Origin of the sequence: Singulisphaera sp. GP187, from assembly GCF_900129635.1 — a bacterium.
In the GTDB taxonomy this organism is placed as follows: domain Bacteria; phylum Planctomycetota; class Planctomycetia; order Isosphaerales; family Isosphaeraceae; genus Singulisphaera.
Genome location: NZ_FSRB01000001.1, coordinates 1,922,845 through 1,980,515, shown reverse-complemented (window position 1 = coordinate 1,980,515; position 57,671 = coordinate 1,922,845). Strand labels below are relative to the sequence as shown.

The window sequence follows — 57,671 nt, the reverse complement described above, 5'->3', positions numbered from 1 at the left end:
GGCCAGGTCGATATCGCGAAGCCGGCGGTCGTGGAGCCAGGCCAGGGCCTCAAGATCGAGCGAACCGTCGCCAAGATAGATCCGGAAGAAGTCGGGTGCGGTCTCCGCCTCGCGTTCGAGAACCTGCTGCTCCTCGCGGACATCACCGTGGACCATGCTCAGGATCGAACGGATCCCGAGTTCACGGCAGCGTGGCAAGGTGTATTGCGAGCCCACGTCGCTGAAAATGAGCGCGGCGTCGGGGCGGTGCCGGGGGAGCGCGCGGGCCAATTGGCGGTCGAACCGCTCGGTTCGCCACCGCGCGACTCCACTCCGCGCTCGATGGCCCCGCCTCGCGAGTTGTTCCTCGAACCGGAGCGCGACGTCATACCCCCAGGAAGCACGGACCTGTGCGCCCGGGATCTTGGGATCAAATCGTCGCGCGAGCGTCCGTTGCAACCGCGCGAAACGTTCCGGAGCGACCCGGCTCGCCAGTGTGCCGAGCCGGCCGACCCCGCGATAGTAGTAGGCCGTGTGGAAACTATGGAGCAGGTTCGCTTGAGCCAGACCGATCACGGCCTGGTAGGCAGGTGGTCTGGCGTCGGGGCAAGCGACAAGAATTCGATCGGTGCGTGGAGTCGTCATCGCGTAGAACGCGCTCATCCGTGATGCAAATTAATGGATGACATCCCTCGGCGATCATCGTAAGTCGTCGGGAACGTCACCGTCAAGGGTCGAATCGCCAGCGCCCCGAGGAATCGGGTCGCAACGGTCCGCCGGCCGCTCGTGGTTGACCTCGGCGCGAGACCTCGTCCGAACCGCGGAGGTGAATCCTTCAGGCAGGGGTAACCGCAACGTTGGAATCGAGCGAGTGGCTCGATTATACTAACCCGAGTCGTAATCCGTTCGGGGCCTGAAATCGGACCTCCGCTGGATCGAAGGAACGAGTATGAATTCACCGCAGACATCCGAGATGGCCTCGCCTGACATTGACGAACTAATGTCACTCTTGAACCGGCTCTTGGAGAACGTGGCGACCGTGGTTCTGGGCAAGCCGGAAGTGATTAAGCTTGCTGTTGTTGCGTTACTGGCCGAGGGGCACGTTCTCATTGAGGATGTCCCCGGCGTGGGCAAGACACTTCTCGCCCGGGCGCTTGCGGCTAGCATCGACTGCACGTTCCGTCGCGTCCAGTTCACCCCCGACCTGCTCCCGTCGGACATCATTGGATCGAGCGTTTATAACGCAGCCTCGGGCGAGTTCATTTTTAAGCAGGGGCCGATCTTCGCCAATGTGATCCTGGCCGATGAAATCAACCGCACGACGCCGCGGACTCAGAGTGCGCTGCTCGAGGCGATGAGCGATACGCAAGTCTCGGTCGAGGGGAAAACGTATACGCTTGAACCTCCTTTCATCGTGCTGGCCACCCAGAACCCTTATGAGTTCGAGGGCACGTACGTCCTCCCGGAAAGCCAACTCGATCGATTTATGATCCGGCTCCGGATGGGCTATCCCGTTCGCTCCGAAGAACGCCGGGTGCTTTCCACCCACCGGTCCGGAGAACCGGTTGAAACGCTCCGTCCGGTCCTCATGGCGGAAGACGTGATCCATCTCCAACGCGCGGTGCGGAACGTCCGGGTTGACGACGCGATCGCCGAGTATTTGCTGGATATCGTGCACGCGACGCGCAAGGGAGAAGACCTCCACGTGGGGGTCAGCACCCGAGGCGCTCTGACCTTGTACCGTGCCGCCCAGAGTCTCGCGTTCGTGTCGGGTCGCGACTATGTTGTGCCCGACGACGTGAAATCCCTGGCCGTTCCGGTCCTGGCCCACCGTGTCGTGGGTAAATCCTTCCTCCAGGCAGGTGAGTTTGGGGCGGCCGAAGCGATCATCCGTGATCTTGTGGATCGGCTTCGCGTTCCCTCTTGAGCGAAGGCAGCCAGGGCGTCGGTATCGCGAAGCCAGTCGGGCGTTCGACGCGAGCACACGGAGTCGAGATCTCCGCCATTTCCTCAATTCGACCTGACCGCGGAAGGAAAGTGGTCTCCCATGGAGTCGCGTCGCTACTTCACTCGGTCCGCTCGCTGGGTCCTCGCCAGTCTGTGGCCGACTCAGAGACTTCTGTGGACGCGGGAAGGGGTTCTCTACATTGCCGTCTGGGCCGGGCTCCTCGCCACGGGGCTCAACCAGCAGATCAACCTGATTCTGCTCGTGGCCGGATTGGCGGCGGGTCCGCTCGTCGCGTCCATCTTCGCGAGTGCGGCGATGCTCCGGAAGCTTCGGGTCACGCGGCGAATCCCGGCTTACGTCTTCTCGGGCGAGCCGTTGACGCTCGACTACACGCTCGAGAACTCGCGGCGTTGGATGGCGGCCTTGGCGCTCGCGGTTGAGGACGACCTCACGCCCTTGGATCGAATCGTTTCCGGCTCGAGCAGTGTGACGCCTCGCGTTTTCTTCGCGCGGGTCCCTGGGATGACTCGGGCGCGACTGCGCTGGCAAGGCCCGAGCCCGAGGCGTGGGAAATATCGGTTTCGGATGCTCGACCTGGTCACTCGGTCCCCCTTCGGCTTGATCGAGCGCCGCGTGACCACGTTGGAACCGGCCCTGTTGACCGTTTATCCGCGCGTCGGCCAGTTGACGCGGCGCTGGCAATTTCTCCAGAGGCAGGCCTCCGAGACACGTCGGGGGATGAGGCACGACCGCTCCGCGCAGCAACAAGAGTATCATGGGCTCCGCGACTACCGGCCCGGCGATAGTCCCCGGTGGATCCACTGGCGAACCTCGGCACGACTCGGGCAGCCGATGGTCAAGGAATTCGAGCAGCAGAACGAGCAGGACCTGGCGATTCTGCTTGACCCTTGGCTTCCTCGGACCAAGGTCATGCCCGAGCAACGCGAGGCGCTCGAAAAGATGATCCAGTTCGCCGCGACAATCTGCCTCGAGACCTGCCGGCACCAGGGGCGAAGGCTCCTGCTCGGCTGGACCGGAGCCACCCCCGGAGTTCGCCAAGGCCCTGCGTCAGTCAAGCTGCTCCACGAACTCCTCGAACAACTGGCCGTGATGCGTCCCTCGTCCGAAGGAACGCTCTCCACACTGTTCGATACGCTTCCCCCGGCGACGCTCCGCGAGGCCGTGCTCGTGGTCGTCTCCACGCGCCCGGTGAACCTGCTCGAGGAAGCCGAACGATCCGAGCGGCTATCGGGAACGGCCGCGCGGGGGCTGATGGGCCGGGTCGTCTTGCTCGACGCCTCGAACGACGAACTCACGGAGTTCATCCAGTTTCCTGATGACCAATCGCCGAATCCGGCGAAGCCAAGCCCATCGAGTCGGACGATCTCGCCGGCGCCGATGATTCAGGACAGTGACCAGGACGAGGTTGAGGCGATCACGGAGGGTTCCCCGCGATGATCTTCACAACCCTCTACCGCACCAGCTTTTATCTGATGCTGACTTTGGCGACGTTGACCATGAGCGTCGACGTTACCGATAATAATTTCAGCATACTTTTCCCGGTCATGGTGGCCCTCAGCGGTTTTCTCGCGGTGATGACCGTCGATCGCAACCCCGCACTCGGCCTACCGCGGCCCGCGGCCAACGGCCTCGCGATGGTCTCGATCGGCCTCGTGCTTCTCGAGTATCTGATCGATCCCGACTCGCTGCTCAGGGTGTTGGCCCATTTTCTCGTCTACCTCCAACTGATCAAGATGTTCTTGCCCAAGACGCCGGAGGACGATTGGTTTCTCGTCCTCCTCGGCCTGACGCAGGTGCTCGTCGGTGTCTTCATCAGCCAGAGCGATCGGGTGGGCCTGCTGATGTTCTCCTGGGCGTTCCTCACCCTCTGGGTCCTCTCGCTCTTTTCGTTGCATCGCGACTCGCTTCGCTATCGTTCGATCGCCAGTCCCGTTTTCTCCACCACGCCATCCGAGCCTCGCGATTCGCTTCGGTCGGGTTCGAGTGCGGTGCCGATTCTCCAGGCGTCGACCGCCTCGCCTTCGGATGAGGCCTACCCGGGCTTGCTCGACCTCCCGTTTGTGCTCTCTGGGATTCGCGTGACCGCGTTAACGCTCGCGCTGGGCGGCGTGATCTTTCTGGCGATGCCCCGGCGCGGGACCACCACGCGGATGTCGCGCGGGTCCGAACCCGTGGCCGGGCACCTCACCGGTTTCGACGACGAAGTTCAACTCGGTCAACTCGGCGAAATTCTCGAAAACGACAGCGTTGTGATGAGCATCGAGCTCTTCAATGAGGTGCAACAGCGGATCAAGCCGACGGATGAATTGCTTTGGCGCGGCGTCACGATGTCGAAATATCAGGAGGGGCGGTGGTATCGCGAAGAAAAAGGGTATTCGCCACCTCCCAATCTCGATCGCCCGCGGACGATTCAACAGTCGATCAAGCTCGAGGTGACCGACTCTCCGGTTCTCTTCGGACTGCGACCGATTAATAAGATGGTTGCGGCCTCACGCCAAGTCTCCGAATTCAACGCGAATGACGGTACGTTTACGCGAGATGCGCTCCGGCCGGGATCCTTCGACTACGTTGTGACCTCCGACCCCGACTCGACGAACCCTCAACCCGGCGAGGATCCCCTGAAGGAGGACCGCCGTAGGACCCTGTTGGCCGTCCCCCCCGACCTCATCGCACCGCTGCGACAGATCGCCCTCCCGATCATCGAGAAGATTCCCGCCGAAGACCGCGAGGCCCAAGCACGCGCTTTGGACGACTACCTCCGGATCTCAGGGAAATTCAGCTATACGCTCCGAATGACCGTGGTCGATCGCAAAATCGACCCGGTCCTGGACTTTCTGATCAATCGCAAGGAGGGGCACTGCGAATATTACGCCAGTGCCCTCGCCCTGCTCTTGCGTTCGGTTGATATCCCGGCGCGCCTGGTCAATGGGTTCAAGGGAGGCGACTGGAACGAACTGGCGCAGGTCCTGAGCGTTCGGCAGAAGCATGCTCATAGTTGGGTGGAAGTCTATCTGGATTCGCCGGCGAATTCGCCCCCGAAGTGGCTGACGCTCGACCCGACTCCCGCCAATGAGCGACGAGACTCGGTGAATCGGGTGGGTGGATTCGGCTCGAACTTCCGTCAGTTCACCGATTTCATTCGGTATATCTGGGTTTTCTTCGTCGTCGGATACAACGCCGATCGGCAGCAGCGACTGATCTACGAGCCGATCAGGCAACTTGTCAACGAAGCCCGAAGTGGCTTCGCGATGATGGGGCAGTCGATTCGACCGCTCCTGGCCAACCTGCTCCACTTTAAAGACGTGGGGCAGTTCATCAGCGTTCGCGGATTTTTCGTCTCGTTCACTGCCCTCTTTCTGCTCGTGATGTTGACTCGCGCTTTCCTTTGGGTCGTCGGACGGATTCTTCGCTGGTTCCGGGGGACCGATCAGGATCCCTCGTCGCTTTCGGCAGGAGTGGTCTTCTACCGGCGCCTGACCCAACTTCTGGCGGACTACGGCCTGGATCGTCCTCCCGCGGAAACCCAGCACGAGTTCGCGCGACGGGCCACGGTCTTCCTGACCGGTGGTGGGTTGAAGACCGAATCGGTCGCCGATGTCCCGCGTCTGGTTGTCGACGCATTCTATCGGGTCCGGTTCGGCCACTTGACGCTCTCTCCAGAAGTCCTTATGAGTATTGAAGCTCGTCTGGACGCCCTGGAAGCGAGTCTTCGCTCCAAAGACGCGTAAACGAGGACCAATAGACCGGCGATCCGATCGAGAACGAGTCGCCCCCTCCCCTCCCCGATCCTGTTTCTTTCTTCTTTTGCTTCCGCTGGCCGTCGACGGGACGTTGGTCAAGGACTTCGAGAGGAACGCCGGACTATGCGAGTCGGACTGGTCGGTTTCTCGGGAAGTGGCAAGAGCACACTCTTTCAACTGCTGACCGGAGCGACGCCTGATCCCGGAAAGGTCCATGCCGGGCAGGTTGGCGTCGCGACCCTGGCGGACCCTCGGCTCGATTTCCTCACGGAGCTTCACAAGCCCAAGAAGGTCACTCCAGCCACGGTCGAAATGCTCGACACTCCAGGATTGATCCCGGGGTCTCATGGCGATAATCCCCAGCGCCTTGCCTTGATTCGCGAGGGGGACGCCCTCCTGATCGTCCTCGGTGCATTTGCCGGCGCGAACCCCGCCGCCGATCTGAACGGGTTCCGTGAAGAACTGCTGTTCGCCGACCTCAGCGTCGTCTCCAACCGAATCGATCGACTCACGGCAAGCTCCAAGAAACCAAGAGCGGACCGCGATGCCCAACTCAAGGAACTCGAGTTGATCAAACAGGTTTACGCGACGCTCGAATCGGGTGAACCGATCTCGACCCTGGGCCTGACCGAGGAAGAAAAGAAGCCGATGCGGTCGTTTGGTCTTCTGACCGACAAGCCGCAAGTCGTGTTGCTGAACGCAACCCAAGGGGAGGAAGTCCCGGAGTCGCTGCTAGCGATGGCTCCCGGTGCCGTTTGCCTCGATGCCAAGCTCGAACTGGAACTTTCCCAACTCGACCCCGAGGAGCGCTCGGGCTTCATGAACGACTTGGGAATCACCGAGTTCGGACGCAATCGGATCATTCGCAAAGCCTACGACGCGGTGGGGATCATCACCTTCTTCACGGCCGGAGAACCCGAGGTCCGTGGCTGGAACCTCGAGCGCGGTGGGTCCGCGGTCGATGCCGCGGGAAAAATCCATACCGACCTGGCCAAGGGGTTTATCCGCGCGGAGGTGACGGCGTTCGACGACTTGGCTCGGCTCGGAACCATGAAGGAAGTCAAAGCAAAGAATTTGCAACGACTCGAGGGCAAGGAATACGTCGTCAAGGACGGAGATATCATCTTCTTTCGCAGCGGACTGTAGCAAACGTCCCAGGCTTTGGCTTGATTGCAATGGCGGTCGGTAAGGGCGCGGATCACGCGGCCGATCGGGTGAGAGGCCAGGCCGGAGTTCCCTGGCATCACTCGGTTCCGTGGACCGGGCCTCATCGCTAGCCCGCTACGAGGTCGTGTCGCCTAAGCCGCCGGAGGGGGCCGTAAACCTACGTGGCGAGCACCCGACCTGCCGGCGAGCCTCATCCAGGTGATGCTGAGCGGCCGCCTCCCCATAGCCCCTTGCCCTCCAGCCTTGGTTCAGTCAGGCGGGTCTCGTCCCCGCACCCGCAGAGCGGAGACTGTCTTGGCCTCCCGCCGGGCCGACAAGCTCCATTCAGCCTGGCCAGATGGAGCCGGAAAGATCTCGCGTTCATCTCCACCTCGGAACCCGGATCGAACGGCCGCCCATCCCGACCTCTTGAGCCGACTGAACCGCACGCCGCCACGCATCATTCTGTGTCGCCCCCTCGGTGCGGATGAGCTTCTCAGAGACGAACCACATCGGTTCGCCCGCCTCGCTGACGAACGCGGCGTTCCCAATTGACCAGCGCCCGATGTAAGGTGAAGATTGCCTCGACGACGTCTTACGTGGTCATGGTCATACATCTTTGGTTGGGCCACCATCGTGACGACGACTTGCAGAGCGTAGCGAATCTGACAGGACCACTACTCGGTCTTACAGTTTTCGCGCGGTGCAGGAAGTATTCAATCAGACGTGGACCTGAACGTTGCCGAGGTCTCTAATTTTCTTGACGCCGACGTGCGGTTGGGCGCTCTGGTCAAGCCTGGGGTCGGGTTCCTCGGAAGGGTCTACCATTAAAGGTATTGTTCACCTATAAAGTCTGTTGGTGAAATGCTGTAGGACACCACCCTCAATCGAGTCGGCACAGAATTGACATAATGGTTAGTCGATGAATTAGTTATAGTCCGCATGATGAGGCGTTATCGCCATTTGATAGAGTGCCGCAAAAAAAGTATTTGCAATTCATCGATCGTGAGGTCAAAGTTGAGTCCCCCCTGCTCTCCCCCCCGATTTGGAACGTGTGAGCACTCGCGCTGCTGTTGCCATAAAGATGGTTTCAGAATTTCTTCCATTCTTCATCGTAGTGAATGCATTTCGCTAAATCGATTCACCTAATCGCTTAAGGCACCGACCGTTCTCTCTGCGAGTATGCAGGATGACAGCCGGGGTCCACGATCGAGGAGCGCGCCATGACTTGCCGCCACGAGTCTGCCGATCGTTTCTGGGATGGTCTGATCTTACGGCTAGTGAATCACTCGAGGCCAACTCGCGATGGCGTCGGCACTTCGGCTGATCGATTACGGGATCGCCGTCGCCGTGCCCGCCATCGGGAGCTTCTCGAAGCGGAAAACCTCGAGCGGAGAGATATCGCCGGATCGCTTCTGACCGGCCTGGGCTCGATCGCCGGCAATGGTCTTGCGGCCGAGATGCGAACGCCTTTCGGGGAAGGACGGCGTTCATCGCATCAAGGTTTCTCCGGCAGGGGCGGCATCCTCCCCTTCTCGATCGTTCCGCGCCGCCACGACAGTTTGCCCCTGCATCAAGGGCACGGCCATGGGTTGTCCGGTGGGTTCCGACTGAGCCGGGGGGATCTGCACTCGGTACAACATGTTTCACCGACGTCCGCGCACCCGCTGCTACCCAAATCGCTCGCTGCCGGGACACAACACCCCGCGAACACACCGAGCGGTCCGGGAGCTCCCCGCAAGCAGGGATCGGCAGCGCCGCAGGGAGGCGCGGCCGCCCGGGGCGGCGGTGGAGGCGTCGCGGGATCGGCGTTCGGCACCGCGACACGAGGCGGGACCGCCGCACAGACTCCGACGCCCTCCTCGAACTCAGGGGGATCGAGTTCACAGGTCGTTGGCGCCAGCGGAACTTCCGGCCCGGCCAGGTTGGCGCAGAGTCCTGCCCCGGCCACCGCGAGCCGCTCGACTCCCGCCCGCGCGGCGACTCCTTCCCCGACCCCGACCCCCACTCCCGGCCCGACCTCGCCGGCTCCGACTTCGATCCCCGCGCAATCGCCTCAGAGAAGCAGCACGAGCACGCTCACCCAGTTGCCACACTCCGTCATTAGCACACCCTCGGGCAACTCGATCCAGATCACGTGCGCCGACGTCGATAGCCTGACCGGCTGGTCGACCCCCGAAAGTGGTGGGAGCGACCCCGGCCGCGGTGGGGTCGTCTCCACCGGTGGCGGTCTGGTTCTGACCGAGGGCAATTCGTACGTCGTCGGGCTAGAGAAAACGCTGACGATTCCCAGCAACCCCTCGACCCTCGTCTTTCAGTATGACAACCTCTCGTTCGACACGACGGACACTCACTCGATCAAGGACGCCTTCGAGGTCGCCCTGGTCGATGGCCAGGATAAACCCCTGGTTCCCACCATCGGCGAGGCGCGCAACGCCTTCCTCAACGTCACCGAGGGACTACCTACGAAGCTCGGAGCGGGCACGACGGAGACCGGCACGGCGGTGGTCACCGTCACCACCGACATCTCCGGGCTCGCGCCTCAAAGCACGGCTCATCTGATCTTCCGACTGGTTAACAACGACTCCGACCACAACACGACCGTGCGGCTCCCGTGCCCAACTTCAGCCGACCACCCGCCGTCGGTCGCCGTGGACCTGTTCAACGACACCGCGCCCCCCGGGCCGAGTAGCAATGCTTACCGCACCGACCGACTCACCACCGACCCCACGGTGGCCGGTACGGCGTCCGACCAGGACGGCAGCGTGGCCACACTCGAAGCGAGCGTCGACGGCGGCGCCTACCAGGACATCAGCTCGACGCTCGCGGCGGGTTCATTCCGCTGGACGCCGACCGGCCTGTCCGCCGGCACGCATCAGATCACGATCCGCGCCACCGACAATGCGGGCCTGAGGACCGTGGCCTCGACCAGTTTCACGCTCGACGCCCCGCCGGTCGCCAACGCGGGGGGGAACCAGACCGTCGTAGAGGGGGACACCGTCACGTTCAACGCCTCGCAATCGACGGCCACCCTGGCGCCCCTCTTCTCCTACCAATGGACCTTCGCCGACGGGACGACCTCCACCGAGCCGATCACGACCCGGACCTACGCCGACGAGGGGAGCGACACCGCCACGCTGACCGTGGCCGATACCGCCGGCGCCACCGCAACCGCCGCCGCTCAGGTTACCATCGGCAATGCAACCCCGTTCGTCCGCCCCGTGGCCGATCAGCAGGTGACTGAAGGAACCCCTTACGCGCTGGCCGTCTCTTTTGCCGACCCGGGCACCGGCGACAAGCACACCGCCACGATCGACTGGGGAGATGGCACGTACAGCTCGAACGCCACTGTCCAGGAGCAGAATGGGGCGGGTACGGTCGTCGCAACCCACAGCTACTCGAACGAGGGGACCCACACCGTCACCGTGACCGTCGCCGACGACGATGACCCGGCCGGGACGGCCAGCACCACGTTCCACGTGACAGTCAACCCCCTGGCGCCGACAGTCACGATCAACGGCCCGCCCGTCACCGATGAGGGGGCGACCTACACGCTCAATCTCTCGGCCATCGAGCCGAGCGTCGACACCGTCTATGACTGGACGATCGATTGGGGCGACGGCACGGCCCCGGAGACGTTCTATGGCAACACGCCTACGGTCACTCATGTCTACAACAACGACGGGGTCACGGACACGATCACTGCGTCGGCGACCGACGAGGACGGCACCTGGAACGCGAACTCGTTGGCCGTCACCGTCAGCAATGTAAGCCCGACGCTCGTCATCGGCGGTCTGGGATCGGTCAACGCGGGAGCCACGTACACGCTCAACCTCGCGTCGACCGATCCGGGCCAGGATGACACGATCGACCACTGGACGATCCACTGGGGCGACGGCACGGCCCCTCAGACGATCAGCGGCAACCCGAACTCGGCCACGCACGTCTATGCCAGTGGCCCGAACGACGACACGATCAGCGCGACGGCGACCGACCAGGATGGCACCTGGGACTCCAACACCGTCCGCGTGCACGTCAACGCCACGGCGCCGCAGGTGGCGATCGCCGGTCCGGGCGTGACCTCCGAGGGGGCGACCTATACGCTCAACCTCTCGGCCACCGGGCCCGGCGGCAACTCGATCACGAGTTGGACGATTGCCTGGGGCGATGGCTCGGCCCCCCAGATCCTGAGCGGCAACCCGTCGACGGTGACACACATCTATGCCGACGGCGTCACCCCGGCGGTCAGCGATACGATCACCGCGACCGCGACGAACGCCAATGGCAGTTACCCCACCAACACGGTCAATGTCCAGGTGCTCAACGTGGCCCCGACGGTCACGACGGTTACAAACCCGACCAAGACTCCAACTTATGAAGGAAGTGCGCTCGCCAGCAACGCCATCGTCGCAACCTTCACGGACCCCGGCCTGAGCGACACCCATACGGCGGCGGTCTACTGGGGCGATGGGACCAGCAGCGCCGCGACGATCACGGAGTCGAACGGCTCGGGGACGGTCACGGCGGGGGGCCACACGTACGCCGATAACGGAACGTACACGGTCAAGGTGGTCGTCACCGACAAGGATCATGGCTCGGGAAGCCTGAGCACGTCGGCGTTGATCCAGAACGTCTCGCCGAAGGTCTCGGCCGGGTTCTCCTTCGTGCCCGATCCTAACACCGGCGCCCCGATCGCCGTCGTCTCGGGCGAGTTCACCGACGCCGGCTTCACCTTCGCGCCGGCGGGGACCGTCGAGGCGTTCACGGAGACGATCAACTGGGGCGACGGCACCACCCAGACGATGACTCCGACCGTCGTTCAAGGGTCGGCGGGCGTCGCCACGGTCGGTACCTACTCAGGTTCACACGCGTACGCGCAACCGGGCGTCTACCAGGTGACCGTCACGGTCACCGACGACGACGGCGGCCGGGGCACGGCCACGCTCAACTTCGGCTCGTCGTGCCTGCCGTTCCAGGTCGTCTCGGCGATCAACGTCGGCCGGCCGGGCGAGATCCCCGTCAAGATCTGGTCCTGCACCGACGCCGGCGGGAACCCCGACTTCAACGTCAACAATATCGTCGCCTCGAGCCTCCGTTTTGGGCCGGGGGGGGCCCAGGCCGACGACTACAACATCGTGCCCGCCCAGGGCGGCCGGATGGACGTCAAGTTTCCGAGCCTCTCCAGCGGGATCCACTCGACCGATCAAGTCGCTTACCTATCGGGCTGGATGGCGGTCCCGGGAAACTCGAGCCCGGTCTACTTCGTGAGCTGGGCACCGCTCAAGAACGTGCACGGCGGCAACCCACCGCCGGCGACGTCACCCCCGGGCCAGACCAAGTTCTACGTCGCCGACGGCGGTACGTCGACCGGCGGCGACACGACCTACGCTACCTGGCGAACGGGAACACGTCCGGGGCGTTCGGCTTGGACACCAGCGTGCCGAGCCCGCGCGGGATCGCCGTCAATGCCGCGGGTACCACCGCATGGCTGGTCGACGGGTCGAACCAGGAGGTCGACGTCCAGGGCACCGACGGTGCCCTGCTCGGTTCGTTCCGCGCCTTCGGACTGGTCAACCCCCAGGGGATCGCTACCAACGGCACGGACCTCTGGATCGTCGACGCGGGGATCCACTCGGTGCTGCGCTTCGTGGGAGGCGCCGCGATCCGGGCCGGGGCCGCGACTCCCCTGCCGCAGCCGGCCAGCAGCTCCGCCCTCCCGAGCGGATCGTTCCACCTCGACCAGTCGGACCCCAACCCGCTGAACGAAAACAATAGCCCCACCGACATCGTGACCCGCGACGGCTCGACCTTCTGGGTCACCGACGACAAGGCCCACGCCGTCTTCGTCTACAACGCCAGCGGGAACAAGGTCGGCGAGTGGTTCCTCGACCCGGCCGACACGAGTCCCTCGGGCATCACCCTCAACCCCAACGGCGGGACCGACCTCTGGGTCGTTGACCGCGCCACCCACCGGGTCTACGACTACGCGGGCGCCACCGGGTGGACGAGCGGCAACCACTCGGCGACTAGCTCGTTCGCGCTCGCCAGCGCCGACGGCGACCCCGAAGGGATCGCCGACCCGAACCCGCCGACGGTCGCGATCATCTCCCCCGCCGACAATGGCCAGGCGACCGCCGGCAGCACCGTGCTCGTCACCGGCCAGGTCACGGCGAGCACTCCGGGCACGCCGGTCGTCGCCGCCAACGGGACGCCGGTCGACGCGGTCGACGCCGCCAACAACTTCTTCAACCGACAGTCCGTGGCCCTCGGCCCGAACGCCTCCACCTATACGGCCATCGATGCCTCGGGTCAAGCGAGCAGCCCGGTCACGCTGCACGAGACCGGCACGAACCCGCCGGCCGGCCCGATCGACTTCGCGAGCCTGTCCGACGTGACGGCCAGCTTCAGCCCGCAATACGGCCGGACCTCGTACAACTCGGCCACGACGGTGCTCTACGCCGATATGGCCGCCCAGGACGTCGGCACCTACACGGTGCATACGCCGCTGCTGGTCGCCGTGAAACACATCAGCAACCCGCTGGTGCGTGTCCGCGACTACGACGGCGTCCTGCCCGACGGCACGTACTACTATGATTTCAGCAAGCTGGTCGCCGGCCGCACGATCGAGCCCGGCCAGACCACCAACAACGGCGTGTTGGCGTTCTTCGACCCCCAGCAGGTGCCCTTCACCTATGACCTGGTCTTCCTCGCGCCGGTGAACCGTCCGCCGTCCTTCACATCGGTCCCGGTCGTCGAGACCGCCGCGCACTACTGGTACGAGTACAACTCGGACTTCGGTTCGCCGTCGGTCCTGCCCTACCAGTACACCGCGCGGGCCACCGACCCGGACGGTGACCCGGTCACCTACACACTGCTCGCCGGTCCCGGCGGGATGTCGGTCGATCGCAACACCGGGCTCGTCACCTGGGAGCCGTCGGACGGGTCGTTATACGGCGGGTCCAACGACATCGGGAACCACAATGTCAGCATCGAAGTCCTCGACGGCCACGGCGGCACCGCCGTGCAGAACTACGTCCTCACGGTCGTCAGCAACGCGGTGAACGTGCCCCCGCACTTCGTCACCACCCCGGTGGTCGACGCCTTCGTCAACGTCCCGTACAACTACCCGTCGCACGCCGTCGACATCAACGGTGACATCCTGACCTATTCGCTGGTCACCGGCCCCTCGGGGATGACAATGCTCCCGGCCAGCGGCGCCCTGGTCTGGACCCCGAACGGCAGCCAGCTCGGCTTGCAGTCGGTCGAGATCAAGGTCGACGACGGCCGGGGGGGCTCCGACACCCAGACCTTCCACGTGATGGTCCGGCCAGAGCCGGGCAACCACCCGCCGGTGATCGTGAGCACGCCTGACAAGTCGCTCCTGCTGCCCCCGCCGACCTTCCAGGGGCACATCGGCGGTTCGGTCTTCCTCACCGGCCACGACCCCGACTTCCACGACCTCTACGGGCCGAACCCCCCCGGCGCGCGCAACATCATCTCGGCCGGGATCCATTACGTCATGGACCCGGCGTATAACCCGTTCGTCGCCGCGGGAATCCACAAGTTCCTGTTCGTTGATTCCCAGCTGTCCGACCCCCAGAGCGGCGGTGGGCCCGTCGGCGTCGAGGGGATCGTGGCAGCCGGGTATGTCGAGGGGCAGGACTTCGACGTGGCCGACGTCCGTTCGTTGAACGCAGCCCTCGGTGCGCTCGGCTCCCGCTACTCCGCGATTGTCGTCGCCAGCGACTTCGGCGGCCAGCTCACCCAGGCGGAGCTCGATCTCCTCAACGCCCACACCGCCGATATCACGCGGTTCATCAACCTCGGCGGCGGTCTGTTCGCAATGAGCGAGAACAACGAGCCCGGGTTCCAACCCCCCATGCTTCCCAATGGCGGTGAGTTCGGGTATCTCCCCTTCCCGGTCCTCAGCGCGAGCGTCGGCGGGGAATTGGAGAACGGCAATACGGTCACGCCGTTCGGCGAGGCTCTCGGCCTGACCAACGCCGACATCGCGGGAAACATCGAGCACAACTCGTTCCAGCCCATCGCCGGCTTCAACATCGTCGACACCGACGCCTCGAGCAAGCTCATCACCCTGGCCGGTCGCGGCCTGGTGACGTCCAACGGCTTGATTCCTGATCCGGCCCACACGTACATGTACCAGATCCGCGCCTTCGATCCGGACAACGACCCGCTGACCTACAGCCTCGTCGCCACCAACGCGCCCGGCACGGTGACGGTCAACCCCCGGACCGGCCTGCTGACCTGGCCCGCCCAGCCCGGCAACTACTCCTTCACCGTCGACGTCACCGACGGCCGCGGCGGCTCCTCGATCCCCCCCCAGAGCTGGAACCTCAAGGTCGACAACCTCGCGGCCGGCGAGGCCCGCGGCACCGTTTACCGGGACGACTACCAGACCGGCCAACGCTATCCGAACGAGCCCGGCCTGAAGGGCGTCACGGTCTTCCTCGACGCCAACGGCAACGGCGTGTTCGACGCCGGCGAAGTCGCCACGACGACCGACGTCGACGGCAACTACCGCTTCACTGACCTCGCCGTGCCGGGAACCTACCATGTCGTCGCTGTCGCGCCGAGCGGTTGGGGCGAAACCGAGCCGGCCGGCTCGACGTCGTACACGCTCACCTTCGCCGCGTCGCAGCTCCTGCTCGGCATCGACTTCGGCTTCCACGACCCCAACACCACGGTCAACCAGCAGCCCGCCTTCGCCAGCAGCCCGCCCGACGGCCTGATGGTCGTCCCGGGGCAGACCACGATCGTTTACCAGCCCACCGCCGCCGACCCCGACGGCGAGCCCCTCAGCTTCGACCTGCCGGTCCACCCGGCCGGCATGATCGTCGACCCCGTCTCGGGGGAAATCGTCTGGGAGCCCACCGCCGACGAGAAGGGGGTCTACTGGGTCCTGCTCCGTGCGCAGGACGGTCACGGCGGCGCCACCTTGCAGGCGTTCAAGGTCATCGCCGCCGGCTACGAGTCGGCGCCGACGATCACCTCGACGCCACCGAGCGTGCCGCCCGTCAAACTACTCCCCTGGGTCTACCAGGTCCGCGCGGAGGACGCCGAGAACGACCCCTTGAACTACTCCCTGGACATCGACGCGCCCGGCCTGTCGATCAACTCCCAGACCGGACTGCTCACCTTCACGCCCCAGCAGACCGGCGAGATCGACTTCACCGTCATCGTCGACGACGGTCGCGGCGGCGACGCCTACCAGCCGGTCACGCTCAACGTCAGCGGATCGGCCCCGGACGGCAGCCTCGCGCTCGACCTCCCGGTCCGCACGACGATCCCGCTCGGCCGGACCTACTACGGCGCGGCCCGGGGCTCCGACACCGACGGCGACCCGCTCCATTACTCCATGACGACCAGCCTCGGCTGGCTCTCGATCGACCCGAACACCGGGGCGATCTCCGGCACCGCGACCGGCAGCCCGGGCACCACACCGGTCACCGTCACCGTCAGCGACGGCCGCGCCACGCCGGTCTCCAAGACATTCAACCTCACCGTGACCACCACCGGGACCAACAGCCCGCCGCAAATCACGTCGAGCCCGCCGCTGGTCGACATCATCGGCAACTCCTACGCGTACAATGCGCAGGCCACCGACCCGGACAGCGACGTACTGCTCTGGAGCCTGGAGACTGCCCCGGCCGGTCTGTCGATCAACCCCGGGCTGGGTACGATCCGCTGGGATCCCACACCCGATCAGGTCGGCACGTTCCCGGTCACCGTCCGCGTCAGCGACCCCTACGGCGGGTCGACCACCCAGGCGTACGCGATCACCGTCCGCGGCGTGGATACGCCGCCCCAGATCCTCTCCACGGCCCAGACCGCCGGCGCTGTCGGCCAAGCCTACACCTACGCGGTCCGCGCCCAGGATATCGACGGCGACCCGATCCACTACAAGCTCATCGGCAGCCACCCCGTCGGACTCGACTTCCCCGACCCTTCCTCCAACCTGCTCCCGTGGGCCTCCCCCGTCGCCGGCTCGTACCCCCTGACGATCGAGGTCAGCGACGGCCTGGGAGGGACCGACACCCAGTCGTTCACGCTCGTTGTCGCCGCCGCGGCCCCCAACCGTCCGCCGGTCCTGAACTGGACGCCTAAGCAGGCGACCCTGGCCGGCCAGCCGTTCACCGACGCGGTCCTGGCGACCGACCCCGACGGCGACCCGCTCCACTACCAGATCCTGGGCGACAACCTCGGGTGGCTCACCATCGGCGATACCTCGGGCGTGCTCTCGGGCACCCCGCCGGCCGGGACGTACCACATCACCGTCCAGGTCACCGACGACACCACCGGCCTGGCTGAAGAGACGTACACCCTCGTGGCCTCCGCCGACTCCGGCCCGACAATCGCCCCGGCGACGGTCCCCACCGCGACGGCCGGCGTGCCCTACGAGTTCGACATCCACGCCTCGGACCCCGATGGCGATCCGCTGACCTACCAGCTCGATGTCACCGGCCTCCCGTCCGGCGAGGCTGCGCCGACCATCGACAACCTGGGCCGGATCACCTGGTTGCCACTCCAGGCCGACGTCGGCGTGCCGCTGACCCTCCACGTGACCGTCAAGGACACCGCCGGCGTGACGGCCAGTCACACGTACGCGTTGACCGCCGTCGGCGACCTGGAAGCTCCCAAGGCCAGCATCGAGCTCAGCCGCACCACCGGCCCGCTCGGTTCCCAGGTCACGGTCGTCGTGCTGGCCACCGACAACGTCGGGGTCGTCGCGCGCACCTTGACCCATGGGACCACAACGTACCCGCTCGACGCCCACGGCGCGGCCACGATCACCCTGGACGCCCTCGGCCCCTTCACGGTCTCCGCCACGGCGACCGACACCGCCGGCAACACCACGAGCCCGCCGGCGACCGCGACGATCACCGTGTTCGACCCGAACGTCACCACCGCCCCCACGGCCTCGTTCACCGCGCAGTCCTCCACCGTGGCGGCCTCCAACGCCACCGACGCCACGACGCACTTGCCGACCTTCGCCGAGGTGCATGTGGGGCCGGGTCAGTGCAGTCCTCGACGATCACGATCAACGACGCGGCGAAGATCGCCGACCTCGCCGTGACCCTGAGCCTCATCGACCCCAGCGATTCCGACCTGGTTGCCACCCTCACCGGACCGAACGGCATGGCCCCGATCACGCTGTTCAGCGGCGTCGGCGGGCAGAACTTCACCAACACCGTGCTGGACGACACCGCCACCGTCGCATTGGCCGGCGGCACCGCCCCCTACACCGGGCGGTTCCAGCCCCAGAATCCCCTGTCGCCGTTCAACGGCAAGGTCGCCGCCGGCACGTACACCCTGACGATCACCAACCACTCGACGACCAACACGGCGAAGCTCGAGTCCTGGTCGCTGACCTACCGCAAGAGCCTCGACGCGCTGGTGACCGCGCCGATCAACGTCATGGGGACAGTCCAGGATGCCAACCTCCAGTCCTACACGCTCTCGGTGGCGCCGCTGGGGAGCACCGCCTTCACCCCGATCGCCTCGGGCGGCTCGACCCCGATCAGCGACGGCGTGCTCGGAGTGTTCGATCCCACGATGCTGGCCAACGGGTCCTACGTCCTCGAGCTAAAGGCCACCAACACGGGCAACCGGACCACCACCGTCGACCAGGAGGTGAACGTCGCCGGCAACCTCAAGCTGGGCAACTTGCACCTCTCGTTCACCGACCTGACCATCCCGGTGGCGGGCATCCCGATCACGATCACCCGCACCTATGACACCCTCAATGCGAACAAGGACGGCGACTTCGGTTACGGCTGGACCATGAACGAGGGGGACTTCCAGCTCCAGGTCAGCCAGGCCGACGGCACGCTCGTCGACGCCGGCGTGCTCGCTCCCTTCCAGCTCGGGACTCGCGTCGTGCTTACCCGCCCGGGCCAGCAGCCCGAGGGATTCACCTTCGAGCCCCAGCCGGTCGTCACCGGCTATTTCGCCTTCGCAAACTACGCCACCCCGCTGTTCGTCCCTGACCCGGGGGTCTCCGATCGCCTGACCGTGCCGGCCACCGAGCTGATCGCCAACGGCGACGGCACCTACTCGGGCGAGGATGCCAACCTCACGCCCTACAACCCGGCCGACTCGCTCTTCGGCGCCGCCTACACCCTGACGACCCACGACGGCACGGCCTACACCCTGGACGCCGCTACCGGCAAGCTGGCGAGCGTCTCCGACCGCAACGGCAACGTCCTGACCTATGAGGACGGCGGGATCTTCAGCCCTACCGGCCGCGCCGTCACGTTCACGCGGGACTATGCCGGCCGGATCACCGCGATCACCGACCCCCGGGGCAATCAGCTCCTCTACGGCTACGAGGGGAGCGGCAACCTCGCCTCGGTGACCGACCGCAACGACAACAAGACCCAGATCGTCTACAGCGTCACCCAGGCGCACATCCTCGACCACATCGTCGACGCCTTCGGCGTCACGGTCGCCCAGGCGACCTACACCAACGGCCGACTGACCGGCCTGGCCGACGCCCAGGGGAACTCGAACACCCTGGCCTACGACCCGACCACCCTAGGCGCGGTGATTACCCCGGCCCGGACCGATCCCAATACGCCGAGCGTGCCCACCGCGCTGCGGTTCGATTCCCAGGGTAACGTCACCGGCACGGTCGACGCCCTGGGCAACGCCTCCTCCGCCACCTATACGGGCAACGAGCTCACCTCCCAGGCCCAGACGATCGACGGCCGGCAGATCAGCACCTCCTACACCTACGACGCCTACGGCGAAATCCTGAGCGAGACCGGCGCCCTGGGCCACGTCACGCGGTTCACCTACGACTTGTTAGGCCAGCCCGCCACGAGTACCGACGCGCTAGGCGGTACGACCCTGTTCCAGTATGACGGCCAGGGCAACCTGCTCTCGAGCACGAGCCCAGCCGGCCTGACGACCTCGTTTAGTTACGACGCCCACGGTAACCTGCAGTCGACCACCACTCCCGATGGGACCACCAGCGAGACGTACGACGCCTACGGTGATGTCGCCACCACCACGGATGCCCACAACACCACCACGACCTTCACCTACGACGCAGACGGCAATCAGACGACCAGCGACTGGACCTGGATGGACCCGAACAACGCGGCAAACACCCGCGACATGCGCACCACGAACGTCTTCGATGCCCAGGACCGGCTGATCCAGACCACCGACGCCGATGGGACGAAGACCGAGATCGTCTACGACGCCAATGGACGCCCCCTCTGGACCGTCGATCCTCATCTCACGGGCAACCCGTCCGTGGGCACGCACACGATCTACGACACCGATGGCCGGGTCCTCCGCACCGAGCAGTTCCACGACGTCGTCATCACCATCAGCAACCCCAACACCACCCATCCGACCAGTGCCCTCCAGTCCTTCGGAGACCCGCTCGCGGTCAGCTCGACCGTCTACGACGACCGCGGTCGCGTCCTCTGGACCGACGACTTGCACCTGCCCGGTCACGCCGCCGACGGCACGCTCACCCTCTACGACGATAATGGCAACGTCAAGGGCACCCAACGGTACACCAACGTCGTCATCGGCATCGATAACGATCCCGTGACCGGCATGCCGGTCGGCAGCGTCCTCATTTCTCACGGCGTCCAACTCTCTTCCACCACCACCGTCTACGACAGCCTGGGCCGCGTCCTCCATTCCACCGATGCCGCCAACCATACCACCAACTACCAGTACGACGACGCCGGCCGGCAGACCGAGGTCGACGATACCGTCAATGCCGTCGTCGCCGGCACCCTCCAGACGGTGGTCCGCAGCACTCACTCAGCCTACAACGCCGCCGGCCGACTGGCTTCGACGACCGACGCCGCGAACCACACCACGCGGTTTCTCTACGACGGCGACGGCCGCCTGCTCAAGACGACCTACGCCGATGGCACGTCCGCGTCCACGACTTACGATGCCAACGGCCGCAAAGCGTCCGATACCGACGCCATGGGCCACACGACCTCCTACCAGTATGATTCGTTCGGCGACCTGACCGACGTCTTCCTGCCCCCGGTGACCGACCCCTCCACCGGCATGCCGACCAGCCCGCACTACCACTACGCCTACGATACGTACGGCAACCTCGTCGCCCAGACCGACCCCCTGGACCATACGACGACCTTCGCCCACGACGCCTTCGGCCGCAAGGTCTCCGAGACCCTTCCTGATGGCTCGTCGACCGAGACCTGGACCTACGATGCCCTGGGACAACTCGCCTCGACGACCGATTTCGATGGCCACATCATCACCTCTGCGTACGATGACCAGGGCCGCGTCGAGTTGAAAAAGGAGTACACCGACCAGGCCGCGCTCGTCACGGGGACGCCCACCAAAGTCGTGACCTACACGTACGACAACTATGACGGCAACGGCCGCCGCTACGACACGGTAACGACCCCCGACGACGGCACGACCTCCTCGTACTACGACGTCCACGGCGACCTCGTCGAGATCGACTCGCCCCAGGGCGACGTCACCTACTCCTACGACCTCGCCACCGGCGCCAAGACCGGCGTCGCCACCGCCAACACCCACATCGCCTACGGCTATGACCAGGAGGGCCGGCTCCAGACCGTCACCGTGGACAAGCTCGACGGCGCCACCGTGTCGCCGGCCTTGGTCACGACCTACGCCTACGACGTCAACGACAACCTGGCCACGACCGCCTTCCCCAACGGCACCGTCGAGACCCGCGGCTACGACCCGCTCAACCGCCTGGCCTCGATCGTGACCACCCTGGGAGCGACGGGGCCTGTCATCGCCCGCTTCACCTACACCCTCGATCAGGCCGGCAATCGCACGGGCGTGTCCGAGAATTCCGGCCGTACCGTGACCTACACCTACGACGCTGACGGCCACTTGACCAGGGTAGCGATCACGGATGACCCGACCGCCGTGGACCGGACGTATGACTACACCTACGACCTGGCCGGTAACCGGAGCACGATGATCGACAGCGGCGACGGGACCGAGGGGCCTGAGCTCTCGTACTATTACTCATACTATTATGACGCTGACGACCGTCTGATGGGGGTCTACGGCACCCTGGCGGCTGACAGCTACCACAACGAAACATTTACATACGATAAGTCGGGAAACACGATAACCGACAGCGTCACCAGCTACGATCATAACTACAACGCGACGAGCACCGAGACGACCTACGGCTGGGACCTGGAAGGCCGAATGACCTCGGCCGTCATCGTCGTCAACGGCACGACCACGCAGCAGGTCAGCGACGTCTACGACGACGCGGGCAACCGGGTGTCGGAGACGGTCAACGGTCAGACGACAACGTATCTGAACGACCCGAACCAGGCGTACGACCAGGTGCTGGAGGAGTACGCGCCGGGCGGGGTGCTGGCGGCGACCTACGTCCGCGGGCTGAACCTCTTGTTCCAGGACCGGAGCGGGACAAAGTCGTTCTACGTCAAGGATGGGCTGGGGAGCACGCGGGCGTTAATGAATAACACCGGTGCCGTGACAGACACGTATGCCTACGATGCATTCGGAAACCTGATTGGACACACGGGCACGACGGTCAACAGCTATCTGTTTACCGGACAGCAGTTTGGCGATGAGACCGGAGAGTACTACCTGAGGGCCCGGTACTTGACGCCGACGGCTGGGAGATTCCTCAGTAGGGATACTGTCTCCGGGGACCCACACCATCCTTTGACGCTTCAGAGATACGTTTACGCCAGCGACGATCCAGTCGACCGGGTCGATCCTTCCGGGAACACGGATTCCGCCGAAGAAGTCGAGGTAACCGGAATCCAGGGGCAACTTGCGATCTTGACGGTCCGTGGAGCAAACATTCTTCGTACGCAAGGGCGATTGATCGCAAGCGGCCTTGCGGCTGCAACAAATGCGTTCAACCGAGTTGGTGCCCTAATCGAACGTCTGGCGGACCGCGTCATCGGGATGTTTGGCAACGGCGTAGAAATCTTGAAGACGAATGTCGTGACATTCGCCAAAGGGACCATCGACCGGCTTGTCCAGATCGGTAACCGCAACTATTTAGTCGAGATCAAATCGACCATCGATTACACGAGTAGCTTTTTCCCTCGCGTTGTGCAACAGTTCCAGCGTGGCGTTGACGCGATAGAGCAAGGCGTCGTCAAAGCCGATCAGTTCGTGGTCTGGTCACTGAAAGCTCCGAGCCTGCCGACCTTGAATGCACTTTACACTGCCCTAGGCCCGGATGCTTTTAATCGGATTCAGTTTGTGCACGGCGTTTCTGGACTGTACAATTGGATCTCGCTAATGCTAAGGCTCGGCTGATGCGCCGGGATCGTCTGACCATCCCCACTCTTTGCGGGGCGACCTCATCTCACCAAGCCGAAAGGATGAGTCCACATGCGAAAGGAAAGAGAGGCCCTGGTGCGCCGAAGATTCCGAGAGCGGATGGACCGGTTGGTTCCCCAATTCCGCCCCGCGTCCTTCGGCGGAGGTCACGATGATCTGGAATGTTATCATAGGCAAGATTCTAAGCTGCATTTCTATGTGACACTTCAAGTTTATGGAAAAGAGGATCGCTTTTCGCTGATGATTACCTGGATGACAACGGACAGGCCACCAATCTTCGCGACCCCTGGCGCGCCGAACGACGAACCGAACAAGGACGGACTGACGGTGGATCTCAGCTTGCTCTGGACCCGCAACGCGACCCCTTGGAAGGTCAGGTACACGCCTGAGACCGAGAAGGTTTCCGACTGGGTCGCGCGCCATCCCGACGTGAGCGAGATCGTGGATAATAGCGACGCTCTCAAAGCCTACTACTACGTTGACGAAGCAGTCGACATGTTTCTGAACTTCGGGCTCCCGTATTTCGAGCTCATCAAAGCGAAGTACGAAACGACACATTCGTCAAGCGATGTCCCCACCTAAATACTCACATTACACACCGTCTTTTGAAGGTTTGGGGTATGAATCGGTAGCCAGGCACCTAATTCTACTGTATCGCCGCCCCGTTCTGGATTAAACTCTTTTAAGATAGTATGTAATCCTGACACAGCCGGTCGCCGAGGCCTTGGCACGGGTGCCGGAGTTGCCGCCTCCGGTCGACGTCGAAGGCCGCTGGGGCACCTTCGCCGAGTATCCCGACGGCGCCCTCGAGATGCCGATTGTCGGCGGGCTCGGCCACTACGAATTGGACGAGATCCTCCAAGGGGCCGGGGTCCCGAGCCTCTTTTCCCACGAGAACCCCGACTTCGACAGCCAACCCCCCTTTCCCCCGTGTCGCGTGACTGTGGTCCTCGACGACGCCTACCAGCAGAGGCTCCCCCAACCGGGAGTCAAAGTCTGGGTCATCGACCCTCTCTTCCCGCATGCGACGCCTCTCCGGGTGGACCGTCTCCGGATCCTTGTCATGTTCGCTCGACGCGTCGTGCGCGACACGCGGCGGGCCTTCGCGCGGGAACTCCTTTCCTGGGCCGAGAGCGTGGCCGACCGCGGCATACTCGGGGACGGACCCGCCGCCCTCGCCGGAGACCGCGTCACGTTCGACGGCCTGGGCGCCGAGTTCCATGTCGATCTGAGCCGGTCAGGATCGGCGACCTTGAACTGGTTGATCCTGAGCATATTGAACTTCGGTCGCGAGTCCCGCATGGTCCAGGGGGTGGCCGTCGGCAAGAAGGCGTCGAGCGACTTCGAGGTGAAGACGCTCGGGTTCCCCGCCGGCCAGCCGATTACCCTGACCGTGTCACCCGACCCGGTGGCCTCGGCGGAGCCCCCGGATGGCGGCCCCCCTCTCGGATCGCAACCCGATCTCTTGTTCCGTTCGGGCCGCTTCCGGGTCTTGAACACCCCCGGCTTCCGGTGGGAGTACGCGTGGGATCGTCTCCAGACGACGATCTATTTCGCCACCAAGCCCCCCCGACGGGGTCTTCGCGATGTTGTCCGAACTGCTTCCCAGTTATCTCGTCGTGGGACGATACGGCGGTCTGGGCGATGGGGGCCTCAGAGGTTACTCGGAGATCTCGGTCGACCACTCGACCGACCTGGTCCGTTTCAACGCGGACATGAAGGGTGCCGATGGCGGGGTTGCATCCCCTGCTGATCCGGTTGCTCGAACAGTTCAACCCCAAGTGGTTCCCGATCGACGCCGTTGTATTTGGATGTTGAATCGCCACCGGTCAGGAACCGACGGAGTCGAGGAGAGAAAGGGTGAACGTCAGCTTCTGATATCTTGACCTCGAAATCAAAGGGGCCGTTGCTAAATCTTGACTTAAGCCAGGGGGTCTGGGTGATTCTGTTCCGGGCGATGACGCCGGACCGACCTGCACCCGGTTGGTCGGCCCGGCGATCATGCCCGTCAACCGGGTGACCAGCCATGCGATTTGGATTCCAGGCGCAGGGTCGTGGGCGATCACGACCTGAACCTGCGGAATCGCCTCCCCCTCTTCACCACCGAGACCGGCACAGTCGTGGTTACCGGGACGACCTGCGCCTACACTCCGACGACGACACCGTGACACTCTCTCGGCTGAGTCCTCCTCCAGGGAGTCGGTAGCCAGGCACCTAAAGAGGTCGAAGAGGTAGTGTCCCGCTCACCCCTGACGGAGACTTCGGCCTGCTCGTCGCCGCGCCACGGTTTTCGGGACTCGTGTCGGCGGTTGAGCAGTGGTGCTGCTCGGAACAAGGCGGCTTCAGTAGGCTGGCGGAGTCGAACGGAAAGATCGAGTTGGTGAGGATCGAAACGAGGGTATAGGCCATTGCCTCGATCGAGGAATATGACGGTACAGAAAGGCGCACGAGTCGGTAGCCAGGCACCTAAAGAGGAAAAAGGGGAGGTTTGGGTGATTCGTCAAGTCTCGCGACTGGGCATCCATCTTTGCTGAACCTCCCAAGCGTCCCAATTGAAGTGCATGGCTGTTTGTCCCCGCTCTGGCTGTTTGTCCCCGCTCGTTGAGTCGCTGCGGGTCTGGAGTTGGGGGAGACATGTCTCGGGGGAATCCGAGGCGTCAACCGATTCTATGACGGATGAGAGGCGACAGAGTGATGCGGAAAGTGTTAGGGCGGATGGAGGAAGCTCGATGAACGATTACCAATTGAGGCTGCTCGCGGAGGCACCTCCTCCCGCTTGCCCAGTCAACGCGGGGTCGCCTGAGCAATGGGATGAGGTCGAGGCGCAATTGGGCACGGTCTTGCCGGGCGATTACAAATGGTTGATCAATACCTACGGGTCGGGAGATTTTTGCGACCTTCTCGGTGTCTTGAACCCGTTCTCATCCTCGGAGAGCGGGAACCTCCTGTCCCAGGTCGACCCGATTCTTGAACACTATCGGGAAGGGCCGGGATTCCAAATTGCTGTGAAGCGCCCGTTCCCCGCCTACCCAGAGAGGGGCGGGCTGCTGCCCGTGGCCCGGGATAGCAACGGCGACGACCTTTTTTGGCTGACGCGTGGAGAGCCAGATGACTGGACGCTTGTCCATTACAATTGGCGAGGCGGATGGGAATATCAGCAGTACTACATTCCACTCGCCCAATTCATCGCCGAATGGGTCTCGGGTCTGCTGCCCGAGAGTTTCTTCGGAGGTGGGAGCGATCCTAAGATCATCCGTCGCGACCCCACTTTTTGCCCGGCCGGCCAGGTCCGGCCCCGACGATCAGGCGGAAAAGGTTCCAGGAACCGATGATTCGTGAAAGGCGCACGAGTCGGTAGCCAGGCACCTAATGAATTCTGACGCTCAGAATCGGTAATTAAGGCGGACTTCGAAGGGCCTGGGCCAACTTTCCCTGGCCCAAAAGCCCCACGTACTGGAGCAGGGCGTGCGACCCCGTGGCGAATTGGCCCAGGAACTGATTGACCCGGCCCCGCAGGTTCGCCCAATCCCCCGCCAGGCGGTGCAGTTTCAGCACGTCCTGGCGGAGCCACCGCCGCAGCTTCTCGATCGGGTTCAGCCAAGGCGCGTAGGTCGGGAGCCAGACCGGCTCGATCCGCGGCCACCTCGCCAGCGCCGCCATGACGTCGTCGTGGCGGTGGATCGACCAGTTGTCCTGCACGACCAGGAGCCGCTCCGCATCAGGATAGGCTAGACTCAATTGTTCATAGAACTTGATGACCTTGGCCCGTCCCACGATGTAGTCCTCCAGGAAGTCCACCCGACCCGTCAGGGCGTTCATCGCGCCGATGATCCGCCAAAGCCGGTTCGGGCTGCGGAGGCGGTCCGCCAGGGGCGGGACGTCGGGGGCGTGGGACGTCCAGTCGCACGCCGGCTCGGGCCAGCGGGAGTAGCCCATCTCGTCGAGGAAGACCAGGGTGACCCGGCCCGGTGCCGCGGCGGCTTTACTCATGCACTTGGAAAGATGATTTTGTTTCGCGACGTAGTCGGGATCGGGGCTGTATTGTTGCACGACCCCCGAGCGGAGCCCGACCCGACACCGGTCCAGGGCCCGCCAGACGCCGCCGAGCGTCATGCCCTGGAACGGCGCGAAGCTGGCCCGGATGGTCCGCAGGGTCCAGCGGCTCGGCGGTGGGGCGGTCCCCGTGGTGTCGATCTCCTGCCGGGCCTCCTCGCCGGGTCCCTGGCGCAGGCGTTCGATGAGCGGCTCGGCGACGCTAAAGATGCCTCCCGTGAGAGCCGCCCTGAGGGTGATCGATCAGACCTTGGACCCCGGACGCTTGGTACCGGTCGAGCCAGGCGTAGACGGTGTCGGGGTCGCGCGGCTTGAGCAGTCCCTGCTTGGCCACGCGATGAGGCGAGTGACCGGCGGCGATTTTCAGCAGCGCGGCGCCGCGTTCGCGGACATAGGGGCGGTCATCGTGGTCACGCAACTGGAGAAGTTGCTGACGTTGGTCCTCGGTCAAGGACAGGGGCCGGCGGGCCATGGTCGGCTCCGAAGCCAGAGTGTATGCATGCGAAGCAGGAGCTACAGAAGCGATTTTACCGATTTTGAGCGTCAAAGTTCATAAGAGGGAAAAAACGGGAGCTCTGGGCCATTCGTTAGGCCTCGCGACCTTCACGGCCGGAGAACCCGATGTTCGTGGCTGGAACCTCGAACGCGGCGGGTCCGCGGTCGATGCCGCGGGAAAGATCCATACCGACTTGGCCAAGGGGTTCATCCGCGCGGAGGTGACGGCGTTCGACGACTTGGCTCGGCTCGGAACCATGAAGGAAGTCAAGGCAAAGAATTTGGGTGTAACTATCGGATTGGCTTCACCCAGCCTTCCGAAATACCCCATATAGTCGCTCGTCCTCTTGTTCAATATGAAATGCCCAGAATGGGGCCCATTCTCCGTTGAGGGAAATCGCCCGGAGATCGAGCATCGCTTGCGCCCCTTCGGGACGCCAACGCATGCCCGTGCGTTCCAGCCGGTCCTTCACCAAGTGCCGGCACGCTCCTTCCACCACTCCGCTGCCAATCGGCAAACCGTGCGCAAGGTATTCGTCGTACTTCATCCGATCGCGGTTCTTCTCGAAGTAGCCGGTCACTTGTTGAATCGTCTTGCGACTCGCCCCTTTCAACTCCCGTTTGGTCCTCATCTGACGCAATCCGCTGATCACGTACCGGACTTTTCCTTCCAACAGCATTCGGAGATGCTTCTCCACCCACTGCTTGGCTTCCGACTTCTGAGACGTCTCGTTGAAGAAGCACCAGGCCGCCTTCCACAAATATTCCATCACATGAAACAAGTCCAGAATACAGGTCGAGTTTTCTGGCAAGTACTCCTCCTGGCGATCGTGGAGCGCCAGCTCACCATCCGACAAGAAGACCACCGGCTTGATCCCCTGGGGGTTGCGGTTGATGACCTCGTCGGCCAACCAAAGGAACAGCGACACCTTGCCCAACAACAGGTCCACGCGGACCCGCTTGGTGCATGGGCACGGGCGACGGTTCGCCGCCTGCTTTCTCACCACCTCGTCGATTACTTCATCAGCGGTGCGCACGAAAGGATCGATCGTGTAGACCGCTCCCACCGCCGCCATTCGCTTCTTGTTGGCCTTCTCCCCCTTGCCTCGGCGATGGTTTCTCGCCGCCGGCAAGGGCGGCGCCGCGGCGGGTCCCAACGCCGAACGCACCAGAGGTATCCCTTTGCAGTCGGCCGTCACCACAAGAATCGCTCCCTCATCGGTCGGCTCGGGTGTCGGCATATGGTCCTGGAACGGCTCGACATCGGCGGCCTGTTCGCGGTTGAGGTCTTCGGACGCTTTCACCGAAACCCCCAGCCCGAGAATGGTCTGGAGTTTCGCGATCGCCTCGGCATGCGCCTCGTCGACCACGAACTCCCCGAGCCATTGCTGAAACAGGTACGAGTACTGCCGCCAGGGCAAATGCAGTCGGGCATCAAGGGGAGCGGCTTCCACGCGGTCGTGGCCATAGCAGATCCGAGTGATGGCGATCTCGCCGAAGATCGAGAGATAGGGACGCGAGCGGGGTTCCTCAATCCTGGGCAGGACCTGGGGCGGTTCAGCCGGCCCGGCGCCGAGGAGATTCAGAGTGGGTCCGACGTCACCGTCGCCGGACGCCGCCAGAAACGCCTGGAGCAAGGCCCGTCCCATCACCAGAAGTTGGCGAAAGACGGTGTCTTCGACGTGATGAATCGGCTCTTGGTGTTGGGCCGCGACCTTGAGGCGTTCCACCATGACCCAGAAAAGATCGAGCGCGTGGTCGATGGCGATTTGCTCGGGGAGGTGCAATGGCGGGTACTTGACGGCGGTGGCGACGTGGGCGAGCATGGAGGTGGCTTCTCTTCGATGCGTAATGTCCCTGGATATGTTGACCTTCCTGGAATATACCGCATCGAGAGAGCCATTTCGAGCTCCCCTTCGCCTTCATGCAAATCCCTAAACTGTTTCAGAGAAATCATCTTCGGCAATGGCCAGAGTGCCGGAGCGGGTAGTTACACCCAAAGAATTTGCAACGACTCGAGGGCAAGGAGTACGTCGTCAAGGACGGAGATACCAGCTTCTTTCGCAGCGGACTTTAGACAGTTGACGCGTCCGATGGGCGGGGAGGCCAGGCTGTGGCCCTTTCCGGCAACTATCGGTTCCTTGGGGAAGACCGGGTCGACACCGGTCGGGCGGCTTCTCCTGCGAGAAAATCGGGATCGGTCTGTTGTTGTTCACCTGGGAACGGGGTATCGTAATCGGCCTCGAACGCAAGGGCCGAGCGGGGACGTAACGCGACGAGTTCCCACCCTGGACAGGAGGTTCCCGTATGCGACTCTGCCGATTTTCCCTTGATGAGATCGTTCTCACCGGTTTTTACGCCGACGACTGCGTGATTCCCATCGACCAGGCGGCCGAGGCCTATTCCGACGACAAAGGGGTCGAACTCCTGCTGCCGTCGACGGACGACCTCCTCGATCTTCTGCCTCCGGCCGGCGTCTATTTTCACGTGATCCGCGACCTCGGGGCCTGGGTGGATGAGCTCGACCCGGTGGCGCTGAGTGAGCTGGCGATCCCGATTCAGGACGTCGAGCTTTTGGTGCCGATCGGGGCACCCAGCAAAATCCTTCTGCTCGCGGGGAATTACGCCGAGCATATCGTCGAACGTGGCGGACTGAGCGTCGAGCGCGAAGAGACGTTTCCCTACGTCTTCATGAAGCCACCGACGACGACGTTGACGAACCCTGGTGATCCGGTCGTCATTCCCCGAATTTCTCCCGACCACATCGATTGGGAGTGTGAGTTGGGCGTTATTGTGGGACGGCGGTGCCGGGATGTCGACGAGGCCGATGCCCTCGACTATGTCGCGGGCTACACGGTGGTCAACGATATCAGCGATCGGAAGTTCACGCCGAACCCCCAGCGGAAACCGCGTGAACGCGATCGCTTCTTCGACTGGCAGCACGGCAAGTGGCACGACACGTTCTGCCCGGTCGGTCCCTGTATCCTCACGTCCGACGCCGTCGCGGATCCGCAAGCCTTGACCATTCAGCTCTCCGTCAACGACGTCATCAAGCAGGATTCCTCGACGGCAAAAATGATCTTCTCGGTCGCGGCGATCGTTTCCTTCCTCTCGCGGTTCGTGACCCTTGAGCCGGGCGACATCATCTCGACGGGCACCCCCTCAGGGGTCGGCTCCGCAACGAACAGCTACCTTCAGCCGGGTGATACACTTCGAGCGACGATTTCCGGGATCGGTACCTTGGAAAATCCGGTTGAAGCCGAGGATTCGTGACCGAACCCGCTCGCCTTGACGGCGCCCGGCCGTGGGGAAAAACTCGACCAGGCGCAACTCCCCCCTCTGATCCCGAGACTTTTGATTAGGGGAAAGTCGACCAAGGGACTCGGAATAAAACGCCCGGTTGAGATTCGGCTTCCGGGTCGTGATGGATCGGTTATGCAAGCCATTGGGGGGTGATTCGTTCCGAGTCGCCCTTCCCCTCGACGGATAGAATTTCAAGTTCCCGGTCCAATCTGTTATCCTTGTCCTCTCCGTTCGTGATGGGGACCGATTCTTCTTTGTTTTTTTTGCTTGGGATGGTGCGATGTCCGAGATTCGCAAGCTCCTGGTGGCCAACCGAGGTGAGATCGCGATCCGGGTCTTCCGGTCGGCGCACGAGCTCGGCATTCGCACCGTGGCCATTTATTCGCACGAAGACCGGTTCGCGGTGCATCGGCTCAAGGCGGACGAGGCCTATCAGGTCGGCAACGCGGGCGAACCGATCCGAAGTTATCTGAACATCGAGGCGATCATCGCCTTGGCCCGGGAAAAAGGGGTGGATGCAATCCACCCCGGCTACGGCTTTCTCTCCGAGAATGCGGATTTCGCCCGGGCCTGCGCGGCCGCCGGCATCGCGTTCATCGGGCCGCGCGATGAACTGCTGGACAAGCTGGGCGACAAAGTCGCCGCCCGCTCCCTGGCCAAGGCCGCGGGCGTTCCTGTCTTGTTGGGCAGCGAGGAGCCGCTCGTTCCGGGCCCCGAGGCGCACGCGATTGCGAATAAGCTCGGCTATCCCGTCATCGTCAAGGCGTCGATGGGCGGAGGCGGCCGCGGGATGCGCGTGGTCGAGTCGGCCGATGCGCTCGATTCCGCGATCGAGCAAGCCAGTCGCGAGGCGGCCACTGCCTTTGGCGTTCCGGATGTCTTCCTCGAGAAGTTCATTCGCAAGGCCAAGCATATCGAGGTTCAGCTCCTGGGCGATCAGCACGGGAATCTGGTTCATCTTTACGAACGCGATTGCTCGGTTCAGCGCAGGCATCAAAAGGTCATCGAGATCGCGCCGGCGTACAACCTCGATCCCGAACTTCGTCTGGCGATCTGCGACGCGGCCATCAAAATCGGTCGCTACGTTCGCTACGATAATGCCGGGACCGTCGAATTCTTGGTCGACGACGAGACGGGCACGTTCTATTTCATCGAGGTCAACCCTCGAATTCAGGTCGAGCACACCGTCACCGAGATCGTGACCGGGATTGACCTGGTCAAGAGCCAGATTCTGATCGCACAAGGTTCGGAGCTCTCCGACCCCGAGATTGGAATCGAGGGCCAGGACTCGATCCAGACGCTTGGCTATGCCTTCCAGTGCCGGATCACCACCGAAGATCCGGTGAACAAGTTTACGCCCGATTACGGCCGGATCACCCACTATCGATCGGCCGGCGGCCTTGGGCTCCGGCTCGATGGCGGCCCTGGCATCACCGGGGGCATCGTCACTCCGTTTTATGACTCGCTGCTCGTCAAGGTTTCGGCCAGTGGCCGGCGCTTTATCGACGCGGTCAAGCGGATGGAGCGAGCGCTTCAGGAGTTTCGCGTCCGAGGCGTGAAGACGAACATCCCGTTCCTGCTCAACGTCATCGACCATCCCGCCTTTCTCAATGGGCGGTGCACGACCCGATTCATTGATGAGACGCCAGAGCTTTTCCGGTTTCCGATCCGCCAGGACCGCGCGACCAAGCTTCTGACCTTCGCCGCCGAGGTGACGGTCAACGGGTTCCCCGGGGTCACTCGGCCGGCCAATTTTGTCAACCAGGCCGAGCCGGCTCCCCCGGCTCACGACCACGTCTCCGCTCCGCCGGAGGGGTCGCGTCAGTTGTTCAAGAAGCTGGGGCCCGAGGCCTTCTCGCGCTGGATCCGCGATCAGACGCCGCTCTTGCTGACCGACACCACGTTCCGTGACGCCCACCAGTCGCTCTTGGCGACCCGAGTCCGCACCCGCGACATGCTTCGCGTGGCCGATGCCTATGCCCGGATCTGCCCGAAAATGTTCTCGATCGAGATGTGGGGAGGCGCCACGTTTGATACGTCGATGCGGTTCCTCAAGGAAGATCCGTGGGAGCGGTTGATTCAGCTCCGGGAACGGATCCCGAACATTCTCTTCCAGATGCTGTTGCGCGGGTCAAACGCGGTGGGCTACACCAGCTATCCCGACAACGTGGTGCGCAGCTTCGTCAAGGAGGCGGCGGCCGGCGGGATCGATCTCTTCCGCGTGTTCGACGCGCTGAACTGGATCCCCAACATGGAGGTCGCGCTCGAGGCGGTGCGCGAGGCCGGGGCCTTGTGTGAGGCCTCGATCTGCTATACCGGGGATATCCTCGATCCGAAACGACCGAAGTACGACCTGGGCTATTACGTCCGGATGGCGAAGGAGTTGGAGAAGCGCGGGGCCAACCTGATCGCGATCAAGGACATGTCCGGGCTCTGCAAGCCGCTTGCCGCTGAGCGATTGGTGAAGGCGCTCCGCGAAGAGGTCGGTCTGCCGATCCACTTCCACACCCACGACATCGGTGGTGCGCAGGCGGCCAGTGTCTTGAAGGGGGCCGAGGTGGGGCTCGACATCGCCGACGGCGCGGTGGCCTCGATGTCGGGACTGACCTCGCAGCCCAGCCTCAATGCCATCGTCGAGGCGATGAAGTTCTCTCCCCGGGAAACCGAGGTCGATTCCGCGGCCCTGATCGAAGTGAGCCAATACTGGGAACAGGTTCGGGCCTTGTACACGGCTTTTGAGACCGAGCTCCGGTCCTCATCGGCCGAAGTGTACGCCTATGAGATGCCGGGGGGGCAGTATACGAATCTGTTCCAGCAGGCCAAGGCACTTGGCCTGGCATCGCGGTGGCCCCAGGTCTGCAAAGCTTATTCCGATGTCAACATTCTCTTCGGTGACATCGTCAAGGTCACGCCCACTTCCAAAGTCGTGGGGGACATGGCCCTCTTCCTCGTCGCGAACAACCTGACTCCTGCCGACACGCTCGATCCCGAGCGCGAACTTGCCTTCCCCGAGAGCGTGGTCGAACTCTTCGAAGGCCGGCTCGGTCAGCCCCCTGGCGGCTTTCCTCCCGCGCTCCAAGAGCGCGTCCTCAAGGGACGGCCCGCGATCACCGAGCGGCCCGGAGCCGGCATGCCTCCCGCCGACCTCGACGCGGCGCGGGCGAAGGCGACTGAGTTGCTCGGGCGGCCCGCCAACGACCGGGATGCGCTCAGCCTGATTCTCTACCCACGGGTCTTCCCCGAGTTGGCGGCTCACGAACGGTCATACGCCGATACGTCGATGCTCCCAACCCCGATTTTCTTCTACGGGCCCGACCCCGCCGCGGAGCACCTAGTCGAGATTGAACCGGGCAAGACGCTGATCGTCAAGCTGCTCGCCGTGGGCGAACCGCACAGCGACGGCAAGCGAACCGTCTTCTTCGAACTCAACGGCCAACCCCGCGAAGTCGAAGTGGCCGATCGCTCGCTGGCGTCCACCGTTCGGGAAACTCCCAAGGCCGACCCCAACGACCCGAACCAGATCGGTTCTCCCCTGCCCGGCCTGGTCGTCGGAGTCGCCGTCAGTGCCGGCGATGCCGTTCGCAAGGGGCAAAAGCTGCTGTCGATCGAAGCGATGAAGATGGAAACAACCCTCTATGCCGAACGACCGGGAAGGGTCGGCGAGGTGCTTGCGGCGGTTGGCCAGCAGGTCAAGACCGGTGAACTGCTCATCAAGCTGACCAGCCAGTAAGGACGGGGGCGGCCCTCTGGTTCTCCGACATTGACATGAATGGCCATTTCATCAAGACCTGGATGGACAAGGGGGTCGTTGAATCCACCAACGACCTCGCCAGGCAGGTCGTCGTGAACGGCCTCGGTGATTGCCCGGTTCTCGTCTCGGCCGAGCGCCAAACGCGCGGCCGAGGCCGGGGCAATCACACGTGGTGGTCTGACCAAGGCAGCCTGACGTTTACGATCGGGATCGACCCGATCGCTCACGGCCTCCGCACCGAGCACGAACCCCGAGTGGCGCTTGCCACGGCCGTGGCCTTGATCGACGCGCTTGCGCACTGGATCCCACGAGAAACGATCAGGCTCCGCTGGCCCAACGACGTCGAAGTCAAGGGCCTCAAGATCGCCGGCATCCTTCCCGAACGGGTTGAGACCCCCCATGGGGGCCGGCTGCTGATTGGGATCGGGATCAACGTCTCAACTCAGTTGGATGCGGCCCCGCTCGAGATCCGCCGGATGGCGACGTCGCTCATGCAGCAGACATCCGGTCATGTCTCCACCCCCGCGGATGTTCGTGATCGCCTGCTGGCAAGGGTCATCGCGCACTTCGAAACCTCAATCAGCCGGCTCGCCGAGGATGATCCTGGGCTCGCCGCGCGCTGGGATCAACTCGACGCCCTCCGTGATCGACCGATTCGGCTCGACCTCGGCCCCCAGATCCTCCAGGGGATCGGGCGTGGGATCGACCCGTCGGGGGCCTTGCGGCTTGGCACCGACCAGGGAATCAGGCTGCTCTACGGTGGCCAAGTGCTTCGGGACGATCTGTCCTGAAGACTCGTCCGGCGTCTTCCTTATCACGTAGCCCTGGTTTGCTGCGTGCTCCTCACCCGGGCTCGGGTTGCGGACCTCCACGTCTTGACCAGGACGGAACGCGCGAGCAACGAAAGAAAAAAGGGCGGCCGGCGCCTGCCTTGGTGGCAGAGCCGACCGCCCCTTGCTTCTCGCTCCGGTCCGTCGTCCGATCAACGAGTTGCGGCAAACTCCTTGTCGGACTTGGCCGCGTCGGGATGGCTACCGATCCAGTCGATCAGGATCGGGCTGGCGATGTAGATCGTGCTGTAGGTACCGCTCAGGAAGCCGACGACCAAGGCAAAGGCGAATCCATGCAGGCCTTCGCCACCCATGATGTAGAGGATGAACACGACGAGCCAGGCGGTGAACGACGTGAGAATCGTCCGGCTCAACGTCTGGTTGATGGCGTCGTTGAGCATCTTCATCGTCAGGTGCGGAGTCTTCCCCTTCAACTCACGGATCCGGTCGAAGATGACGATCGTGTCGTTGACCGAGAACCCGATCAAGGTCAAGAACGCCGCGATCATCGGCAGGTCGATCTTGAACGGTTCGATGAGGAGATACTCGCGAACGCCTGGAATCTGGGCGACCCAGTAGCTCGCGGCCACGGCCCCCAAGGTGAACAACACGTCGTGAACGACCGCGAGCACCGCTGCGAGCCCGTAGATCAGCGACTTAAACCGGAACCAGAGGTAGGCGATGATGATCAACCAACTGGCGACCGTGGCGATCAAGGCCAGGGTACGCGTCTCGCTGGCCACCGTCCCTCCGAAGTTCGTGATCCGCTCGAAGAGCATGTCACGGTTGTCCTGAAGTGCGGCGGCCAGCGTTTTGAGTTCCTTCTCCGCCACGTCGGGTTCAAGATCCGTGCGAAGGATCATCGTCTTGGGATCCTCGCCACGCTTGGCCCCGAGGATTTCGAACCGCGATGTCGGGTTCGCGATCTTGTCCTTGGCCAGAACATCATTGGCGAAGATCGTGGACACAACCTGGGCAGGCGGGAGTGAGCCGTTGAACGTAATCGTATTGAACTTGAGCTCGTACTGCCTACCGTCGGCAAACCGGTCGACAACCGCCGTCTTCGACGCGTCGGTCGGAGCCGGAGCCGGAGCCGCCGCCGCGACAATCGGCTTGCTCGGGCCAAAGGTCATCGTCACCCGCTCGAGACTCTTGCCGAACGCCTTGAGGATCGTGTCCTTGACGTGATTCGGGTTCTGCTCGGTGGTACGGATGTTGAATCGATTGAACGTCTTGGCTTGGCCGACCTTCAAGCTTTCCACCGTCACGTCGGGCAGCACGCCGGCTTTTTCGCGGACGAAGTTCGACCGAGCCGAATCGGAAAGCGACTTGACGTCGGGATCCTCTTCGTTGAGGCGGATCGTAACCAGGGTACCGCCCGTGAAGTCGATGTTGTACATGCTCTGACCGCGGAGAAAGGTCGCGCCCAGGCCGAGGACGATCAGGATTGTGGACACCGCCATGCAATAGTGGCGCGGGCTGATGAAGTCGAAGTTCGACTTGTCCATCAGCTTCATCATGGTCAGCTTCTTGATCCAACCTTGCTGGTAGAAGATCTCGAAGATGACGCGCGAGACGAAGACCGCCGTGAACAGGTTCCAGAGCATGCCGATGATCATCGTCAAGGCAAAGCCCTTCACCTCTTCCGTACCAACGATCCAGAGCACGAGGCTCGAGAGCAAGTTGGTCACGTGCGAGTCGAAGATCGTCACCCAGGCGCGGTTGAAGCCGTTGCGGATCTGCTGGGCCAGACTGGCTCCACGCTCCTTTTCCTCACGCATGCGCTCGAACACGAGCACGTTGGCATCGACCGCCATACCGATCGTCAACGCGAGGCCGGCGAGACCCGGCAACGAGAACGTCGACTGCATGAAGGCCATCGAGCCAATTAACAAGATCATGTTGAGAACGAGCGCGAAGACAGCGACCACACCGGCGAACCGGTAGTACACGACCATGAAGATCGGCACAACCAGCATCGAAACCCAGAGGGCGCGAACCCCCTTGGCGATCGTATCCTCACCCAAGGTCGGTCCCACCTTCTCCTCTTGGAGCGGGTTGGGGTTCAGGCTCGCCGGCAGGCTGCCTTCCTGGAGGATCCGGATCAGGTAGTCGACTTCCTTGGGTCGGAACCCTTGTCCTCCGCCTTCGATGATCCCTGACTCGCGGATCTCGGAGTTGATCGAGGGGGCCGACATAACCAGGTTGTCGAGGAGAATCGCCAGTTGATACTTGAACGCGTCCCCTTCCTCGGGGAGGTGCTCCCGAGTCAACTGGCCGAACTTTCTCGCCCCTTCGCGCTTGAAGACGAACCCGACGGCGGGCTGGAGTCGTTCGTCCTGGGTGGCATAGGCGCGGGACAGATAGCGGCCGGTCACATCCTGACGATCGATGTTGACGAGGATCGATCGTTCGATGAGTCCGGGCCCGATTCGGTCCTCGCGAATGATCGGGTCGGCGGGGCGGGGACTGTTCGGATCGCCGGCTTGGATGCTGCTCGGGTTATAATCAATGCGATATGCGGAGATCGAACGCAGGCCGTGTGGGTTGGCCAAGTAGATCTCGTTGGACGTGTTGCGGTCGATCTTGACCGGAACCGTTTGTTCGTTGCCGGACGCGTCCTTGCCGGTCAGTACGATTTCGATCCCGGCGTACCGGTTCTTCTTCCAGTCTTGGCTAACATCGGTGATCGTCGTGTCGGTGAAGGTGGGATTGGTTCCCGTGGCCACCTCGCCCAACCGCGCCCATTTGAACCGGGCGGGCGGCCGGGTCCGACCATTGGGGCCGAGTGCCCGTTCGGTGGCGGCCTGATCGTGTTTCCGATTCGCGAGGATCCGGAACTCGAGCGCGCCGACGTCGGTCAGCAACCGTTTCACCTCATCGACGTCCTCATCGGCGGGGAGGATGATTTCCAGCCGATTGCTGCCGATCTTGCGGATCGGGATTTCTTTGACCCCCTGGGGATCGACGCGATGCTTGAGCGCCGAGATCAACTCGTCCATGTTGAAGTTGGACGTCAAATTCTCTTTGACGGCTTCGTAGACGAGGATCGTTCCGCCGGAGAGGTCGATTCCCAGCTTCAACTTTTCCGATGGCGGCCACATCGCCAGCAAGCCCGCGAACGTAAAGCTCGCGATCACGCCAATCTTGAGGTGGAGCTTATGCCCCACGGCCAAGCCGTACAAGGCATAGAGGACGCTGAGAAACAGAGAGGCGGCGATGACGTAGCCGATCGCTAACATTGCGAATTCCTAACGGCTAAAGGCAAGGTCGTTTCGAAGATTAAAATGAGAGGCATTCCGCATCGGCCGAGACGACCGGCCATTCTTCGAACGTTGGGCTGCGTACCGACCGTCGGTCGAAATCGAGGAGAATGTCTCTCAGGCGGAATCCGCGGATTTCTCGGTCGTGGGCTCAATCAGACGTCCCACGACCGACTTGCTGAAGGTCAGCTTGACTCCACGATCGTCATCGACGCGCAAGACGATCCGATCTTGGTCGGGGTCAATCGAGGAGACGGTGGCGTAGAGCCCACCGGTCGTGATGATCTTGTCGTTCTTCTTCAGCGAGGCGATCATCTGCCGTCGTTTCTTTTCTAACTGCTGTGGGGGCCGAATCAGGAGGAAATAGCCCCAGAGGACGAAGATGAGCACGTAAGGCAGAAGATTCAGGGTGCTCGAGACCCCATCTTTGGGGTTGGCAGCGGCAGGCCCCTGGGCAAAGAGCAATGGGATCGCGGCAAGCAAAGAGGGCATTGATTAGGTCCGTGGAATCGCGGGTGAAGATCGTGAGCGGTCGATGCGCCGGATCAGTCGTAGGCTCCGACGTACGAGCCCACCCCCCCTCACCAGCAATCTAACCGCTATGGTCCCAGTGCTTCAAGAACTTCCAGCCTGAATTGGACGAATCGCTCCTCGGTAATCGCCTCGCGAATCTGCCGGGTCAAGCGATGCAGGTAAGCCACGTTGTGGATCGACGCCAGGATTGGGCCGAGCATCTCCTTCGCCATGAACAGATGACGCAGGTAGGCGCGGCTGAAATTCCGGCAGGCGAAGCAGTCGCATCCCTCCTCGACCGGTCCGGGATCGAGCCGGTGCGCGGCGTTGCGAAGCTTGACTTGGCCCGAACCCGTGAGGCAGGTTGCATTTCGGCCGTTCCGAGTGGGCAGGACGCAATCGAACATGTCGATGCCGGTCGCCACGGCGTCGAGAATGTCTTGAGGTCGTCCCACCCCCATCAGGTAGCGGGGCCGATCCTCGGGAAGCCAGGGCGTCGTCACGCGCAAGGCCTCGCGCACCTGCTCGCGGCTCTCTCCGACGCTCACTCCACCGACGGCATAGCCGTCGAAATCAAGGGCGACGAGTGCCTCCGCGCATTCGCCGCGGAGGTCGGCGTGGCTCCCCCCTTGCACGATCCCGAACAGGGCTTGATCGCGTCGTGTATGCGCCTCCTTGCAACGCCGGGCCCAGCGCACGGTCCGTCCGACCGCGCTGGCGATCGTTTCCTTGGACGCGGGGAGCGCCGGGCACTCGTCGAAGCACATCGCCACGTCCGCGCCGAGCGCTTCCTGAATCTTGACCGCCGACTCGGGGGAGAGCTCGAGCAAACGCCCGTCGATGTGCGACCGAAACGCGACCCCGGCTTCGGTGATTTTCGAGCGCGCGGCGAGGCTGAAGACTTGAAACCCCCCCGAATCCGTCAGGATCGGGCCGTCCCACCCCATGAACCGATGGAGTCCCCCGAGTTGAGCCACCACCGCTTCACCAGGCCGGAGGGCAAGGTGATAGGTGTTGGCCAGAAGCATGGAGGTGCCCGTGGCGCGGAGTTGGTCGGGGGTCAGTCCTTTCACGGTCGCTTGCGTGCCGACCGGCATAAATGCCGGCGTTTCCACGGAACCGTGAGGCGTGACTAATCGACCCCGCCGTGCCAAAGAGGCGGGGTCGCGGTGCAAAACCTGGAATTCAACCGGTCGTGACAACGGCGCGACTTACTCGTTCTTGAGTTTCAGGTTGAACTCGGTCAGCTTCTCGCGGACCTCGTTGAGTGAGGTGACGCCGAAGTTCTTGCACTCCATCAACTCGTCGCCGGTGTGAATGATCAACTCGCCGACAGTCTGAATCCCAAGCTTGGTCATGCACTTGCGTGCTCTGACCGAGAGGTTGAGATCGTTGATGGACTTCGCCAGAAGCGCCTTCTCCTCCTGGGAAAGCTCTTCGATCGGCTCGGCCCGCAAGTCGTTGGTGGTCCGCTCGCCCCCTTCGAGTGCCATCCCGAGCCGGAGACCTTTGGAGGTCATCATCTCCTTGATTTCGGAGAGCGAGGTCTCGCCGAAGTTCTTGCTCGCGAGCAAGGCGGCCTCGGTCGTCCGGGTCAAGTCGCCCAGCGTCCGGATGTTCATCTTCCGCAGGCAGTTTCGACTCCGGACGGAGAGCTCGAAGTCGGTGACCGGAATCTCGAGGAGCTGCTTCAGCACGGTAAATCCGCGCTCGGCTTCCTCGTCGTAATACATATCCTTGCTGGCGCGGCAATCTTTGAAGAAGAGCCGAGCACGCGGGTGGTTCGGGTCGAACGCAAGCACCTGGCGGTAGCAGGCTTCGGCCTCGCGGAACCGCATCTCATCCTCGTAGAGTACCCCGAGGTTGATCAAGGCGGCCAACGGGACCGGAGGACGCTGGGTGCACCGTTTGTAATACTCGACGGCCGTCTCGTCGTTGCCGAAGAGGTCGTTGATGTAGGCCAGCTCGAACAAGGCGCCGGTATGATCGCGATCGAGGCTGAGTGCCTTCTCGAACTCGACCGACGCGTCGGCCAGCTCGCCGTCGGCCGCCAGCAGACTACCGCGCTGATAGTGGTATTCGGCCGAGCTTCCGTCCAGCTTTTCGAGCCCGGCAAGGATCGCCTGCGCCTCTTCGACGTGTCCCCCGCGTCTCAGGGCTCCGGCACGGTGGAGGTCGGCTTGCTTGGTGTCGTACCCGGCAGCCGAGGCGGCGGCAAACGCCAGGGCGGCGTCCGACCAGCGCTGGAGATTCGCCAGAGCAATTCCACGATGGAAGTGAGCCAGACCGACGTCGCCAGCCTTGTTGAGTTGCTCCAGCCCCTTCGTGTAACGACCGAGCAGGACCTCGCCCAAGCCCACCCGCAGGTAGATGTCGGGCTTCATATCCTCCTTCTCGCGCTCTTTCATGGCCGCGACGGCGTCACGGAGCGTCCGATATCGCGAGGGGTCCCGACCGAGGACCTCGCGCAAGTCGGCCACGGCCGAGTGGTCAAAAGGTTGGCGATCCAGGAGCGCCCTCACGTCGGTGGTCATTAACTCGGCCATCCGTCTCACTCTCCCTCAGCCATGGGCATGCCCACAGACGATTCATCTGGCTCACGATGTCCCACCGATCGCCCCACTCGAAATCACGAGTGGGCAGAATGTCTCGGCCCGGAACCGGTCGGAGGCAAACCGTAGATTGTAATCATCGGCGCGGCGTTTGCAAGCTTAACGCCTGCTCAAATCGAGCGAGTGGCACCGGAAATGCCAAACCTGCCTGCTCCGGATATCGGCCTCGCCTGAACAGCTACGGGGTAACCGGCAGATCGCTCAAGATCAGCTTCGTCGGGTCGACCACCACGTGGCGGATTCGGGTACGGTTCGAGGTATAGGTCACATGCACGAGGCCGTCGGCAGCCTGGATCACGGCGGGATAAGAATATTCACCGGGTTGCGCTTCGAGAATCAAGGCGGAGCGCCAGGCTTGGCCATCTTCGGAGACCGCGACATTCAGCGGGCTGCGGCCACGACGGGTGTGGTTGTACACAAGAAGCTGACGTCCGTCGGCGAGCGTCACGCCGTCGATCCCCGAGTTGGGGTTGGGCAGTGTGGTCGCGGCGAGTTCGCTCCAGGTCTTGCCCTGATCCGACGACCAGGATTCCACCACTTTGGCCTGCTTGGTGCGGGAGAGCGCTTGCAAGCGACCATCGCGATAGGTCAAGAGCGTGGGTTGAATCGCGCCGAAGGTGACACCGTCATTGATCGGACCGATCAGTTCCCAATGGAGGCCGAGGTCGGAGGTGCGTTCGAAGAAGACCCTCCACCCATGGTCTTCCGTGCTCGACGGACAGAGTAGATCCCCCTGGGACAACTGGATCGGCTTGTTCTTGATCGGGCCCAAGAAGGGGGCAGGCAATCGGCGCGGGGCCGACCAGGTTTGCCCCGCATCGTCGGAGGTCGTGAGCATCCCCCACCAGTCCGAGGGGGAAGGGCCTACCTTGTAGAAGAGGAGCAGCGGCCCCTTCTTGGGTTGGAACAGCACGGGGTTCCAGCACGGGTAGCGCTTGTCCCCGTCGATTCCGTTGGCCACTTCGACCGGCTTGGTCCAGGTCTTGCCGTCATGGCTGGCGACCCAGATTCCCACGTCCGGTTTCCCCTCGTCGGTCCCGCCGAACCAGGACGCGACGAGCCGTCCGTTCGACTCGGCGATCGTCGACGCATGACACTTCGGAAAGGAAGCCGATTCGTAAATGAATTCCGATTTAACGACGCCGGGTTGCTCAGGCTGGGCGTCGGCTCCGAACGTCGCGGACCGACTCCCGGTGAACCCCGCCGCGATGGATACGACGGTCAAGGCATATCGGAGCTTGAGAGGCAACATGGCTTTGACGTCCTCGGCCGCAACCTGAATCGTTCGGTCATCGTCCTCGACTCGCCGTCGAGGCAAGTCCTCGACCGTCATTGAAGCAGATGGGTAAGCCCTGGGAAAGGAGGCGGCTCGCTCGTTTCACCCCAAACTCGAAGCTTCGGCACCGGCGAGACGGGCGCGAGTTATGGGAACGCCCGCCTCACCGTGTTCCCGCACTACGGCTGGGTGTCGCCCGCCTTCGCCGGATCGGCCGCCGTCTCCTTGAGTACGGGCAGGCGTTTCTTGGGAATGCAAAGCGCCATCGAGCCGGCGACGGTGACCACTTCGTACTTCCCTTGGTAGCCGATCAAGAGATGCGCGGCCCAGTCTTCCAACTGATAGTCGCGAACGAGCCAATCGACCATGTCGCTGGTGGCCATTTTGAGACCGTTGTCGAGCGCGCTCGCGAACTCGGCCTGCGAGCCGATGCTGATGATCTCGTCGGCGGTCTCGACGCGCGGGCCGGAGAGCTTGACCCCTTTCTTGACCTGAACCACAAACTCCAGGTCCATGGTGGTTTCGATCCCGGTGCCGGTCGACTCACCGTCCCCTTGCAAGGCATGACCGTCGCCGACGAACAGGAGGCCCCCCGGGTGGTTGACCGGCAAGTAGACCGTGGCGCCCTCGCCGATCTTGTTGTAATCGAGGTTCCCCCCGTAAGAACCGGACGGGCCCGACGTGGGGGCGAAGTCTCCGGCCGCGGCGACCCCAATGCAGCCGAGCATCGGCTGAGCGGGAAACTCCATCGTCAGTTTTTTGCTGATCGGCTCGCGGAGCCGAACCGTCTTTCGCGTGAGGTCAAGATCCCAAGGCACGAGATTCGATCGCCCCTTGCGGACCAGGTCGAGCTTGTAGCTCGACGAGTAAACGTGCTCGACGTGTTCCGGGGTCAGTGAGAACAAGCCGAGCCGGAACCCCGACCAGCCCCAGTCTCGATTCATGGCCAACTTGGTGATCGTCACCGCCAGCGCATCTCCCGGTTCGGCCCCTTCGACAAAGAATGGGCCATTGAGCGGGTTGTACGGCTCGTGGCGTTGCACCCCTTTTTCGTCCTGCCCGCCCGAGTCGAGCGTCCGGGTCGAAACCGCCTCCCCCGGCTTGATCCGGCTCAGCACCGGGTGTGCGTGGGAAAAGGTTCGATAGTACGTCTTGGGGATGATCGGCGCCGCCTGCGCGGGTAAGGCCGGAGCGAGAAGGGTTGCGAGTGCGAGGCTGAGCATCAATTCAACTCCGTGCTGAAGCCAGGTCAGTGAGGGTGCCCGTCGTCTTCGCCTCGAAATGCTATCGAAGTCCCTCGGTCTCATCCATGGCGAAAAGTGGGTCGGCGATGCCGCTTATCTTGGCGGAACAGGACTCCGTCCATGAGGTCTCCTTGTGTGCAGGCATTCCGATTCTGGGGTGAAGCGGTTTGCACAATGGGAGTGGTCCGTTGACTGGAAATCACCACTATGTCTTAAATTGAAATGCCTATTTCCTTGATGCTTAAGCGATTGGAGTCGAAACATGGATTTGATCATTGCACTTTTCCAGGCATATTCGGCGGTGAAAGACGTCGCCCTTGTCTCCGGAAGCGTCTCGGATTGGGTCGTCGATGTTGTCAGTAAATGGAGTCTCAGGAACTCGACCGAGAAGATCGAAAGGCAGGTCGGGAAGATCGCGACCGTGACCGATGCCGACATCCGTCGGGCTGCTGCGGAGGCATTTCTCAACAACTCGCACTCCAGAATCCCGGAAGCAAAACGCGAAGAGTTGATTGGCATGATGCTCAACATGGCCCGCAACGTCCGGCAGCGGAGTGCTTGCGGTCCGATGGATAGCAGCTACTTCAGGAGCGAACGGCTCCTTGAGTTACTGCTCCTTGGTGTAGAGCCGATCCGGCATCAGGGCGAGTCGGTGGCGCCAGGCTCGCCCTGGGTTCTCCGCCGCCACCTGGGAATGGGCAGCTTCGGTGAAGTCTGGATGGCTGAAAATCGTGGCTATCCCACACCTCGGGCGTTCAAGTTTTTTACGAATGATCGATCGGGAGAATGGCTCCGCCGCGAACAGAACAGTCTGGTGGCGATCTTGAAACGCCTCGGGGAGCACGACCATATCGTCGACTTCGAGGACGTTCAGACCGAGGACTGTGAGTACCCCTATCTGGCGCTTGAGTATCTCGGCGGCGGCTCACTCGAAGAGTGGATCGTCAAGGATCGAGCCCAACGTCCCCGCTTGGAGCCGCACGAGATCATCCGTCAGGTCGTATCGGGCCTGGCCGCCGCTCACGCCAAGGAGATCGCGCACCGTGACATTAAGCCGGCCAACATTCTCCTGACCGAAGGAGCCGATCCCCGAATCAAGATCGGTGACTTCGGCCTGGCCAAGGTCGTGGATTCAAAACGTGACGGCGGCTCGCAACTTGCCTCACTCGTCGGCGTGGTCGGAACCGGCCTTTATCTGCCGCCGGAGGCCCAGCAGCGGGGTGCGAAGCGGAAAGCGACCCAGGATGATGTCTTTGCCCTGGGCGTTGTTTGGTATCAGCTCGTGGTCGGCGCAATCGAACGACCACCGTACGACTTTGCCGAGCGACTCCGATCGAAGGAGCTCGATTCGCATTCGATCGGCCTGATCGAACGCTGTCTGGCCCACCCCGACCGACGCTTCGTCGATGCCCGCGAGGTCGAGGCCGCCTTGACGGATGTTGTACCACCCATCAGGGATTACCTCCATGGGGATCCTGACGTCCAGCACCTGGCACGCGAGTATCTGTCGACGCTTTCGCGCTGAGGAACAACGCGGGCCGGGTTTTCATGCTCGGCCCGATGTCAGGGTCCCATGCTCGGTCACGCCTGACAGCGAAGCGTTCGCTCCAGTTCGGCCTGGGGAACGTACGGGCTTTGCAGCCGAAGGAGTTCACCCCCCTTTTTCCAGAAGAGGTCGCCGCGGCCGAGCAAGTTCTCGGCGTCGGGCGTACCCAGGATCAGGTCGCTCCCAGCTTTCGACGCCACCCGCAACGCGATCCGACCGGGGAGATTTTCCCGCAGAAGCGGAGTAATCACGTCTTTATCGGGCCGCTGGGTTGAGAGAATGAGATGGATGCCGGCCGCCCTGGCCATGGCGCCGATCCGTTTCAAGAGAGCGGTGACGACCTTCTTCGATTCCTTGTCTTCAAGGAAGCTGGCGAACTCGTCGATAATCACGACGATTCTGGGCAAAAGCTCAGGGGGCAGTTCGGACACGTTGGCGAGCTTTTTCTCCTCAAGGATCCGGTAGCGTCGATCCATCTCGGCCATGCATTCTTCGATCCGCGGCAGGGCCTCATCCAGGCCGTAAGCCACGGGAAACTTCAGGAAGGGGCTCGCCCCTTGAAGGTTGAACGTGACGCGCTTGGGGTCGATCAGCACGAATTGCAATCGCTCCGGCTCGAGCCGTGCGGCAAGCGTGGCGATCGTTGCGCGAAGGAACTCGCTCTTGCCACTTCCGGTGGTTCCCGCCACCAGGAGGTGGCAATCCGACGGGTCGGCCAGGTTCAGCCAGTGGGCCTGCCCGGTCACATCCTGCCCCACGGGGAAGGCTGGCATTCCGTCCAAGCGACGGGGCGGATCGCTCAGCGCAGCCGCGAGTGAGACGACCGCGCGGTCGGGCCGCTGAACATCAATGCTGATGCAACCGGCCTGCGAGCCGACGATCGGCACGACTTCCAGGCCCAGCGAGATCCGCAGGTCGACCGCCTTGTTGCAGACGCCCTTGAAGTTGGTCTTTCCCACCGGCCGGACCCGAAGCCGCGCAAAAGTCGGGCCGACTTCAAAGCCGTCCGGCTCCACCCCCTGCCCCAGCAGATTCAGCTTCTTCACGGCCCCGGCCAACTTCTTCTCGGCCCAGGAACCCAATAATTCTGCTGCGACGGGATTGGGAACCGGGAGGATGGCCGTTTCTGATTTGGCGGGGGCGACCACCGCGACCACCTCCCCGACTTCCGCCACGGCTACGGCAGAGCCGGGGGCGGGAACGGGCTGGGGCACGAAGAACGCCGTGGCGGAAGCCGACGTCGGACTCATTCTGCTTACTGGTCGCTTCCAGTGGCCGAGCAATTTGAAGAGATCCAGGTTGTCGATCACCCCCGTCCTGATCACCAGGTCCCGGCAGTCTTCCGCCGAAAGGGTCAAATTGTTGAGGACGAGTTCCCTGGCGTTGGCCCGATCAAGGAGCGTGGCCAGGCACTCGGTCGCTTGATAGGTGAGCGGGTAGTCTTCGAGCGGCATGACCCGGAGCTTGCCCTGACTTTGACGGGCCTCGAAGGCGGCCCGAGTTCCCGCCCCCAGGCCGAGATCGCGCTTCGGGTGAATGAGCAACGCACCCGCAATCGGATCGGCCGACGAATCAAAGAGTGCTTTAAAATAATGGCCAAAGCTTCGCGACGCTTCCACCTTGGTTAAAGCCACGACGACGCTCTGGGATGCTTCCCCTGGTCCCGCTGCAAGGCTAATTGTCGCCCCAGGGCGCCGCGTTGTAGCGGTCGCCTTGACCGCTTTGTCGCGGACATCGACGATTCGCACCCCACCGAATTCGCGCATTCGCTGGGCCGACTGCGCGAGCTTCAAGGCTTCGAAGACTCCGCGATAAAGCCGATCCTCGGGGAGATTCTCCGCGGAGCGATCGGGGTCCTGACGGATCGAATCAATCTCCCGGTTCCATTCCTGGAGAAAGAGCAGGGTCGGATCAACAGCTTCGCTACGACTGGAAAGATGAATCTCCGTTTCGTGGCCTTCTTCGATCCAACCGTCGAACCTCCGACCGCATTCCTGGATCAGGGAGCGAGGTGTCGGCACGGCTTCGCGGACCAGTTGCACGATCGACGCTTCGTTGAACGGCCAGGATGCAGACTTATGGCCGTTCCTTCCGGACCAAGCAGCCATGCGACTTTTGATCAGTTGGACGGCTTGTTCAGGCTTGAGATCATCGAGCAAGAAGGAAGGTCGTTTGACCCTCATTTTGAAAGCAGAGAATGTGTTTTTGTAGAACTTCTCCCACTGATCCTCAAAACAACTGAGGACGATCTGGACGGGGACCGCTTGCAGTAAATCCATCAAGGACGAACTCAGTCGATTTGTGGCATTAACGTTATTCCCTATGAGAATTCCTTCGACTTGATCGCAGCAAATCATCATCGGCTTATCATGCCCGAAGATCGCGGGGATGGCTTCAAGGACTTCCAGTGCGGTCGGGCCCACTTCACCGAGGCCGAGCACGTTTCGTTCCGCATCGGGCAAGTCCTGACCTTGAAGCCAGCGCCGCGCGTTGACCGACCAGGGCGAGGGGGCCCAGCCCAAGGCCAGAGCGCGGACAATCCCCGCGTCGTGCGGCAAGATTTGGAGGAGCGAATCGGCCAGTTTCAGAAACGGTCCCAGCGTTTTCACCTGGCGGACAACCTCGAGCACGGCCTCGGGCAACTCATCGAGTCGACGCTGCATCGGCTCGTGCCGGGCCGCCAGGGTTGGCGGAAGGTCGGCGAAGTAATTCGCAAACGCGGGTCGGCAGAGTCGGCCTAGAGCCATTTCGAGTGGTGAGTATTGATCGGCGGAAACCCGAAAGAGAGCATCGACGACGTGCCAGCGAATGTGATCGAGCGGGGCGGTTTCTTCCTCGAAGGCCGGAACGAAGACGAAAAAGACTTCCCTGTCCACCAGATGGGCGATCCGCCCGAAGAGGTGCGTCTTGCCGTATCCAGGGGGACCCGTCATGGTGGCGATCATCTGGCCGGGATCGGGTTCCCGACGGCCCCGGAGGTGGCTGACCTCTTCGACCAGCCATTTTGTGATTCCCTGATTCAACTCCGGGACATCCCACTCCGGGCGAAAGTTCCGGCTGCTGTTCAGACGACTTTCGCGAAACGGATTCTCGGCAGCCATCGACCAGCTCCTAGCGGGTGACAATATAGAAGATCGTCTCGTTCATGCCTGGGATCGAGTCATCCAGCTCTTTTTGGGTGGCGTCGCGGTTATCACTGATCGCGATCAGTCGCAGTTGGCCCTCGCTGCGCATCTGTTTGATTAGCGGGTCAAACGACGGATGTCCGGCAGCCTCAGCACCGTGATGCTCGGCGACGAGGCGACGGACCTCGTGGATCGGGATCAGGTCTTTGCCTGAGTAGAGATCCGCCTGAAGCTGGGTGATGTAAGCCACGATGGCGTCCGGTCCGAGCGGACGGGAATTCGTGGGTGATGCCGGCTTGGCCACCTGGGGTACCTGCAATTCCAAGGGGCTTGGCGTCGCCTGACGGGCCGCGGCGATGAGGGCGTTGAGCGTCTCGCCGGTCATCGTAAAGCTGACCCCGTCGTGCTGTTTGACGGCCGCGAGTGCCCTGGCACCTTCCTCTCGGTTCAAGCGGTAGCTCACTGAGACGCCGCGTCGCTCTTCGACAAGCGAGCCCTTTTCGACGAGTGCGGCGAGATGATAGGCCACGGTCACGGGGGCCGCTTTGACATCGAACTCGAGTTGGCCCATCGCGGCTCGTGTCTTGAGCTTGCCGTTGAGTTCGGATCGTGTCAGCTTCTGTTCCTTTGCCCGGAAGACCTGGAGCAGGATGAACGCCTCCTGGGTTTGCAACTGCTCGTCGGCGAGATCCGGCCTGGCCGGCCGGAGGAAATGCCTCCCCTTGTCCGTCAGACGATAGGCGGCATTCGGGCGAGGATGGGGGCCGTCTTTCGCACCACCACTGACCGTGATCAAGCCTTTTTCGAGAAGGTCGATCAATGTCTGATCCGCATCGGCCTCGGCTTCCGGCCCACTCTTGGATGCCATTTTGAGCTTCTTCTTGATTTCACCGGCCGACAGACGCCCGTCAGTAGGCCTCTCAAAGTGCCGGAGTAACGTGGATTGGCGAGCCTCGATCACAGTATCAGCCATGGACTCTCCTTATCAAAGCCTGTGGAATTCGCGTCGATCTTAACCGGATAAATTTCAAGAATCCATGATGCGGCGTTCCCGTGTCCGATTCGTGGCTCGAGCGAATCCTCGAGCCTCGCGATCAGATAAATAGATCATGGAATGGGAACGCGTTTCGGCCCGTTTACGGATCTGGAGGCGGGAAGGATCGAATCGACGGAGATCGCCGTTGAGTCAGACGCTCGACACGGATTGCAATTTGGCGGCGATCGATTCGACGAGAAAGCCTGGCGGTACCGCTTTCAGCGGTTCTGGTTCGCAATGCACCCGTGCGCCACCCGAAGGTAAACCGCTGGAGGCACAGGGACGATTTATCATTGTGTCGCGGCGGCGATTGGCATTGTTCCCGCATTCGCTGGCGTGAGCGAACACGATTTTGGAGGTGCGATGACGCTCCCGACGCGAGGGCAATCGCGTCTCACGAAAAAGAGCGTTGCAAATGCCGCGATTGGTCTTACGATCAAAGGACGAGCAAACCTCTCTCGAAACGAACACCCCGTACGAGCCGGAGTCCCATGCGAATGTCTTGGCGAACCAGTCTGAAGTGCATGACGTTGCTAGCCTTGTTCGCGGGAGTCCCCGCGATCGCCCTGGCTGCGGATTCCGAATGGACCGAGTTGACCGGTGAGCGAAATTTCGCCTCGTGGAGAGGGCCGGCGGGCGATTGGTTTGTTGCGGGTAATGCGATCTTGGACCCCGCGAATCCCAAGCGACTCAAAGGGGAGCCCGGTTCCGGGGTCATCATCAACGGAGCGACGGGCAAGACTAAAAACCTGATCACCAAGGAAGAGTACGGCGACGTCGAGGTGCACCTCGAGTTTGTCGTGCCCAAGGGATCCAACTCGGGGATCAAACTCGAGGGCGTTTATGAAGTTCAAATCTTCGATAGCTGGGGGGTCAAAACTCCCAAGGGAAGTGACAATGGGGGGATTTATCCCCGTTCTGAACTTGAACCCAAGTATCATCATATTGATGAAGGCTATGCGCCCCGAGTGAATGCCTCGCTCCCTCCCGGCGAGTGGCAGACGCTCGACTTGATTTTCCAGGCGCCTCGATTTGACGGTGACGGGAAGAAGGTCGCCAACGCTCGATTCCTTAAAGTCACGCTCAACGGCAAGGTTGTCCACGACGACCTCGAGGTCCCCACTCCCACGGGCAACAATTGGACCAAGAAGGAAAAGGCCAAGGGACCGATCCTGCTCCAGGCCGATCACGGGCCGGTTGCCCTCCGCAACATTCGCGTTCGAGCCCGTTAACCCGTCGGCTCCCGTTTGAACGCGGATCGAAGAGGGACCTCCGGTGGATTGTCCCTCTTCGTTTTGCGTTCGCTCCGTCCTCAAGGAAGTGCGCGGCGCCAGGCCAAGGCGCGCTCCTTGAGCCGTTTCGCGACTTCGGGATGTTGGGCGGCAACGTTCGTCGTTTCGCGGGGGTCGGTCGCAAGGTCGTAAAGGGCTTCGCGAGTTCCGTCGGCATTGACGAGCAGCTTCCAGTTCGCGTCACGCACGGCGACGTTCGGGCTGCGATCTCCCTTGCGTTTCGGATAAGCGAAGGCTTTTTCGTTCCGGCCATACTCCCAGAAGAGGAGATTCTTTCGATCGGGCTGGGACTCGCCCCGAAGCGCCTTCGAGCGGTCCTCACCGTCGAAGGACAGATCCAGGGGCAACGGAGACTTGGCCAATCGGCAGAATGTGGGGAGTAAGTCCACGGCCGAGATCAGGGTTGTCTCATCGACGCGCCCGGCGGGAACCGAGCCCGGCCATCGAGCGATGAACGGGAGGCGAATCCCCCCTTCGTAGAGGCTCATCTTGCTGCCGCGAAGGCCCACGGTGCGGTCCCCGTCGAACGTGGGCAGCGGGCCGTTGTCGCTGGCGAAGATCACGAGCGTCTTCTCATCGAGATGGAGTGATTTCAGGCCGTCGAGTAGTCGGCCCACTTGCCTGTCGTTCTCGATCATCACTTCACGGAGGTTGCCGACGCTGTTTTCTTGGCCCGCGGTCACTGAAGGAATCCAAGGGGTGTGCGGGTCGTCGAGCCAGAGGTTGATAAAACAGGGCTTGGCCTTGTTCCGGTCCAGGAAATCGAGCGTCTTGTCGACGACGAAGGCCGTGCGATCCCACCGCTTGACCTTGTCCTTGGGGGACCAGATCCAGTTTGTGGCCGTGATGTCGGGATGGGGCTCGGGGCTCTCCCAGGTTCCCGCGTGCTCGTCATACCCGTAAGCGGCGAATTTAGGCGGGGCGATGACGTCTCGGCCGCCGCCGAGATGCCACTTGCCGAAATGGGCCGTGGCATAACCCGCCCCTTTGAGCAGGCGAGGCAATGAGGGGGCGTTGGGGTCGAGAAAATCGGCCTGCTCGCAGGCGCGATTGCCCGCTTTGGTTTGCAAGTAACTGGTGATCCTCCACCGCGCGGGGAAGCTTCCCGTGATAACGCCGCACCGCGATGGGGAACAGATCGGCGAGGCCGAATAGTACTGGGTAAACCGCGTCCCTTCCTTGGCCATCCGATCAATGTTCGGCGTGGGGACGATCTTACCCCCGTAGCAACCGAGGTCGCCTGGGCCGAGATCGTCCGCGTAGACGAAGATGATGTTCGGCGGGTTCGCCGCGGCTGTCGGCGAGGGATCGACTTCTACAACACAGGATGCCGCCAGCGCGGTCAGCCAGAACAGTGGGTTCACGAGTTCGCTCCGACTCCGAGGGGCACACCAATGCGAAGGACTCAATACAAAAGACGCTGACGCTGCCTGCTTGCGAGATCGATTCCTAGCTAAGGATCAACACCCAGGAAACGACCGCCGTCGACTCGGTAGGACGCGCCCGTGGCGAAGTTCGTCCCGTCCAAGAGGTAGAGGATGAGCCGATTCAGATCCCCCGGAGTGCCCACGCGCCTCAAGGGGGTCAAGGCGACAACGGCATCACGATCGGCCTCGGAAAAGTCGGGCGGAGGGTCGATCATCGCGGGTTGGACCAGGTTCACGAGGATATGCGGGGCGAGTTCCTTGGCGAGGGCAAGCGTCATTGTGGTCAGCCCCCCCTTGGCCACGAGGTACGGTAGATAGTGTTGGTAGGGCCGGTCGGTGGACCAGTCGCCGACGCTGATGATCCGTCCCTTGATGCCGTCGTCCCCTTCTTGGGTGAGCATCTGCTTGGCGGCGAAGACCGAGGTATGGTAGGGGGCGGCCAGGTTCGCGGCGATCATCGCGTCGAAGTCGGTGGGCATGACACTGGCGAACGGGGTCCGGCGGTAGACGCTCGCCATATTCACTAGCGAATCGAGCCGACCGAACTGGTCCACGACCTCGTGGACGGCGCGCTCGGCCTCGACGGCGCGGGACAGGTCGGCCCCCACCGCGAGCCCGTTCGCTCCACGGGACTGAAGTTCGCTGACAGTCGCATCGATCGTTGCGCGGCTGGTATGGTAGGTCATCGCCACGGCGGCCCCTCGATCGGCCAGCATTCGTGCGAGTTCGCTGCCGACGCGCCGTCCTCCCGTGATCAGGACCACTTTGCCGGTCAAGCTCATGCTCCCCTCCAGACGATTTCGGCGACGCCCGCGCGATGATTGACGACCCGGGCCAGGACGAACAGCAGGTCGCTCAGTCGATTGAGATAGATGATCAGCGCCGAGGGAACGGCTTCGCCGGGATGACGGGCGAGTGCAATCACTCGGCGTTCGGCGCGGCGGCAGATCGTCCGTGCCAGATGGATCTGGGCAGCCGGGGCGGCTCCTCCCGGCAAAATGAACTGGGTCAACGGGGTCACCTCGGTCTCGAGGGCATCAATGATCTGCTCGAGAGCGGTCCCATGGTCGGCTTTGATGACCGAGTGATAAGGACCCGTGGGGCTGGGGTCGGCGAGCGCGGAGCCGAGCAGGAACAAGTCATTTTGAAGTTGACCGACCAGGGAGTCGGCCGCGGCGTCGAGTCCGACGGCTCTCGCGACGCCAAGCGCGGCGTTTAACTCGTCGATTGTCCCGTAGGCCTCGATCCGGAGGTCGTCCTTGAAGAGACGGCCGCTACCCAAGATTCCCGTGCGCCCGTCGTCACCCGTTTTCGTATAAATCTTCACCGGCGAACCTTTCGGCTCCAGGTTGGCGGAGGCATTGGCGATCCTTTGTCCACGACTTATACTAGGCGAGTCGCGTCGCATCGGGAAGCCGGCGCGGGCTTGAACGCGTTGACTCCCCATTCGTGCTTGACGGAGCTCGTCCCCGATGTTCTTCCTGCTGACGCTGACCGCTCTCCTGGGCGCCGAGCCGGCCGCGCCTCCCGCGGAGGTCGCCGCTCACGAGGCCAAGCACCTCAAGAACATCCGCCAACTCACCTTCGGCTTCTCGAAGGCGGGCGAAGGCTATTTCCGGCCCGATGGAAAAGCGGTCATTTTTCAAGCGGCGAAACCGGGCGAGGATGACTACCAGATCTACACGCTCGACCTCGAGCCCGGGGCCAAGCCGTTGATGGTCAGTACGGGTAAAGGCAAGTGTACGTGTAGCTATTATCATCCTGACGGCAAGTCGATCCTATTCGCATCCACCCACCTCGACCCGGCGCTTGCCGATGCGGAGAAGGCGGAGACGAAGTCGGCCAAGAAGCCCGCCTACAGCCGGAGCGAGCGCTATCGCTGGGACTTTGATCCGGCCATGGACATCTTCCGGGCCAATCTCGATGGTTCGAACCTCGTTCGCCTGACCGATACCCCGGGATACGATGCCGAGGGGAGCTACTCGGCCGACGGCAAACAGATCATCTTCACCTCGTACCGAGACGCGGGCGATGCCGAGATCTACGTGATGGACGCCGACGGTAAGAACCCGCGACGAATCACGAACAAAGAAGGTTACGACGGCGGTCCTTTCTTTGCACCCGACGGCAAAACAATCGTCTATCGAAGCGACCGGAAGAAGAACGACCTGCTGCAACTCTTCGTCAATACGCCCGCCGGTGACGAAGAGCGGGCCTTGACCAATAATGACGCGGTCAACTGGGGCCCCTACTTCTTCAAGGACAGCCGTCATCTCGTTTACTCGACTAGCCTGCACGGCCATCAGAACTACGAGATCTACTGGATGGACAGCCAGACCGGGGATCAGGAGCGTCTGACCTATCGTGACGGCTTCGACGGCTTGCCCGTTTTCAGCAATGACGGCCAAAAAATGATGTGGACGTCGAAGGGACGAACCGCGGATAACACCAGCCAGCTCTTTATCGCCGACTTCGTCGCACCGACAGCCTCATCAACCGCAAAGTAAGACTCTCCGCCCCTTTTTCGAACTGAGGAATTTTGATTCATGAATGCGAAGGATGTCATTCGTTGCACGCTCGGTCATAGCGACCTGATTCTCAAGAGCTACGTCAACGACCTAGACGACGCGGAACTCCAGCTCAGCCCTCTGGAAGGGATGAACTGCATCGCCTGGCAGCTTGGCCACCTCATTTCTTCTGAGCGTGGCATGGTCGAAGGGGTCAAACCGGGGTCGTGCCCCCCGCTTCCTGCCGGCTTCGATGAGAATCACGGCAAGAATAAGGGACAGACGGACAATTCGGCGAACTATCTCTCGAAAAGTGAATACCTCGCCTTGCTCGAAGCGCAGCGCGAGGCGACGAAGGCCGTGCTCGATGGCCTGAGCGACGAGGAACTCGATGCGCCCGCGCCCGAACGGATGCAACGGATGTGTCCCACGGTCGGCTCCGTGATGCTCTTGACAGGAAATCATGTCCTGATGCACCTCGGGCAGTTCGTGGCCGTGCGTCGTAAGCTGAACAAACCGGTCGTGATTTAACGAAAGCCTGATTATCGTGGGATCTGTCCCTGTTGAAATCCTTCGGGCGGTCGATGCGATCGACCTGCCCGACCTCGACTGGGCTGCCCGAGCGGCGTCACGACAAGCCCGTCTGACGATGCCGCCGGGTAGCCTTGGCCGCTTGCTTGAGTTGGGTCGGCAACTCGCCTCGCTCCAACACACGGACAGGCCGATCGGCGAGCCCGCCCTGGTGGCGGTCTTCGCCGCCGATCATGGTGTCGCGGCCAGCGGTGTCAGCGCCTATCCTTCTGAAGTGACCGGTCAGATGGTCGCCAACTACCTTAACGGTGGTGCGGCGGTCAACGTGCTGGCACGTCGGGCCGGGGCAACGGTACGGGTGGTCGACCTGGGGGTAGCTTCGCTTCCCCAAGAGCTGGCGGGGCACGAGAAGCTGGAATCCCACCCGATTGCCGCAGGAACCCGGAACTTTTTACTTGAACCCGCCATGACCCGAGACCAGGCCTATCAAGCGGTGCTGGTCGGGATCCGGCTCGCCGAACAATGGGTCAGGCGCGACCAGTTTCGCGTGGTCGCGCTCGGTGAAATGGGGATTGGCAATACCACCGCCTCGTCGGCCCTTCTGGCGGCCTTGACCCGGTCGCCCGTCGATCGCGTCGTGGGGCGAGGCACCGGCCTGGATGACGAGGGATACCTGAGAAAATGCCGAGTGATCGATGAGTCGCTCGCGCTCCACGGCCGGCAAATTGCCGACATCTGGGACTTGCTGGCCCGCCTTGGCGGATTCGAGATCCTCGGCCTGGCCGGCCTTGCCCTCGGGGCGGCCCGCCACCGCGCTTTGATCGTGCTGGACGGACTGATCAGCACCGTGGCCGGGCTCATTGCCGTCCGTCTCTGCCCTTCGATCCAGCCTTTTCTGGTCGCCTCCCACGTCAGTCCGGAACCAGGGCATCGAATTGCCCTGGCGGAGCTCGGGATTACGCCGCTTCTCGACCTCGGCCTCCGTCTGGGCGAAGGGTCAGGTGCGGTGCTCGCACTTCCGATCATCGCTTCGGCCGCGGATCTGCTCCGCGATATGGCAACCTTCGATTCCGCCGGGATCTCCGGTCCCGCATGATTGGCTTCGCGGAATCTCACGCTCGGGGAGAACGGCCTGATGCCTCTTGACCCGCAGGCCCAAGAATTTCTGGAGCGGTTGCGTCGGTCGCGGATGCCAAGCCTGGAGCGGTTGCCGCTCCCGCTGGCGCGAACGGCGTTCGCGACCACAATTCCGCTGGCCGGACCTCGTGAGGAGGTCGCCAGCGTCGAGGACCGGCCCATTCCAGGGAATCTCACGGTCCGAATCTACACCCCCAACGCCCCCAAGGAAAACGGGCCCAGACCCGCGCTCGTTTACTTTCATGGGGGTGGTTGGGTCGTCGGCAGTCTGGACACGGTCGACAACCCCTGTCGTCAACTGGCCAACGCGGCCGGCTGCACGGTGATCTCGGTCGCCTACCGGCTCGCCCCCGAACACAAATTTCCGATCCCCGTGGAAGACTGCTATCTGGCGACGCGATACGTCGCCGAGCATGCGGCCGAATTCCACGTCGATCCAGCGAAGATCGCCGTTGGGGGCGATAGCGCGGGGGGCAACCTCGCGGCCGCGGTGACCATGCTCGCACGCGATCGCGGTGGTCCGGCGCTCGCGTTCCAACTGCTCATCTATCCGGCGAC

Annotated in this window: 35 protein-coding genes (2 of these 35 only partly in view); 20 read left to right on the top strand and 15 right to left on the bottom strand. The window is 62.8% G+C overall.

The genetic code is table 11. The features are described 5' to 3' along the window. A protein-coding gene (locus BUS42_RS07785) for a glycosyltransferase family 4 protein (protein WP_254053366.1) crosses the window boundary here: on the bottom strand, window positions 1-624 show its beginning. Its footprint begins 660 nt before the window's first position; 624 of the gene's 1,284 nt are visible here — the first part of the coding sequence; its start codon is at window positions 622-624; the stop codon falls past the left edge of the window. A gap of 304 nt (window positions 625-928) precedes the next feature. Here BUS42_RS07785 and BUS42_RS07780 point away from each other — a divergent pair, with 304 nt between their 5' ends. The 10 genes from BUS42_RS07780 to BUS42_RS07735 all read left to right on the top strand — a co-directional run bounded on the left by BUS42_RS07780 (window position 929) and on the right by BUS42_RS07735 (window position 26,504). Then, window positions 929-1,906, top strand: a complete 978-nt coding sequence (locus tag BUS42_RS07780) for an AAA family ATPase (RefSeq protein ID WP_074306430.1) — start codon at window positions 929-931, stop codon at window positions 1,904-1,906. 120 nt (window positions 1,907-2,026) lie between these two features. Then, entirely contained in the window at window positions 2,027-3,385 is a 1,359-nt protein-coding gene (locus tag BUS42_RS07775; RefSeq protein ID WP_074306429.1) for a DUF58 domain-containing protein, read from the top strand. Beyond that, on the top strand, window positions 3,382-5,676 hold the full coding sequence (locus tag BUS42_RS07770; RefSeq protein WP_074306428.1) for a transglutaminase TgpA family protein: 2,295 nt from the start codon (window positions 3,382-3,384) through the stop codon (window positions 5,674-5,676). Before BUS42_RS07775 ends, BUS42_RS07770 begins: the two co-directional genes overlap by 4 nt. 135 nt (window positions 5,677-5,811) lie before the next feature. Beyond that, a complete protein-coding gene (locus tag BUS42_RS07765; protein ID WP_074306427.1) occupies window positions 5,812-6,834 on the top strand; it encodes a DUF933 domain-containing protein in 1,023 nt (340 codons plus the stop codon). A gap of 2,087 nt (window positions 6,835-8,921) precedes the next feature. Beyond that, on the top strand, window positions 8,922-12,596 hold the full coding sequence (locus BUS42_RS07760; RefSeq protein WP_074306426.1) for a PKD domain-containing protein: 3,675 nt from the start codon (window positions 8,922-8,924) through the stop codon (window positions 12,594-12,596). Between the two features lie 701 nt (window positions 12,597-13,297). Next, complete coding sequence (locus BUS42_RS44890) at window positions 13,298-17,929, top strand: putative Ig domain-containing protein (RefSeq protein WP_315850737.1); 4,632 nt, start codon at window positions 13,298-13,300, stop codon at window positions 17,927-17,929. Next, the gene (locus BUS42_RS07750) at window positions 17,872-23,148 is read left to right on the top strand and encodes an RHS repeat-associated core domain-containing protein (RefSeq protein ID WP_074306424.1); all 5,277 of its coding nucleotides are present in this window, start codon (window positions 17,872-17,874) and stop codon (window positions 23,146-23,148) included. Before BUS42_RS44890 ends, BUS42_RS07750 begins: the two co-directional genes overlap by 58 nt. A 276-nt stretch (window positions 23,149-23,424) precedes the next feature. Then, window positions 23,425-23,754: a hypothetical protein gene (locus tag BUS42_RS42595; RefSeq protein ID WP_143206267.1), complete on the top strand. Its 330-nt coding sequence runs from the start codon at window positions 23,425-23,427 to the stop codon at window positions 23,752-23,754. Between the two features lie 151 nt (window positions 23,755-23,905). Further along, window positions 23,906-24,925 carry a hypothetical protein gene (locus tag BUS42_RS07740; protein WP_074306422.1) on the top strand — a complete coding sequence of 340 codons (1,020 nt, stop codon included), beginning with the start codon at window positions 23,906-23,908 and terminating at the stop codon, window positions 24,923-24,925. A gap of 976 nt (window positions 24,926-25,901) precedes the next feature. Then, on the top strand, window positions 25,902-26,504 hold the full coding sequence (locus BUS42_RS07735) for an SMI1/KNR4 family protein (RefSeq protein ID WP_074306421.1): 603 nt from the start codon (window positions 25,902-25,904) through the stop codon (window positions 26,502-26,504). 64 nt (window positions 26,505-26,568) lie between these two features. Here the strand turns inward: BUS42_RS07735 and BUS42_RS07730 are convergent, their stop codons facing one another. Further along, window positions 26,569-27,402 (bottom strand): IS630 family transposase, encoded by an 834-nt coding sequence (locus tag BUS42_RS07730; protein WP_256386196.1) that lies wholly within the window; start codon window positions 27,400-27,402, stop codon window positions 26,569-26,571. Window positions 27,403-27,427: 25 nt separating this feature from the next. After that, window positions 27,428-27,697, bottom strand: coding sequence for a helix-turn-helix domain-containing protein (locus tag BUS42_RS07725; protein WP_074306419.1), 270 nt, complete (start codon window positions 27,695-27,697; stop codon window positions 27,428-27,430). Between BUS42_RS07725 and BUS42_RS46195 the strand changes: the two genes are divergently transcribed. Continuing rightward, a complete protein-coding gene (locus tag BUS42_RS46195; protein ID WP_083670097.1) occupies window positions 27,696-28,055 on the top strand; it encodes a DUF933 domain-containing protein in 360 nt (119 codons plus the stop codon). The two genes, BUS42_RS07725 and BUS42_RS46195, sit on opposite strands and share 2 nt — an antisense overlap. On the opposite strand, the gene BUS42_RS07715 is transcribed toward BUS42_RS46195, so the two are convergent. Next, window positions 28,026-29,546, bottom strand: a complete 1,521-nt coding sequence (locus BUS42_RS07715) for an ISKra4 family transposase (protein ID WP_074306417.1) — start codon at window positions 29,544-29,546, stop codon at window positions 28,026-28,028. The genes BUS42_RS46195 and BUS42_RS07715 overlap by 30 nt on opposite strands. A gap of 481 nt (window positions 29,547-30,027) precedes the next feature. On the opposite strand from BUS42_RS07715, the gene BUS42_RS07710 reads away from it, so the two are divergent. The 3 genes from BUS42_RS07710 (at window position 30,028) to BUS42_RS07700 (ending at window position 35,565) form a co-directional block, all read left to right on the top strand. Then, window positions 30,028-30,993 (top strand): fumarylacetoacetate hydrolase family protein, encoded by a 966-nt coding sequence (locus tag BUS42_RS07710; RefSeq protein ID WP_074306416.1) that lies wholly within the window; start codon window positions 30,028-30,030, stop codon window positions 30,991-30,993. Between the two features lie 310 nt (window positions 30,994-31,303). Further along, window positions 31,304-34,753 carry a pyruvate carboxylase gene (locus BUS42_RS07705; protein ID WP_074306415.1) on the top strand — a complete coding sequence of 1,150 codons (3,450 nt, stop codon included), beginning with the start codon at window positions 31,304-31,306 and terminating at the stop codon, window positions 34,751-34,753. 35 nt (window positions 34,754-34,788) lie between these two features. Then, window positions 34,789-35,565 (top strand): biotin--[acetyl-CoA-carboxylase] ligase, encoded by a 777-nt coding sequence (locus BUS42_RS07700; RefSeq protein ID WP_074306414.1) that lies wholly within the window; start codon window positions 34,789-34,791, stop codon window positions 35,563-35,565. 191 nt (window positions 35,566-35,756) lie between these two features. Here BUS42_RS07700 and secD read toward each other — a convergent pair whose 3' ends face one another. The 6 genes from secD to BUS42_RS07670 form a co-directional block, all read right to left on the bottom strand. Further along, window positions 35,757-38,846, bottom strand: coding sequence for a protein translocase subunit SecD (gene secD, locus BUS42_RS07695; protein WP_074306413.1), 3,090 nt, complete (start codon window positions 38,844-38,846; stop codon window positions 35,757-35,759). A 138-nt stretch (window positions 38,847-38,984) separates the two neighbouring features. Further along, on the bottom strand, window positions 38,985-39,359 hold the full coding sequence (gene yajC / locus BUS42_RS07690) for a preprotein translocase subunit YajC (RefSeq protein ID WP_074306412.1): 375 nt from the start codon (window positions 39,357-39,359) through the stop codon (window positions 38,985-38,987). 107 nt (window positions 39,360-39,466) lie between these two features. After that, the gene (gene tgt, locus BUS42_RS07685) at window positions 39,467-40,582 is read right to left on the bottom strand and encodes a tRNA guanosine(34) transglycosylase Tgt (RefSeq protein ID WP_074306411.1); all 1,116 of its coding nucleotides are present in this window, start codon (window positions 40,580-40,582) and stop codon (window positions 39,467-39,469) included. 9 nt (window positions 40,583-40,591) lie between these two features. After that, entirely contained in the window at window positions 40,592-41,926 is a 1,335-nt protein-coding gene (locus BUS42_RS07680) for a DNA-directed RNA polymerase subunit alpha C-terminal domain-containing protein (protein ID WP_074306410.1), read from the bottom strand. Between the two features lie 244 nt (window positions 41,927-42,170). Continuing rightward, window positions 42,171-43,244, bottom strand: a complete 1,074-nt coding sequence (locus tag BUS42_RS07675; RefSeq protein WP_074310817.1) for a sialidase family protein — start codon at window positions 43,242-43,244, stop codon at window positions 42,171-42,173. A gap of 203 nt (window positions 43,245-43,447) precedes the next feature. Further along, complete coding sequence (locus tag BUS42_RS07670) at window positions 43,448-44,491, bottom strand: acetamidase/formamidase family protein (RefSeq protein WP_074306409.1); 1,044 nt, start codon at window positions 44,489-44,491, stop codon at window positions 43,448-43,450. A gap of 283 nt (window positions 44,492-44,774) precedes the next feature. On the opposite strand from BUS42_RS07670, the gene BUS42_RS07665 reads away from it, so the two are divergent. After that, window positions 44,775-46,037, top strand: a complete 1,263-nt coding sequence (locus BUS42_RS07665) for a serine/threonine protein kinase (RefSeq protein WP_074306408.1) — start codon at window positions 44,775-44,777, stop codon at window positions 46,035-46,037. 56 nt (window positions 46,038-46,093) lie between these two features. On the opposite strand, the gene BUS42_RS07660 is transcribed toward BUS42_RS07665, so the two are convergent. Together BUS42_RS07660 and BUS42_RS07655 are read right to left on the bottom strand one after the other, a co-directional pair. Then, window positions 46,094-49,159, bottom strand: a complete 3,066-nt coding sequence (locus BUS42_RS07660) for an FtsK/SpoIIIE domain-containing protein (protein ID WP_074306407.1) — start codon at window positions 49,157-49,159, stop codon at window positions 46,094-46,096. A gap of 10 nt (window positions 49,160-49,169) precedes the next feature. Beyond that, window positions 49,170-50,156, bottom strand: coding sequence for a helix-turn-helix domain-containing protein (locus BUS42_RS07655; protein WP_074306406.1), 987 nt, complete (start codon window positions 50,154-50,156; stop codon window positions 49,170-49,172). A gap of 560 nt (window positions 50,157-50,716) precedes the next feature. On the opposite strand from BUS42_RS07655, the gene BUS42_RS07645 reads away from it, so the two are divergent. Next, complete coding sequence (locus tag BUS42_RS07645) at window positions 50,717-51,451, top strand: 3-keto-disaccharide hydrolase (protein WP_254053365.1); 735 nt, start codon at window positions 50,717-50,719, stop codon at window positions 51,449-51,451. Between the two features lie 80 nt (window positions 51,452-51,531). Here the strand turns inward: BUS42_RS07645 and BUS42_RS07640 are convergent, their stop codons facing one another. From BUS42_RS07640 to BUS42_RS07630, 3 genes are all read right to left on the bottom strand, one after another. Further along, the gene (locus tag BUS42_RS07640) at window positions 51,532-52,875 is read right to left on the bottom strand and encodes a sulfatase family protein (protein ID WP_074306403.1); all 1,344 of its coding nucleotides are present in this window, start codon (window positions 52,873-52,875) and stop codon (window positions 51,532-51,534) included. Between the two features lie 89 nt (window positions 52,876-52,964). Next, window positions 52,965-53,720 carry an SDR family NAD(P)-dependent oxidoreductase gene (locus BUS42_RS07635; RefSeq protein ID WP_074306402.1) on the bottom strand — a complete coding sequence of 252 codons (756 nt, stop codon included), beginning with the start codon at window positions 53,718-53,720 and terminating at the stop codon, window positions 52,965-52,967. Beyond that, window positions 53,717-54,265 (bottom strand): cob(I)yrinic acid a,c-diamide adenosyltransferase, encoded by a 549-nt coding sequence (locus BUS42_RS07630; protein WP_074306401.1) that lies wholly within the window; start codon window positions 54,263-54,265, stop codon window positions 53,717-53,719. Before BUS42_RS07630 ends, BUS42_RS07635 begins: the two co-directional genes overlap by 4 nt. 145 nt (window positions 54,266-54,410) lie before the next feature. Between BUS42_RS07630 and BUS42_RS07625 the strand changes: the two genes are divergently transcribed. The 4 genes in view from BUS42_RS07625 to BUS42_RS07610 are tightly spaced (at most 39 nt apart) and all read left to right on the top strand, a layout consistent with a single transcriptional unit that may run on beyond the window. Further along, window positions 54,411-55,445: a TolB family protein gene (locus BUS42_RS07625; RefSeq protein ID WP_074306400.1), complete on the top strand. Its 1,035-nt coding sequence runs from the start codon at window positions 54,411-54,413 to the stop codon at window positions 55,443-55,445. 39 nt (window positions 55,446-55,484) lie between these two features. Continuing rightward, window positions 55,485-55,976, top strand: coding sequence for a DinB family protein (locus tag BUS42_RS07620; protein ID WP_074306399.1), 492 nt, complete (start codon window positions 55,485-55,487; stop codon window positions 55,974-55,976). A 16-nt stretch (window positions 55,977-55,992) separates the two neighbouring features. Further along, window positions 55,993-57,072 (top strand): nicotinate-nucleotide--dimethylbenzimidazole phosphoribosyltransferase, encoded by a 1,080-nt coding sequence (gene cobT / locus BUS42_RS07615; RefSeq protein ID WP_074306398.1) that lies wholly within the window; start codon window positions 55,993-55,995, stop codon window positions 57,070-57,072. 39 nt (window positions 57,073-57,111) lie between these two features. Next, window positions 57,112-57,671, top strand: partial view of an alpha/beta hydrolase gene (locus tag BUS42_RS07610; protein ID WP_074310815.1) — the 5' portion only. Its footprint extends 370 nt past the window's final position; only the first 560 of its 930 coding nucleotides appear in the window; it begins with the start codon at window positions 57,112-57,114; its stop codon lies off the right edge, out of view.

Bases quoted from the DNA above. Each gene is read 5' to 3' on its own strand.
- BUS42_RS07780 (WP_074306430.1), top strand. From the start codon at position 929: ATGAATTCACCGCAGACATCCGAGATGGCCTCGCCTGACATTGACGAA.
- BUS42_RS07775 (WP_074306429.1), top strand. From the start codon at position 2,027: ATGGAGTCGCGTCGCTACTTCACTCGGTCCGCTCGCTGGGTCCTCGCC.
- BUS42_RS07770 (WP_074306428.1), top strand. From the start codon at position 3,382: ATGATCTTCACAACCCTCTACCGCACCAGCTTTTATCTGATGCTGACT.
- BUS42_RS07765 (WP_074306427.1), top strand. From the start codon at position 5,812: ATGCGAGTCGGACTGGTCGGTTTCTCGGGAAGTGGCAAGAGCACACTC.
- BUS42_RS44890 (WP_315850737.1), top strand. From the start codon at position 13,298: ATGGCCGCCCAGGACGTCGGCACCTACACGGTGCATACGCCGCTGCTG.
- BUS42_RS42595 (WP_143206267.1), top strand. From the start codon at position 23,425: ATGACAACGGACAGGCCACCAATCTTCGCGACCCCTGGCGCGCCGAAC.
- BUS42_RS07735 (WP_074306421.1), top strand. From the start codon at position 25,902: ATGAACGATTACCAATTGAGGCTGCTCGCGGAGGCACCTCCTCCCGCT.
- BUS42_RS46195 (WP_083670097.1), top strand. From the start codon at position 27,696: ATGGTCGGCTCCGAAGCCAGAGTGTATGCATGCGAAGCAGGAGCTACA.
- BUS42_RS07725 (WP_074306419.1), bottom strand. From the start codon at position 27,697: ATGGCCCGCCGGCCCCTGTCCTTGACCGAGGACCAACGTCAGCAACTT.
- BUS42_RS07715 (WP_074306417.1), bottom strand. From the start codon at position 29,546: ATGCTCGCCCACGTCGCCACCGCCGTCAAGTACCCGCCATTGCACCTC.
- BUS42_RS07710 (WP_074306416.1), top strand. From the start codon at position 30,028: ATGCGACTCTGCCGATTTTCCCTTGATGAGATCGTTCTCACCGGTTTT.
- BUS42_RS07705 (WP_074306415.1), top strand. From the start codon at position 31,304: ATGTCCGAGATTCGCAAGCTCCTGGTGGCCAACCGAGGTGAGATCGCG.
- BUS42_RS07700 (WP_074306414.1), top strand. From the start codon at position 34,789: ATGAATGGCCATTTCATCAAGACCTGGATGGACAAGGGGGTCGTTGAA.
- secD (WP_074306413.1), bottom strand. From the start codon at position 38,846: ATGTTAGCGATCGGCTACGTCATCGCCGCCTCTCTGTTTCTCAGCGTC.
- yajC (WP_074306412.1), bottom strand. From the start codon at position 39,359: ATGCCCTCTTTGCTTGCCGCGATCCCATTGCTCTTTGCCCAGGGGCCT.
- BUS42_RS07680 (WP_074306410.1), bottom strand. From the start codon at position 41,926: ATGGCCGAGTTAATGACCACCGACGTGAGGGCGCTCCTGGATCGCCAA.
- BUS42_RS07675 (WP_074310817.1), bottom strand. From the start codon at position 43,244: ATGTTGCCTCTCAAGCTCCGATATGCCTTGACCGTCGTATCCATCGCG.
- BUS42_RS07670 (WP_074306409.1), bottom strand. From the start codon at position 44,491: ATGCTCAGCCTCGCACTCGCAACCCTTCTCGCTCCGGCCTTACCCGCG.
- BUS42_RS07665 (WP_074306408.1), top strand. From the start codon at position 44,775: ATGGATTTGATCATTGCACTTTTCCAGGCATATTCGGCGGTGAAAGAC.
- BUS42_RS07660 (WP_074306407.1), bottom strand. From the start codon at position 49,159: ATGGCTGCCGAGAATCCGTTTCGCGAAAGTCGTCTGAACAGCAGCCGG.
- BUS42_RS07655 (WP_074306406.1), bottom strand. From the start codon at position 50,156: ATGGCTGATACTGTGATCGAGGCTCGCCAATCCACGTTACTCCGGCAC.
- BUS42_RS07645 (WP_254053365.1), top strand. From the start codon at position 50,717: ATGTCTTGGCGAACCAGTCTGAAGTGCATGACGTTGCTAGCCTTGTTC.
- BUS42_RS07635 (WP_074306402.1), bottom strand. From the start codon at position 53,720: ATGAGCTTGACCGGCAAAGTGGTCCTGATCACGGGAGGACGGCGCGTC.
- BUS42_RS07625 (WP_074306400.1), top strand. From the start codon at position 54,411: ATGTTCTTCCTGCTGACGCTGACCGCTCTCCTGGGCGCCGAGCCGGCC.
- BUS42_RS07620 (WP_074306399.1), top strand. From the start codon at position 55,485: ATGAATGCGAAGGATGTCATTCGTTGCACGCTCGGTCATAGCGACCTG.